Annotated in this window: 64 protein-coding genes (2 of these 64 only partly in view); 35 read left to right on the top strand and 29 right to left on the bottom strand. The window is 46.5% G+C overall.

From position 1 onward, the window contains the following. Positions 1-361, top strand: partial view of a DUF3047 domain-containing protein gene (locus tag C2758_RS06635; RefSeq protein WP_215327487.1) — the 3' end only. The gene continues 446 nt to the left of window position 1, outside the view; only the last 361 of its 807 coding nucleotides appear in the window; the start codon falls outside the window, past its left edge; its stop codon occupies positions 359-361. Between the two features lies 1 nt (position 362). On the opposite strand, the gene C2758_RS06630 is transcribed toward C2758_RS06635, so the two are convergent. Then, a complete protein-coding gene (locus C2758_RS06630) occupies positions 363-2,651 on the bottom strand; it encodes a cation-translocating P-type ATPase (protein WP_215327486.1) in 2,289 nt (762 codons plus the stop codon). Positions 2,652-2,724: 73 nt separating this feature from the next. Here C2758_RS06630 and C2758_RS06625 point away from each other — a divergent pair, with 73 nt between their 5' ends. The 12 genes from C2758_RS06625 (at position 2,725) to C2758_RS06570 (ending at position 13,706) form a co-directional block, all read left to right on the top strand. Continuing rightward, positions 2,725-2,919: a heavy-metal-associated domain-containing protein gene (locus C2758_RS06625; RefSeq protein WP_215327485.1), complete on the top strand. Its 195-nt coding sequence runs from the start codon at positions 2,725-2,727 to the stop codon at positions 2,917-2,919. A gap of 131 nt (positions 2,920-3,050) precedes the next feature. Then, entirely contained in the window at positions 3,051-4,139 is a 1,089-nt protein-coding gene (apbC, locus tag C2758_RS06620) for an iron-sulfur cluster carrier protein ApbC (RefSeq protein WP_215327484.1), read from the top strand. Positions 4,140-4,163: 24 nt separating this feature from the next. Beyond that, positions 4,164-4,685: a DUF3305 domain-containing protein gene (locus C2758_RS06615; RefSeq protein ID WP_251369156.1), complete on the top strand. Its 522-nt coding sequence runs from the start codon at positions 4,164-4,166 to the stop codon at positions 4,683-4,685. Beyond that, a complete protein-coding gene (locus tag C2758_RS06610) occupies positions 4,685-5,245 on the top strand; it encodes a DUF3306 domain-containing protein (RefSeq protein ID WP_215327482.1) in 561 nt (186 codons plus the stop codon). The genes C2758_RS06615 and C2758_RS06610 overlap by 1 nt, the downstream gene beginning before the upstream one ends. A 10-nt stretch (positions 5,246-5,255) precedes the next feature. Continuing rightward, positions 5,256-7,346: a 4Fe-4S dicluster domain-containing protein gene (locus C2758_RS06605; protein WP_215327481.1), complete on the top strand. Its 2,091-nt coding sequence runs from the start codon at positions 5,256-5,258 to the stop codon at positions 7,344-7,346. After that, positions 7,343-7,987 (top strand): molecular chaperone, encoded by a 645-nt coding sequence (locus C2758_RS06600; protein ID WP_215327480.1) that lies wholly within the window; start codon positions 7,343-7,345, stop codon positions 7,985-7,987. Before C2758_RS06605 ends, C2758_RS06600 begins: the two co-directional genes overlap by 4 nt. A 133-nt stretch (positions 7,988-8,120) precedes the next feature. Next, positions 8,121-8,342, top strand: a complete 222-nt coding sequence (locus C2758_RS06595; RefSeq protein WP_215327479.1) for a formate dehydrogenase — start codon at positions 8,121-8,123, stop codon at positions 8,340-8,342. Between the two features lie 61 nt (positions 8,343-8,403). After that, positions 8,404-11,388: a formate dehydrogenase subunit alpha gene (locus tag C2758_RS06590; RefSeq protein ID WP_215327478.1), complete on the top strand. Its 2,985-nt coding sequence runs from the start codon at positions 8,404-8,406 to the stop codon at positions 11,386-11,388. Positions 11,389-11,415: 27 nt separating this feature from the next. Next, positions 11,416-12,075: a formate dehydrogenase FDH3 subunit beta gene (gene fdh3B / locus C2758_RS06585; protein WP_215327477.1), complete on the top strand. Its 660-nt coding sequence runs from the start codon at positions 11,416-11,418 to the stop codon at positions 12,073-12,075. Further along, positions 12,072-12,323, top strand: a complete 252-nt coding sequence (locus C2758_RS06580) for a hypothetical protein (protein WP_215327476.1) — start codon at positions 12,072-12,074, stop codon at positions 12,321-12,323. The genes fdh3B and C2758_RS06580 overlap by 4 nt, the downstream gene beginning before the upstream one ends. A 29-nt stretch (positions 12,324-12,352) precedes the next feature. Then, a complete protein-coding gene (locus C2758_RS06575; RefSeq protein ID WP_215327475.1) occupies positions 12,353-13,411 on the top strand; it encodes a formate dehydrogenase subunit gamma in 1,059 nt (352 codons plus the stop codon). Positions 13,412-13,421: 10 nt separating this feature from the next. Continuing rightward, positions 13,422-13,706 (top strand): hypothetical protein, encoded by a 285-nt coding sequence (locus C2758_RS06570; protein ID WP_215327474.1) that lies wholly within the window; start codon positions 13,422-13,424, stop codon positions 13,704-13,706. On the opposite strand, the gene C2758_RS06565 is transcribed toward C2758_RS06570, so the two are convergent. Beyond that, positions 13,707-14,417 carry an ATP-binding cassette domain-containing protein gene (locus C2758_RS06565; protein ID WP_215327473.1) on the bottom strand — a complete coding sequence of 237 codons (711 nt, stop codon included), beginning with the start codon at positions 14,415-14,417 and terminating at the stop codon, positions 13,707-13,709. Next, the gene (locus C2758_RS06560; protein ID WP_215327472.1) at positions 14,410-15,105 is read right to left on the bottom strand and encodes an ABC transporter permease; all 696 of its coding nucleotides are present in this window, start codon (positions 15,103-15,105) and stop codon (positions 14,410-14,412) included. Before C2758_RS06560 ends, C2758_RS06565 begins: the two co-directional genes overlap by 8 nt. A gap of 66 nt (positions 15,106-15,171) precedes the next feature. On the opposite strand from C2758_RS06560, the gene C2758_RS06555 reads away from it, so the two are divergent. From C2758_RS06555 to cls, 3 genes are read left to right on the top strand one after another with little or no spacing between them, the layout of a single operon-like run. Next, entirely contained in the window at positions 15,172-15,372 is a 201-nt protein-coding gene (locus C2758_RS06555) for a hypothetical protein (RefSeq protein WP_215327471.1), read from the top strand. After that, positions 15,372-16,124, top strand: a complete 753-nt coding sequence (locus C2758_RS06550) for an endonuclease/exonuclease/phosphatase family protein (RefSeq protein WP_215327470.1) — start codon at positions 15,372-15,374, stop codon at positions 16,122-16,124. The genes C2758_RS06555 and C2758_RS06550 overlap by 1 nt, the downstream gene beginning before the upstream one ends. Then, the gene (cls, locus tag C2758_RS06545) at positions 16,121-17,596 is read left to right on the top strand and encodes a cardiolipin synthase (RefSeq protein WP_215327469.1); all 1,476 of its coding nucleotides are present in this window, start codon (positions 16,121-16,123) and stop codon (positions 17,594-17,596) included. Before C2758_RS06550 ends, cls begins: the two co-directional genes overlap by 4 nt. Here the strand turns inward: cls and C2758_RS06540 are convergent. Continuing rightward, entirely contained in the window at positions 17,593-18,777 is a 1,185-nt protein-coding gene (locus tag C2758_RS06540) for a CaiB/BaiF CoA-transferase family protein (RefSeq protein ID WP_215327468.1), read from the bottom strand. The genes cls and C2758_RS06540 overlap by 4 nt on opposite strands. Before the next feature lie 45 nt (positions 18,778-18,822). Then, positions 18,823-19,992, bottom strand: a complete 1,170-nt coding sequence (locus C2758_RS06535) for an acyl-CoA dehydrogenase family protein (RefSeq protein WP_215327467.1) — start codon at positions 19,990-19,992, stop codon at positions 18,823-18,825. Between the two features lie 144 nt (positions 19,993-20,136). On the opposite strand from C2758_RS06535, the gene C2758_RS06530 reads away from it, so the two are divergent. Next, positions 20,137-20,640, top strand: coding sequence for a YqaA family protein (locus tag C2758_RS06530; protein WP_215327466.1), 504 nt, complete (start codon positions 20,137-20,139; stop codon positions 20,638-20,640). Between the two features lie 16 nt (positions 20,641-20,656). On the opposite strand, the gene C2758_RS06525 is transcribed toward C2758_RS06530, so the two are convergent. The 8 genes from C2758_RS06525 to C2758_RS06490 form a co-directional block, all read right to left on the bottom strand. After that, positions 20,657-21,361 (bottom strand): ABC transporter ATP-binding protein, encoded by a 705-nt coding sequence (locus C2758_RS06525; RefSeq protein ID WP_215327465.1) that lies wholly within the window; start codon positions 21,359-21,361, stop codon positions 20,657-20,659. Positions 21,362-21,378: 17 nt separating this feature from the next. Further along, positions 21,379-22,134, bottom strand: a complete 756-nt coding sequence (locus C2758_RS06520; protein ID WP_215327464.1) for an ABC transporter ATP-binding protein — start codon at positions 22,132-22,134, stop codon at positions 21,379-21,381. Then, positions 22,131-23,093 carry a branched-chain amino acid ABC transporter permease gene (locus tag C2758_RS06515; protein ID WP_215327463.1) on the bottom strand — a complete coding sequence of 321 codons (963 nt, stop codon included), beginning with the start codon at positions 23,091-23,093 and terminating at the stop codon, positions 22,131-22,133. The genes C2758_RS06520 and C2758_RS06515 overlap by 4 nt, the downstream gene beginning before the upstream one ends. A gap of 14 nt (positions 23,094-23,107) precedes the next feature. Then, positions 23,108-23,962 carry a branched-chain amino acid ABC transporter permease gene (locus tag C2758_RS06510; RefSeq protein ID WP_251369155.1) on the bottom strand — a complete coding sequence of 285 codons (855 nt, stop codon included), beginning with the start codon at positions 23,960-23,962 and terminating at the stop codon, positions 23,108-23,110. A gap of 118 nt (positions 23,963-24,080) precedes the next feature. After that, positions 24,081-25,316 carry an ABC transporter substrate-binding protein gene (locus C2758_RS06505; protein WP_251369154.1) on the bottom strand — a complete coding sequence of 412 codons (1,236 nt, stop codon included), beginning with the start codon at positions 25,314-25,316 and terminating at the stop codon, positions 24,081-24,083. A gap of 104 nt (positions 25,317-25,420) precedes the next feature. Then, positions 25,421-26,659 (bottom strand): FAD binding domain-containing protein, encoded by a 1,239-nt coding sequence (locus tag C2758_RS06500; RefSeq protein WP_215327461.1) that lies wholly within the window; start codon positions 26,657-26,659, stop codon positions 25,421-25,423. 6 nt (positions 26,660-26,665) lie between these two features. Continuing rightward, entirely contained in the window at positions 26,666-27,124 is a 459-nt protein-coding gene (locus tag C2758_RS06495; protein WP_215327460.1) for a VOC family protein, read from the bottom strand. A 1-nt stretch (position 27,125) separates the two neighbouring features. Further along, positions 27,126-27,836, bottom strand: coding sequence for a TetR/AcrR family transcriptional regulator (locus tag C2758_RS06490; RefSeq protein WP_251369153.1), 711 nt, complete (start codon positions 27,834-27,836; stop codon positions 27,126-27,128). A 105-nt stretch (positions 27,837-27,941) separates the two neighbouring features. Between C2758_RS06490 and C2758_RS06485 the strand changes: the two genes are divergently transcribed. The 6 genes from C2758_RS06485 to C2758_RS06460 all read left to right on the top strand — a co-directional run bounded on the left by C2758_RS06485 (position 27,942) and on the right by C2758_RS06460 (position 33,976). Continuing rightward, positions 27,942-28,418, top strand: coding sequence for a CoxG family protein (locus C2758_RS06485; protein ID WP_215327459.1), 477 nt, complete (start codon positions 27,942-27,944; stop codon positions 28,416-28,418). A gap of 40 nt (positions 28,419-28,458) precedes the next feature. Beyond that, positions 28,459-29,313, top strand: coding sequence for a xanthine dehydrogenase family protein subunit M (locus C2758_RS06480; protein WP_215327458.1), 855 nt, complete (start codon positions 28,459-28,461; stop codon positions 29,311-29,313). A 42-nt stretch (positions 29,314-29,355) separates the two neighbouring features. Continuing rightward, positions 29,356-29,865 carry a (2Fe-2S)-binding protein gene (locus C2758_RS06475; protein ID WP_215327457.1) on the top strand — a complete coding sequence of 170 codons (510 nt, stop codon included), beginning with the start codon at positions 29,356-29,358 and terminating at the stop codon, positions 29,863-29,865. 20 nt (positions 29,866-29,885) lie between these two features. Continuing rightward, entirely contained in the window at positions 29,886-32,282 is a 2,397-nt protein-coding gene (locus tag C2758_RS06470) for a xanthine dehydrogenase family protein molybdopterin-binding subunit (RefSeq protein WP_215327456.1), read from the top strand. A gap of 131 nt (positions 32,283-32,413) precedes the next feature. Continuing rightward, positions 32,414-33,190 (top strand): 3-hydroxybutyrate dehydrogenase, encoded by a 777-nt coding sequence (locus tag C2758_RS06465; protein ID WP_215327455.1) that lies wholly within the window; start codon positions 32,414-32,416, stop codon positions 33,188-33,190. A 192-nt stretch (positions 33,191-33,382) separates the two neighbouring features. After that, a complete protein-coding gene (locus C2758_RS06460) occupies positions 33,383-33,976 on the top strand; it encodes a urate hydroxylase PuuD (RefSeq protein ID WP_215327454.1) in 594 nt (197 codons plus the stop codon). 90 nt (positions 33,977-34,066) lie between these two features. Here C2758_RS06460 and C2758_RS06455 read toward each other — a convergent pair whose 3' ends face one another. Together C2758_RS06455 and C2758_RS06450 are read right to left on the bottom strand one after the other, a co-directional pair. Then, entirely contained in the window at positions 34,067-35,233 is a 1,167-nt protein-coding gene (locus C2758_RS06455; protein ID WP_215327453.1) for an NAD(P)/FAD-dependent oxidoreductase, read from the bottom strand. Between the two features lie 48 nt (positions 35,234-35,281). Then, complete coding sequence (locus C2758_RS06450; protein ID WP_215327452.1) at positions 35,282-35,449, bottom strand: rubredoxin; 168 nt, start codon at positions 35,447-35,449, stop codon at positions 35,282-35,284. Between the two features lie 194 nt (positions 35,450-35,643). Between C2758_RS06450 and C2758_RS06445 the strand changes: the two genes are divergently transcribed. Both C2758_RS06445 and C2758_RS06440 read left to right on the top strand, forming a co-directional pair. After that, positions 35,644-36,591, top strand: a complete 948-nt coding sequence (locus C2758_RS06445) for a hydrogen peroxide-inducible genes activator (RefSeq protein WP_215327451.1) — start codon at positions 35,644-35,646, stop codon at positions 36,589-36,591. A gap of 81 nt (positions 36,592-36,672) precedes the next feature. Beyond that, positions 36,673-37,773, top strand: coding sequence for an alkene reductase (locus C2758_RS06440; protein ID WP_215327450.1), 1,101 nt, complete (start codon positions 36,673-36,675; stop codon positions 37,771-37,773). A 43-nt stretch (positions 37,774-37,816) separates the two neighbouring features. Here the strand turns inward: C2758_RS06440 and C2758_RS06435 are convergent, their stop codons facing one another. The 4 genes from C2758_RS06435 to C2758_RS06420 form a co-directional block, all read right to left on the bottom strand. After that, positions 37,817-37,993 carry a hypothetical protein gene (locus C2758_RS06435; RefSeq protein WP_215327449.1) on the bottom strand — a complete coding sequence of 59 codons (177 nt, stop codon included), beginning with the start codon at positions 37,991-37,993 and terminating at the stop codon, positions 37,817-37,819. 22 nt (positions 37,994-38,015) lie between these two features. After that, complete coding sequence (locus C2758_RS06430) at positions 38,016-38,207, bottom strand: hypothetical protein (protein WP_215327448.1); 192 nt, start codon at positions 38,205-38,207, stop codon at positions 38,016-38,018. Next, positions 38,204-38,920: a hypothetical protein gene (locus tag C2758_RS06425; RefSeq protein ID WP_251369152.1), complete on the bottom strand. Its 717-nt coding sequence runs from the start codon at positions 38,918-38,920 to the stop codon at positions 38,204-38,206. The genes C2758_RS06430 and C2758_RS06425 overlap by 4 nt, the downstream gene beginning before the upstream one ends. 85 nt (positions 38,921-39,005) lie before the next feature. After that, positions 39,006-40,151, bottom strand: coding sequence for an alpha-hydroxy acid oxidase (locus C2758_RS06420; protein WP_215327447.1), 1,146 nt, complete (start codon positions 40,149-40,151; stop codon positions 39,006-39,008). Positions 40,152-40,298: 147 nt separating this feature from the next. Between C2758_RS06420 and C2758_RS06415 the strand changes: the two genes are divergently transcribed. From C2758_RS06415 to C2758_RS06405, 3 genes are all read left to right on the top strand, one after another. Next, positions 40,299-41,207, top strand: a complete 909-nt coding sequence (locus tag C2758_RS06415; RefSeq protein ID WP_215327446.1) for a DMT family transporter — start codon at positions 40,299-40,301, stop codon at positions 41,205-41,207. 104 nt (positions 41,208-41,311) lie between these two features. Then, positions 41,312-42,460: an aminotransferase class V-fold PLP-dependent enzyme gene (locus tag C2758_RS06410; protein ID WP_215327445.1), complete on the top strand. Its 1,149-nt coding sequence runs from the start codon at positions 41,312-41,314 to the stop codon at positions 42,458-42,460. A 91-nt stretch (positions 42,461-42,551) separates the two neighbouring features. Then, positions 42,552-42,809 (top strand): protein tyrosine phosphatase, encoded by a 258-nt coding sequence (locus C2758_RS06405; RefSeq protein ID WP_215327444.1) that lies wholly within the window; start codon positions 42,552-42,554, stop codon positions 42,807-42,809. A 21-nt stretch (positions 42,810-42,830) separates the two neighbouring features. Here C2758_RS06405 and C2758_RS06400 read toward each other — a convergent pair whose 3' ends face one another. Further along, positions 42,831-43,811, bottom strand: coding sequence for a DMT family transporter (locus C2758_RS06400; protein ID WP_215327443.1), 981 nt, complete (start codon positions 43,809-43,811; stop codon positions 42,831-42,833). 6 nt (positions 43,812-43,817) lie between these two features. Continuing rightward, positions 43,818-44,699: an NAD(P)H-hydrate dehydratase gene (locus C2758_RS06395; protein ID WP_215327442.1), complete on the bottom strand. Its 882-nt coding sequence runs from the start codon at positions 44,697-44,699 to the stop codon at positions 43,818-43,820. 62 nt (positions 44,700-44,761) lie between these two features. Here C2758_RS06395 and C2758_RS06390 point away from each other — a divergent pair, with 62 nt between their 5' ends. Continuing rightward, on the top strand, positions 44,762-46,177 hold the full coding sequence (locus C2758_RS06390) for an MBL fold metallo-hydrolase RNA specificity domain-containing protein (RefSeq protein WP_215327441.1): 1,416 nt from the start codon (positions 44,762-44,764) through the stop codon (positions 46,175-46,177). A gap of 4 nt (positions 46,178-46,181) precedes the next feature. Here C2758_RS06390 and C2758_RS06385 read toward each other — a convergent pair whose 3' ends face one another. Further along, on the bottom strand, positions 46,182-46,997 hold the full coding sequence (locus C2758_RS06385) for an ABC transporter substrate-binding protein (RefSeq protein ID WP_251369151.1): 816 nt from the start codon (positions 46,995-46,997) through the stop codon (positions 46,182-46,184). Between the two features lie 71 nt (positions 46,998-47,068). Then, positions 47,069-47,269, bottom strand: coding sequence for a hypothetical protein (locus tag C2758_RS06380; protein ID WP_215327440.1), 201 nt, complete (start codon positions 47,267-47,269; stop codon positions 47,069-47,071). 196 nt (positions 47,270-47,465) lie between these two features. Here C2758_RS06380 and C2758_RS06375 point away from each other — a divergent pair, with 196 nt between their 5' ends. The 3 genes from C2758_RS06375 to C2758_RS06365 are packed head-to-tail and all read left to right on the top strand — an operon-like array spanning position 47,466 to position 50,119. Further along, entirely contained in the window at positions 47,466-48,323 is an 858-nt protein-coding gene (locus tag C2758_RS06375) for an LOG family protein (RefSeq protein WP_215327439.1), read from the top strand. Positions 48,324-48,362: 39 nt separating this feature from the next. Further along, positions 48,363-48,878, top strand: coding sequence for a hypothetical protein (locus C2758_RS06370; RefSeq protein ID WP_215327438.1), 516 nt, complete (start codon positions 48,363-48,365; stop codon positions 48,876-48,878). Between the two features lie 14 nt (positions 48,879-48,892). Then, on the top strand, positions 48,893-50,119 hold the full coding sequence (locus C2758_RS06365) for an aminoacetone oxidase family FAD-binding enzyme (protein ID WP_215327437.1): 1,227 nt from the start codon (positions 48,893-48,895) through the stop codon (positions 50,117-50,119). 16 nt (positions 50,120-50,135) lie between these two features. On the opposite strand, the gene C2758_RS06360 is transcribed toward C2758_RS06365, so the two are convergent. Then, positions 50,136-50,525: a group II truncated hemoglobin gene (locus tag C2758_RS06360; protein WP_215327436.1), complete on the bottom strand. Its 390-nt coding sequence runs from the start codon at positions 50,523-50,525 to the stop codon at positions 50,136-50,138. 114 nt (positions 50,526-50,639) lie between these two features. Here C2758_RS06360 and C2758_RS06355 point away from each other — a divergent pair, with 114 nt between their 5' ends. Beyond that, a complete protein-coding gene (locus tag C2758_RS06355; protein ID WP_215327435.1) occupies positions 50,640-51,167 on the top strand; it encodes a hypothetical protein in 528 nt (175 codons plus the stop codon). Between the two features lie 45 nt (positions 51,168-51,212). On the opposite strand, the gene C2758_RS06350 is transcribed toward C2758_RS06355, so the two are convergent. The 3 genes from C2758_RS06350 to C2758_RS06340 are packed head-to-tail and all read right to left on the bottom strand — an operon-like array spanning position 51,213 to position 53,336. Then, on the bottom strand, positions 51,213-51,449 hold the full coding sequence (locus tag C2758_RS06350; protein WP_215327434.1) for a TIGR02450 family Trp-rich protein: 237 nt from the start codon (positions 51,447-51,449) through the stop codon (positions 51,213-51,215). Beyond that, on the bottom strand, positions 51,439-51,723 hold the full coding sequence (locus C2758_RS06345) for a hypothetical protein (protein ID WP_215327433.1): 285 nt from the start codon (positions 51,721-51,723) through the stop codon (positions 51,439-51,441). Before C2758_RS06345 ends, C2758_RS06350 begins: the two co-directional genes overlap by 11 nt. Before the next feature lie 17 nt (positions 51,724-51,740). After that, the gene (locus tag C2758_RS06340; RefSeq protein ID WP_215327432.1) at positions 51,741-53,336 is read right to left on the bottom strand and encodes a rhodanese homology domain-containing protein; all 1,596 of its coding nucleotides are present in this window, start codon (positions 53,334-53,336) and stop codon (positions 51,741-51,743) included. 274 nt (positions 53,337-53,610) lie between these two features. Between C2758_RS06340 and C2758_RS06335 the strand changes: the two genes are divergently transcribed. Next, complete coding sequence (locus C2758_RS06335) at positions 53,611-53,799, top strand: hypothetical protein (RefSeq protein WP_015421310.1); 189 nt, start codon at positions 53,611-53,613, stop codon at positions 53,797-53,799. A 58-nt stretch (positions 53,800-53,857) separates the two neighbouring features. Here C2758_RS06335 and C2758_RS06330 read toward each other — a convergent pair whose 3' ends face one another. Next, complete coding sequence (locus C2758_RS06330) at positions 53,858-54,151, bottom strand: DUF1330 domain-containing protein (RefSeq protein ID WP_215327431.1); 294 nt, start codon at positions 54,149-54,151, stop codon at positions 53,858-53,860. A gap of 84 nt (positions 54,152-54,235) precedes the next feature. Between C2758_RS06330 and mmsB the strand changes: the two genes are divergently transcribed. Continuing rightward, entirely contained in the window at positions 54,236-55,117 is an 882-nt protein-coding gene (mmsB, locus tag C2758_RS06325; RefSeq protein ID WP_215327430.1) for a 3-hydroxyisobutyrate dehydrogenase, read from the top strand. Between the two features lie 39 nt (positions 55,118-55,156). Here the strand turns inward: mmsB and C2758_RS06320 are convergent, their stop codons facing one another. Next, positions 55,157-55,293, bottom strand: partial view of a DEAD/DEAH box helicase gene (locus C2758_RS06320; protein WP_215327429.1) — the final stretch only. The gene runs 1,153 nt beyond the window's last position; the window shows 137 of its 1,290 coding nt (coding positions 1,154-1,290); its start codon lies off the right edge, out of view — the gene reads right to left on this strand; the stop codon is at positions 55,157-55,159.

Raw genomic sequence — 55,293 nt, 5'->3', positions numbered from 1 at the left:
CAATAAATCCAAACTTCCCCTCAAAGAAAAGCTCACCTTTGAGATGGCTAGCTTAATTAGCGGCCAAGAAATGCCTTACGCCACAGTGATGTATATCTGGTCAGGTAAGAATTCAGTCAACACAGTTTTGAACAATGCCCACACTTCTCGTGTAAAGATGATTGTGGTGGACTCTGGTTCAGATAGTTTAGGTGAGTGGCGCAAACACGAGCGAGATTTAGCAGCGGACTACAAGTTAGCTTATGGAGAGGCACCGGGTAATGTGATTGGCATCGCACTCCTTACGGATACAGACAATACCAAATCAGAGACCCGTGCTCTGTACGGCGATATTGAATTACTACGCAAGAACTCCAAATAGCTCATACATTCTGAGGGCGCCAGCGCTTTAAGAGAAGGGCATTACTCAAGACGCAAAAACTGGAGAGTGCCATTGCACTGCCAGCTAGCATGGGCGATAAATAACCTAAAGCTGCCATTGGAATGCCTATCGTATTAAATGCAAACGCCCAAAATAAATTTTGGGCAATCTTATTCCAGGTTCTTTTTGAGATGTCAATTGCATCGGCAACCAAAGTGGGGTCGCCACGCATTAAGGTGATTCCAGCGGCTTGCATCGCTACATCGGTCCCAGTGGACATCGCCATGCCCACATCCGCCATTGCCAATGCCGGTGCATCATTCACGCCATCACCAATCATTGCGACATATTGCTTTTGAACTGCAGGCGGATTTTGTAGCCGATGAATCATTTGCGCTTTATCGCCTGGCATGATTTGCGCAAAGACTTCATCAATGCCGATGATTTTTCCAACGCGAGTAGCAGCGAATAAATTATCACCCGATAGCATTACCGTCCGAATATGTAATGCATGCAATGCGTCGACCGCTGATTTTGCATTGGGTTTTAGTTCATCTCCAAAAGCAATCACGGCGATTGGAATTGACACTTCCCCATCGTTGCTACTGGAGTCCATCAAGACAGAAACAGTCTGACCCTGTTCAAAATAAGCCTGCGCCTTTTGCAAAACGAGATTGTGCTGACTACTGCCCTCAAGCGAGGCTACGCTCTGCAAACGCAGTGTTTTTCCTGCAAAAGGACCACTACTTGGAATGCCTTCAATCCCAATACCAGGCAAGCCCTTGCTAAATGAGGTGGCGATCGGTGCGATACCTTTTTCTTTGGATGAATCTAGCAGTGCTCTAGCTAAAGGATGTTCACTTCCCAATTGCAAGCCTGCAGCAGTAGCAAGAATCTGATCAGCATCGGCAAGCGATGTATCCAAGGGCAGTAGGGCGAGCATGCGTGGCTTACCCATTGTTAATGTGCCAGTCTTATCAAAGGCAACGATATTGAGCTTATGAGCCAGCTCTAATACTTGTGGATCTTTAATTAAAATACCAAAGCGTGCGGCTATGCCAGTGCCAGCCATGATTGCAGCTGGAGTGGCTAAGCCAAGCGCGCAAGGACAAGCGATCACTAAGACCGATACGGCGCGCAAGATAGCAATCGAGATGGAGTCTAAGTAAAGCCAGTTGCCTAGGCCTGTCAAGAGCGCAAGCGCAATAACGGTGGGCACAAATATCGCACTCACCTGATCAACCAACTTTTGAATCGGCGCCTTTTGTGTTTGCGCTTCCTCTACCAAGTTAATCATTTGTGAGAGCACGCTTTCAATACCAACGGCTTGCGCCATGACTACCAGTGCACCTTCACCATTTAAGGAGCCCCCAATGACTTTTGACTCAATAGATTTCTTAAGAGGTTCGCTTTCGCCGGTGAGAAGAGATTCATCAATGTGACTAGTGCCAAAAATAATGACACCATCCACTGCAATGCGTTCACCGGGAAGTATGAAGACCTTATCGCCAGGCAGCACTTGTTCTAAAGGTAAGTCGCGATATTGATCGGCGCCAATATTTATATTCCCTCGCAGATCAACATTAGCATTCAACACTTTGGCATGCTCTGGCCAGAGCTGTTGTAGGGCGCGAATCGCTTCACTGGTTTGTTGCTTGGCGCGTGCCTCTAGCCATTTACCCAATAAGACCATACAAATGATGACCGCCGATCCTTCGAAGTAAAGTTCATGTGCGTGACTTGAAGTGAGCAAGATATAGAGGCTGAGTCCATAAGCAGCACTGGTACCTAAAGCAACGAGCAGGTCCATATTGCCCGCACCGGCCATGACTGATTTGTAGCCCGCTACATAGAAGCGCCATCCTAAAATGAACTGGACTGGTGTGGCTAAGGCAAGTTGCCACCAGCCTGATAAAGACCAATGAATGCCAAAAGGCATGAAGAACATCGGCAAGAAGAGCGGGGCTGACAGCGCAAAACTCAGAATCACTCGACCTAAGCCGTCAGCAGCCCAAAATGACTTGCCAATCTTCTGATCCAGATTGCCTCGAATAGAGCTTTCTTTGGCTTCGTAACCTGTCTTTTTCACTAGCGCGATGATGTCCGCCAAGCTTGATGAGCCCCGATGAACACGAATCCTTGCCTGTTCGGTGGCTAAATTGACGCTAGCAGCCTCTACCCCGGGAATCTTGTCTAAAGCCTTTTCTACCCGGCCAACACAGGAGGCGCAGGTCATTCCACCGATGTCGAGGGTATAAAACTCTGAATTAGATGATTCTGTGGGGCTCATGTAGAAGATAATCTACTGATGGGTGAAAAAAAGCCATTAACAACTGTATTTTTAGTGTTTTGAAGGGTTGGCCATGTTTACGCTCAAGGTTTCAGGAATGACTTGTGGTGGCTGCATCAAGGCAGTCACTCGGGCTGTGCAAGCCCAAGACCCTCAGGCTCAGGTTCAGGTAGATCTGGCGACTCAGGTAGTCACGCTAGAAACGACTCTTTCTCCAGAGTCAGCCTCCGAGCTCATCACGGAGGCCGGGTTTCCAGTTTCACATTAGCCCTTAAGCTTAGTTTTAGCAATTTTTTGCATGTGCGGTTAATCTACGCACTATTTGATTTTTCATCATTAGGCTTAATAAAAGAGTTGGAAAAGGCTTAAAAAGCCCGCCCCTCTGAATAGGAGAGAGTTTTGTCGCTTACTGTAGAGACTGTGCAAGCAGCACTAAAGGGTCTGATTGACCCAAATACTAAAATTGATTTCGTAACATCTAAGAGTGTTAAAAACTTACGCGTGGATGGTGGCGATGTTAGCTTGGATATTGTTTTAGGCTATCCAGCAAAAAGCCAATTTGATGCTATTCGTAAATCGGTGATTGCTGTGCTCCGTGAATTACCTGATGTTAAAAACGTCAGCGTGAATGTGAGCAGCCAAATCGTTGCGCACTCTGTTCAGCGCGGCGTCAAACTATTACCTAATGTAAAAAACATTATTGCTGTAGCCAGTGGCAAGGGTGGGGTCGGAAAGTCCACTACTGCTGTCAATCTTGCTTTAGCTTTAGCTGCTGAAGGTGCGCAGGTAGGCATGTTGGATGCAGATATCTACGGCCCAAGCCAGCCGATGATGTTGGGTATTACTGGTAGACCGGAATCCATTGAAGAAAATACGATGGAGCCTATGGAAGGTCATGGCCTCCAAGCGAGTTCGATTGGTTTCTTGATTGATAACGATGCGCCTATGGTTTGGCGTGGTCCTATGGTGACCTCTGCCTTAGAGCAACTATTGCGTCAAACCCGTTGGCGTGATCTTGACTATTTGATCGTGGATATGCCTCCTGGTACTGGCGATATTCAACTAACACTTGCTCAGAAGGTGCCTGTTACAGGTGCGGTGATTGTGACTACCCCTCAAGACATTGCTTTGCTGGATGCTCGCAAGGGTCTCAAAATGTTTGAAAAGGTGGGCGTGCCGATTGTGGGCATCATCGAAAATATGAGTACCTATATCTGCCCAAGTTGCGGTCATGAAGAGCATGTGTTCGGCACTGGCGGCGGCCAAAAGATGTGCCAAGAATATGGCGCAGACTTTTTAGGTTCATTGCCCCTGAACTTATCTATTCGTGAGCAGGCAGATGCGGGTCGTCCAACCGTAGTCGCAGATCCTGATGGTGCTATTAGCGAAATTTATAAAACGATTGCAAGACGAGTTGCTATTAAAGTAGCAGCGCTATCTAAAGATATGAGTAATAAATTTCCGAACATTGTGGTTCAAAACACCTAAGGCCCTATGCGTTTTGCTGTGATCATGCGCAAGCAGTTTGTTGATAACCCGTGGATTTCATATCGGTGGGCGCCGCATGAGGTATTGCCGGATTTTGGGCAGTTCACCAATTCAGCCAGTGTTGAGAACAAAATTGTGGGGCAATTTTTAGGGCGCGATGAGCAAGGTGAGTCCTGGTTGTTTACTGGCTATGAACTCAATCTTTATTTGGATGAGGTTGAAGGCTACTACCTCAATTTATCAGCAACCCTTCCTGCTTGGTTTGTCATGTGGCGTCTTGAGGAAGATGTTGAGAGATACATTGACGCACAATCTATTGATTTGGCTAAAACAGAGCCTACGTTTGCCATCCCCCATCGGATCAGCGTAAGCTACAACGAAGCAGGGCGTCTATTGGATGGCGGCGAGTCGGTCGATAGTGTACTTTTGTCTACAGAGCATGCCTCTTGGTTGCAAGAATATGTCAATGAACATTACCGTCCTGAACCAAAAAAGCGCCATCGTCCTGAATCATTCAAGGGTGCAAATCGCCCAGTGGAGGATTGATGGCTGATGGTTTTTTAAGTCGATGGTCGCGTCGCAAGTTAGGTGAGGATATTGAGCCTGAGAAAAAATCAGATGAGCTCACTCAGGAAAAATTAGCTGTCAGTCCGCAGACTATGCAGCAATCAGTCGAGCTCGAAGATGCTCTGCCGTCTGCTTCATTAGATGATGTTGAAAAGATAGATCGCTTTGCGCCAGATTTCTCAGCCTTTATGCAGCCTGGAGTTGATCCAGCAGTTCAGCAAGCAGCAATGAAGAAGATGTTTTCAGACCCGCACTTTAATATCATGGATGGTCTGGATATCTATATTGATGATTATTCAAAGCCAGACCCGATTCCTTTGGAGATGCTCAAGCGCATGGTTCAGTCCGATATGCTGAATATCTTCCGCAAGGATGATGATGGCGAACCTGAGACTGCTAGCGTTGTTAGCATCGATAATCCAGGATCCCAAGACCCAACTTTGCCCGCTCCTGACCAGACTGATTTAACATCCACACCAACATCTATTCAGGAAGTGGGGAATCAAGCCTCCTTACCTGTGGATAAAAAAACCAGTTAAGAAGAAATCAATGAGTCAAAAACTAGTCTGTAATTGCAATGGAACCATGCCTTTGGATGCAAGGGCGCTGGGTGTAACGATGCATACCTCTTTGTGTAGGCAAGAGATAGGCATCGCTATTCAGGCAATGAATGGTAACGACTCACTCGTGATCGCTTGTACTCAAGAGGGCGCCTTATTTAACGAGCTAGCAGAGCAATCCGAGAAGCCATTGATAGCACCACTACGCTTTGTCAATATTCGCGAGGTGGCTGGATGGACTCAGGAGGCTAAAACTTCTGGACCTAAGATTGCGGCTTTACTTGCCTTAGCGGATATGCCAGAAGCCGAGCCTGTTCCAGTGGTGAATTACGAAAGTCAGGGGCGCTTACTCATTGTTGGACCTGGAAATCAGGCCTTGCCCTGGGCTGAAAAATTAAGTGACTCTCTTGACGTCTCGGTGCTGTGCACCGAGCCAGGAGCATTGCCGATAGCCAGAAATTTCCCGACCTATACAGGTGAGGTGACTAAGTTAGATGGTTATCTTGGCCACTTCACGGTCGACTGGAATTTACAAAATCCAATTGATCCAGAGATGTGTACTCGTTGCGGCGCTTGTGTTGAGGTTTGTCCTGAGGGTGCGATTGATGACTCTTTCCAAATTGATCTAAACAAATGTAAGTCACATCGTGATTGCATCACTGCCTGTGCAGGCATTGGCGCTATTAATTTTGATCGAGTAGATCGTCAGCGTAGCTCCGAGTTTGACTTAATTATGGATTTGCGCGCTAACCCTCAAATGCGCATGAGTCAAACTCCGCAAGGCTACTTTGCCCCAGGTCAGGATCCATTCGAGCAATCTTTAGTGGCAAATCAATTACTCGGATTAGTTGGCGAGTTTGAGAAGCCCAAATACTTTGCTTACAACGAAAAAGTTTGCGCTCATGGCCGTAATGGCAAAGTAGGATGCAATGCCTGTATCGATGTCTGTTCCACCGGCGCCATATCTTCATTGTTCAAGAATGGACAGGGCACGGTTGAGGTAAATCCGAATCTTTGTATGGGTTGTGGAGCGTGTTCGACAGTCTGTCCATCCGGTGCAATGCGCTACAACTATCCAAGTGTGCCGCATCAAGGTAAAGAAATTAAAACGCTCGCTACGGTATTTGCTGCCGAGAGTGCTAAAGCTAAGAAATCTTCTGCTCCAACTCTGTTGCTTCATACACTCAAGGCGGGGACTCAGGCCTTAGATTCTCTCGGACGATCTGCTCATCTAAGGCCAAAACAATTTGAGGGCTTGCCATCCTTTGTACTGCCCTACGGGATCGAGCATATAGCCTCTACTGGTTTGGATTTATGGCTTGGTGCGCTTAGCTACGGCTTTAGTGAAGTAGTTTTGTTGCTGACAGGAGATGAGGATCCTAGCTATCGAGCTGCCCTAGAAACTCAAATTGACTTAGGCAATGCCATTTTGGCTGCTTATGGATTTGATGCCAGACTGTCGCAAATACAGCTAGGATCTGCTTCTGATCTTCAAGCAGCTTCGCAGGCGATGAGTAAACTTCGCCAGCGTGGCGCTTTATCAGCCATTTGTTCTCCCGCTAGCTTTGGTTTATCCAATCAAAAGAGAGAAACAATTGAAACAGTGTTGGAGCATTTGCAAAAGCAAGCGAAAGTAGCGTTACCAGCCGAGGGAGTAGCTTTGCCGCAGTCGTCTTTCTTGGGCGGACTAAAAATCAACCAAGACGCCTGCACACTGTGCATGTCCTGTGTGGGTAGCTGCCCTGAGGGCGCGCTACTCGATAACTTAGATGAACCCAAGCTTTCCTTTATTGAAAAGCAGTGCGTCCAATGTGGCATTTGCGTTCAAACTTGTCCAGAGCAGGCTTTGGCTTTGGCCCCTCGCTTGCAAACAGTGGAGCAGCGCAAGCAAAAGGTAGAACTCAATGAGACCAAGCCTTTTCATTGCATCGGTTGTGGAAAAGTATTTGGTACAGCAAAAATGGTCGATCTGATGCTGATGAAGTTGGGCGCTCACAGCGCCTTTGCTGGAGAGGCCTTAGAAAGACTCAAAATGTGCAGTGACTGTCGTGTTGTAGATATGGTGAAAAAAGAAACATGAGTGAACAGATAAAAGAAAGCTCCGTGACCGAAGTAGGTGATGTGGGTTTGCCGGAAGATTTGGCTAGAGCAGACTTGTATGGCTTGATTGCAAGGCTCTTTCAGGAAGCACCTGATCAAGAGTTGTTGGATCAAATAGTGTCTTCCATTCCAGAGGGTCAAGAGGCTCAGTCTGAAGGTGCCCCTTTAGCTAGGGTTTGGCAGAATCTGGTCGAAATGGCTAAAACCAATCCCGCTAAAGCTTGGCAAGATGAGTTTGATCAGAACTTCATCAGTGTCGGACGACCCATCATCATTCTGAACGGCTCTTTTTACATGGCCGGTTATTTAAACGAGAGGCCATTGGTAGAAATCCGTCGCGCTTTGGATGCTTTTGGTTTGGAATCTGCCGAGGAAATCTCTGAGACTGAAGATCATATTTCTGCGCTCTGCGAAGTAATGCGCTATCTGATTGCGGGTGATGACGTAGAGATATCTAACCTTACAAATCAAAGGGTCTTTTTTAATGACCATATTCGACCATGGCATGACGATTTATTCGATGCAATCGATAGCATCCCCGAGATGCGTCTTTACCACTCTGTCGCTTCTCTGGCTAGGGAATTCCTCGCTATTGAGGGTCAAGGCTTCGACATGATTTGATATTGCATTGCATCAAAAAGAGGGGTTAGTGTTTACCCCCCTTTTATATAAATTTTGTGTCTTTAATATGTCAGAAATGCAATTACCATTTAAACTTGATGGATATCAAATGAGCACTAAACAGGAGCATACGATGAGCACCAAATCTACAGCCGTAGTAATCGAAGAAAACAAGCCTTCCCGCAGGAAGTTTTTCATCGGGGCAGGTGCCACTGTTGGTGCCGTAGCAATAGCCTCCCAAACGCCTATTGGCAAAGCAGTTATTCAAGAAATTGGCAGCACTGTGCAGGGTAAAGATGATGGCTATCAACTCACAGCGCACATTCGTAAGTATTACGAAACCACCATGCTTTAAACCATTTGTTGATTTAGTCATTTCGAAATAGTTAATTAAAAATATTACTCAGGGACAAGATATGAGTCTGACTCGCAAATCTAATACTTCACAAAGCAGCCGCTCTACGCCTGCATCTCGCCTTATTGGTAGCCTCTCACGCGGACTTCAGTCTGCGGTACCAACAATGGATCGTCGAACCTTTTTGAAGCGCTCTGGCGTTGGTGTGGGTGCAGGAATTGCAGCTAGCCAACTGAGCTTCGTACAAAAAGCGGTTGCTGAGCCGAATAGAGCGATGTTAGACGGCAAGGGCAAGATTGAAGTGAAGAGAACGGTCTGTTCACATTGTTCAGTGGGTTGCTCAACCGATGCTACTGTTGAGAACGGTGTTTGGGTTCGCCAAGATTCCAACTTTGATTCTCCAATCAACATGGGTGCTTACTGCGCCAAGGGTGCCTCACTGCGTGAGCACGGTCACGGTGAATTCCGTCTCCGTTATCCAATGAAGCTAGTTGATGGCAAATACCAAAAGATTTCTTGGGATCAGGCCTTAACTGAAATCACTGCGCAGATGAAAGATCTCCGTACAAAATACAGCCCTGATTCTCTTTTCTTTATTGGGTCTTCTAAGCACAGCAACGAACAAGCCTATTTACTGCGTAAGTGGGTTTCTTTCTTTGGAACGAACAATACAGACCATCAAGCTCGTATTTGTCACTCAACCACAGTTGCCGGTGTTGCAAACACCTGGGGCTATGGCGCAATGACCAATAGCTATAACGATATGATGAACTCCAAAGCTGCCATGTATATCGGCTCCAATGCAGCAGAGGCCCATCCGGTATCGATGTTGAGCTTGCTCAATGCGAAGGAAAACGGCTGTAAGGTTGTTGTAGTTGATCCACGCTACACAAGAACAGCCGCTAAGTCTGATCAATTCGTCAGAATTCGTTCAGGTACTGATATTCCATTTTTGTTCGGTGTTCTGTATCACATCTTCAATAATGGCTGGGAAGATAAAAAGTACATCAATGACCGCGTATACGGTATGGATGAGATTCGTAAAGAAGTGATGGAGAAGTGGACACCAAAGAACGTTGAAGAGGCTTGCGGCGTTCCAGAAGCGGAAGTCTACAAAGTTGCTGAGACATTGGCAAAAAATCGTCCAAGCACAGTTGTTTGGTGTATGGGTCAAACTCAGCACACCATCGGCAATGCCATGGTCCGTGCTTCCTGTATTTTGCAGTTGGCATTAGGTAACGTCGGTAAGTCCGGCGGCGGAACCAATATTTTCCGTGGTCACTGTAACGTTCAAGGCGCTACTGACGTAGGCCCTAACCCAGATTCTTTACCTGGCTACTATGGTTTGGCAGCGGGTTCTTGGAAACACTTCGCGACTGTTTGGGATGTTGACTACGAGTGGATTAAAGGGCGCTACGCACCAGACATGATGGAGAAATCAGGTACTACTGTTTCTCGTTGGGTCGATGCGGTACTAGAGAAGAATGACATGATCGACCAGCAAACAGCCGTTAAAGGCTTGTTCTTCTGGGGGCACGCAGCAAATTCTCAAACTCGCGGCTTAGATATGAAGCGCGCGATGGACAAGTTAGATCTGCTCGTTGTGGTTGATCCATACCCAACAGCAGTAGCTGCAATGGCTGCAATGCCTCCTGCTGAAGGTAACTCAGTTAACAAGAACCGTAACGTATACCTCTTGCCAGCTACAACCCAGTTTGAAACTTGTGGATCAGCGACTGCATCGAATCGCTCGGTTCAGTGGCGCGAGAAAGTCATCGATCCATTGTTCGAGTCTGTACCTGACCACGTCATCATGCAAGCCTTTGCTGATCGTCTTGGTTTTGGTCAAGAGCTTTCCAAGAATTTCAAGATGCAGAGCTCCAAGTTTGCTGGTAAGCAATGGAAAGAGCCGCTGATTGAAGACATCCTCAGAGAAATTAACCGCTCTGTTTGGACGATTGGTTATACCGGTCAAACTCCTGAGCGTATTAAAGCGCACATGAGAATGGCAGGAACTTTTGATCCTAAGACGCTTAAATCCAGGGGTGGTGTAGACCCAGTATCGGGCTATGACACAACCGGTGATTACTATTGCTTGCCTTGGCCTTGTTACGGTACTGCAGCAATTAAGCATCCAGGCTCACCGAATCTCTATGACACCAGCAAGTCTGTGATGGAGGGCGGTGGTAACTTCCGCGCGAACTTTGGTGTTGAGAAAGATGGCAAGAATTTGCTGGCTGAAGATGGCTCTTACTCTAAGGGTTCAGCAATCAAGACGGGTTATCCAGAGTTTGACCATGTACTGGTGAAGAAACTCGGTTGGTGGAATCAATTGACTGAGGATGAGCAAAAAGCTGCTGAAGGTAAGAACTGGAAGACGGACTTATCAGGTGGTATTCAGCGCGTTGTCATGAAAAACGGTTGTCACCCATTTGGTAACGCCAAGGCCCGTGCTGTAGTTTGGAACTTCCCTGATCCAATTCCAGTCCACCGCGAGGCTTTGTATAGTACTAACGAGCCAATGATGCGCAAATATCCAACATCTGCGGATAAGAAGAATTTCTGGCGCTTGCCAACTCTGTACAAAACAGTGCAAGATAAAAACTTGAGCGATAAGTTGTACGAGAAATTCCCAATCATCCTGACCTCAGGTCGATTGGTTGAGTATGAGGGTGGTGGTGAGGAAACTCGTTCTAACCCTTGGTTGGCAGAGTTGCAGCAAGAGAACTTTGTGGAAATTAATCCAAAAGCTGCTGAAGCTCGCGGTATCAAAAACTGGGACTATGTTTGGGTTAAATCACCAACAGGTGCCAAGATCAAAGTTCGTGCGATGGTTACCGAGCGCGTTGATCAAGGAACTGCTTTTGTACCGTTCCACTTCTCTGGTTGGTGGCAAGGAGCTGACTTGCGTAAGTACTATCCAGAAGGTGCGTCACCAATTATTTTGGGTGAGTCGGTCAATACTGCAACTACCTACGGGTATGACCAGGTGACGATGATGCAAGAGACTAAAACCACCATGTGCCAAATCGAAAAATTTGCCTAAGTTAAAAAATAAAGTCAGGAGAACACAATGGCAAGAATGAAATTTATTTGTGATACAGAGCGTTGTATTGAATGTAACGGTTGTGTCACAGCCTGTAAGAACGATAACGAAGTACCTTGGGGTGTTAACCGTCGCCGTGTAGTCACGGTGAACGACGGCATCATCGGCAAGGAAAAGTCAATTTCAGTGGCATGTATGCACTGTTCAGACGCGCCTTGTATGGCTGTTTGTCCGGTCGACTGTTTCTACCGTACGGACGAAGGCGTTGTCTTACATGACAAAGATATCTGTATCGGTTGCGGTTACTGCTCATTTGCCTGCCCATTCGGTGCGCCACAGTTCTTGAGCTCAGGCGCCTTTGGTGTCCGTAGCAAGATGGACAAGTGCACCTTCTGTAGCGGTGGTCCTGAGGCCAATGGCAGCGTTGCGGAATTTGAGAAATATGGTCGCAATCGTTTGGCAGAAGGTAAGCTGCCTTTGTGCGCAGAGATGTGCTCAACTAAGGCACTGATCGGTGGTGATAGCGAAGTGATCTCCTCTATTTACGCCAAGCGTGTTTCTGTTCGCGAAGCAAATGGTAGGTATCCAAGTAAGGATATTTTCGGTTGGTCTACTGCTTACGGCCCAATGGATTCTCCTGCGCCAAAACCAACGCCTGCTGACAAAATCCCAGGAGCTAAATCATGAGATTTAATCTAAAAACCATTGGTTTATGTCTCGTTGCAGGCGCCACCTTGGCTGCTTGCTCCGAGCCTCCTGAGATTGCGGCTAAAGCTGCAAAGCGTCCAGACGTTGCACCTTACATGGGGGCTGATAACGGCTTCATGACTAAGGGTTGGACTCCAAAGGATGAAAAAAGCTGGACCGAGTCGGTCGATAAGCGTAATCAGAATCAATCTGAGTATTCACGCTTTAAGTCATCAGTTAAACAATAAATAAAATGAAAACGTTTAAGGATATTTGTATGAATCGATCATTCTCTAGTGTTAGTCGCTCCTGGTTGCTAGCCCTTGGCGTATCGCTAAGTTTGCTTAGCGGTCTTGCCATGGCAGAGCGTGCGCCAATGCCACCGCTACCATCTCCAAGTGGTATTGACTATCCAAAGAACCTTGGCGCTGTTTCTGATGGCAGCCAAGCTCAATCTCAGCCTGCAAATTCTGCTCAGGTTGGTGAGCAGTTCCTTTGGAACTCAGCAAACAGCGATCCTTACAACACTATCAGTATTCCAGATAAAGAAGCGAGTGTGTTGATTCAACGCGCTGGTCAGCAATGGCGCTTTATTCGTAATGGCGTCATCACGGTTTATGGCGGCTGGTTACTAGCCCTTGCTTTCTTCGGCATCGCAGCCGTGTTCATCATCAAGGGCCCAATTAAATTACATGCGCCGATGTCTGGTCAAAAAATCAAACGCTTTAACGGCTTTGAGCGCTTTACTCACTGGGTAATGGCTTTTAGCTTTATTGGACTAGCTTTGACTGGTATGTTGATTTTGTGGGGCAAGTTTTTTGTGATGCCAATAATGGGTGGTGTTGCCTATGGCACTTTCTTGAATATTTGCAAAAATATTCATAATTACTCCGGCCCACTCTTTACTCTGAGCGTGGTGATTTTCTTCTTGCTCTTTGCTACTAGAAATATTCCTGGAGAGGGCGACCTCACTTGGATTAAGTCCTTTGGTGGCATGTTCGGTGGAAAACATCCGCCTGCAGGCTTCTTTAACTTCGGTGAGAAAATCTGGTTCTGGTTTGGTATGACTTTCTTAGGCTTGGTCATCTCAGGATCTGGTTTTGTACTCGACATGATTGTTCCCTTCATGGAAGTTCAATACATTCGTGGAACCATGCAGTTGGCTAACATCATTCACAGCACAGCTTCAATCTTGATGACTACGATGGCTATGGGTCATATCTACATCGGATCGATTGGTATGCAAGGTTCGCTCGATGGTATGAAGACTGGTTACGTTGACGGTACCTGGGCTAAAGAACACCATGAAATCTGGTACAACAAGGTTAATAAATAAGGACAAGGCCATGAAAAAACTCATCGCTTTAATGCTCTGTACATTTGCATCGGCTTCAGTGTTTGCTACTCTGCCGCCGCTCACTCCTGAAGCCAAAGCAGCTGATGATCTCGCAAAAGCTAAGACAGCTTATGCCGGTCGAGTAGGCGCTTTTCAGTTATGCCAAGCAATCAATAAGGTGGCTGATCAATACCGTGTTCCTGGCACTCCAGCACCAGCGGCTTGCGTTGCCCCGCCACCGTTTGTTGCTCCGGGTGCACCAACAGCAGCAGCCCCGGCACCAGCAGCAAAGTAATTAGTCGACGAGTAACTCTTGATGTAAGTAGCGTTTAGCTGCTCGTGTCTGAGGATCGGCAAAGAAGGGACCTACGGGTCCTTTTTCTTTTATCTGACCATCATCAATGAAGATGATGTATTCAGCGATTCTTTGTACTTGTGCAAGTTGGTGGGATGTGAAGATGACATCAGAGCCTTGAGATTTAAATTGGCGAATGATTTCTTCAACTTGTTCTGTAGTGTTTGGATCTAAATTAGCCGTAGGTTCATCTAGCAAAACCAAGTGAGGCTTTTGCAAAATAGCTCGACCCAAGCAAAGCTTTTGTCTTTCACCTGCCGAGAGTTTATGCGCAGGACTATTGGCAAGATGACTTAAGCCGATCTGTTCCATCACCACATCAATAGCAATAGAGTTGATTGAGGAGTCTGAGTCTTTGACCATCGCAATATTAGTTCGTGCTGAGGCTTTGATCATCGGCGTATGGTGCAATACCAAGGACGATTTGATGGGACCGCTTGAGTGGGTAACAGTGCCCGAGTCTGGTTTGATTAGGCCGTCAATTAATTTTAGGAAAGTTGTTTTGCCGGCACCATTGGGGCCAATACAAGCGCAAATTCGATCAGCTGGAATCACTGCATGAGGAATATCCAAGATGATCCGCCCATCACGTTTAACAATGACGTCTTTGAACTCGACAAATTGCTTAAATTGTTCCGAGTGATTAACCATAGCGACGCTCCGCAATCTGGCGAACTGCAAATGTAAAGAGATTTGCCAGCAAAACAATGCCCAACAAAACAATCCCCAAAGCAAGTGCCAATGGGAGATCGCCTTTACTGGTTTCAAGTGCAATTGCTGTTGTCATGGTACGAGTAGATTGATCGATATTGCCGCCGACGATCATGACTGCACCAACCTCAGATATGGCTCTAGCCAGCCCCGCTAAAACTGCAATCGTGAGAGAAAACCGACAGTCCCAAACAAGCCATTTCAGGGCAGATAGTCTAGGTAAGCGAAGTGCCATAAATGAATCCCGGTGAATTCTCCAAGAATCCTCTAGGATTTGTCGGCTCAGGGCCGCAATTAAGGGGGTTGTGAGCAGTGTTTGGGCCAAGATCATGCCCTTGGGCGTGAAAAGCCATCCCCATACTCCTAAAGGCCCTGTTCTGGAGAGCAGTAGATACACAATGACGCCAATAATCACGGTTGGGACGCCCATGAGGGTATTCAAGATCAGCGTAATGGTTTGCTTGCCCCGAAATTCCTCTGTAGCTAATAGGGCGCCAATGGGTAGTCCTAGTAAGGTGCCCAGTAATAAAGCGCTAAAACTAACCTGAAGCGAAACCAGCACAATGCCAATGACCCCGGCATCTAAATGCAAAAGTAGTCCGAAAGCATCCTGAAAGGTCATCAACATGGGCTAGATTCTAGCAAGGCGATGGCAAAATGACATAAATGCAAACAATTTCTCTTTTTTGAACTCATGGCTGAAGTCATTTGCCTCTGTAACGAGGTCCTTGATGTTGATCTTCGCGAATATCTCGACGGGCATCCGATCGATTCGATTGAAGAGTTGCGCGATCAAGCCGCTATTTGCAATAAGTGTATGCAGTGCCAAGATTTAGTTGAGAGTGAAATCTATTCAGCACGGGTGCGACGACAGCGCGCCGCAGGACAGTTTTGATGTCAGCAGTGCAACTAGGTCGCTTTAGCGTCATGACCATGAATGTCCACAAGGGGCTATCACCCTTGCATAGAAAATCTACCATCTATGAGTTGCGTCAAAAAATGCGCAGCCATCATCCGGACTTACTATTTCTACAAGAGCTTCAGCAAGAGCATCGTGGACGGATCAGGAGATTTGGCCAATGGCCAATAACAGAGCTCACCCATTTTTTATCGGAAGACTTTTGGCATGATTGGCACTACGGTAAAAATGTTGAGTATCCCGATGGTCATCATGGCAATGCCATTCTCTCAAAGAGACCATTACACAAGGGTGAAAACTACAATATCTCAGCCTATCGATTCGAGAGGCGGGGCTTGCTTCATAGCGTTACTCGGCTAGAGGGCAATGAAACGCCGATTCATTGTTTTTGTGTCCACCTGGCTTTATTTGAAAGAGGGCGAGAGCGTCAATTAGATGAAATTATTCGTTACATTGATTCACTCGCAGAGGGCGGGCCAACCATTGTGGCGGGTGACTTTAACGATTGGCGTAATCGTGTCAGCGCTCCAATGCGTGCCGCTGGTTTTCAAGAGGTTTTTGAGGTGCTTACAGGCGCTCCTGCAAAAACCTTTCCCAGTGTGAAGCCTCTGCTTCCCATGGACCGAATTTATGTACGAGGCTTAAGGATTCATTCGGCAGCAGTTTTGCATGAATGGTTAAAGCTCTCCGATCACTTAGGTATTACTGCTGAACTGGAAATCATATGAGCATATTAAATTTTCTATTGGGCTCTATTTTTGGGTTCTCTTTAATTTGGGTTCCCATAGTTCATGCAGTCATTGTGATTCTGTTTGGATTTAGATTAATTTCTGTGAGAAGACCAGTCGGTGTTGCAATTGCATGGTTTTTGATTGTGGTCTTATTTCCAATTCTAGGTATCAGTCTTTATATCTTGATTGGAGAGCGCCCCGTAGGTCGCAAGCTCACGAGAAAAATTATTCGGATGGATAAAGAATATGCAGCTATCACGGCAGAGATGCGTCAGCACTATCAAGCCGATAAGTTGCAACTCCCAATCGAGGGTAGGGCTCTTAGCTTATTAGCAGAATCCAAAAATGGATCTCCTGTGATTGCTGGCAACAAGATCGAGTTATTTACGAGCTCACTAAAAATCCTACAGGATTTTATTGACGAAATTAATCAGGCAAAAAAATCACTGCATTTAGAATTTTATATATGGGCGTTGGGTGGCGATGCTGATCGAGTGGGCGAGGCCTTAATTGGGGCGGCTAAACGTGGCGTGGTTTGTAAGGTGTTATTGGATTCATTGGGAAGTAAAGATTGGTTTAAATCTAGCTGGCCTCATCGTTTTAGAAATGCTGGTATTCAAGTGACTGAGGCATTACCAATTCAAATTGGACGCTTCCAATTTCGCCGTGCGGATCTCAGACTACATCGCAAAATATTTGTGATTGATAACGCCGTCGTTTGGACTGGCAGTATGAATATGGTTGATCCACGCACTTTTAAGCAAGACTCTGGTGTGGGTGAGTGGGTAGATGCTATGGTCAGAATTGAAGGCCCAGTTGCATCTCAGTTTGAGCTGACATTCTCTTTTGACTGGAGTGTTGACAACGCCACAATAAACCACTTCAAAGCTGTGGCACCCACTCCCAGTCCGATTGAGGGACGAGTTCTTGCCCAAGAGTTTTCTTCTGGTCCGGTGTATCGCGATGACATCTTGTATCAGGTATTACTCTCCGCCATCATGGATGCACGCAAAGAACTCATCATTACTACGCCTTACTTTGGTCCGGATGATGGCTTGATTCAGGCGCTGATGGCAGCAGCTGGTCGCGGTGTGAAGGTCACTTTAATTGTTCCTAAGTTGAATGATTCAGCGCTAGTCGCCTGGAGTAGTCATAGCTTTTATGCTGACCTGATGGATGCTGGCGTCAATATCGCTGAATTCCATGGCGGCTTATTGCATACCAAGAGTTTGCTAATAGATAAGCAGGTCGCAATTTTTGGATCAGTGAATTTTGATCAGCGCAGCTTGCGCCTCAATTTTGAAATCAGCTTAATTGTCTACAACGATGCGTTTTGCGCCAAGCTTGAGACACTGATTGAGTCCTACTTAGCCCAATCTGATTTAGTTGATCCAATCAACTGGGCTAAGCGACCACGTTGGCGTGTTTTGTTAGAGAACGCGGCACACCTTGCTTCGCCTCTACTTTAAATCGCTCCTTGGCTACGCATTTCCTCAATCCCACTTGCGGCAATACCAAGTTCAGCTAGGATAGCTGCAGTATGTTGCCCCACCGCAGGAATGTCATCCATACGGTAGTCGAAGCTGTTATTACTACCAGGCGGCAGCATCGCTGGAATAGGGCCTACGGGTGATCCGACTTGTACCCAGCGCTTTCGTGCTTTGAGTTGATCGTGATTCCATAAACCCTGCATATCATTTAGTCGGGCATTGGCGATTTGTGCTTGATCTAGCTTTGCTATGACCTGCTCGGTAGTCAGTTTGCTAAAACACGCATCAATAATGGAGAGTAATTCATCGCGCTTTTCATTACGTTTGAAGTTTTTATCAAAGCGCTCATCTTTGGCGAGGGCTAGATTTTCAAGTACCACTTCACAGAATAAAACCCACTCACGATCATTTTGTAAGCCTAGCATGATGGTGCCACCATCGCCCGCTTTAAATGGCCCATAAGGATAGATCGTGGCATGAGATGCACCATTACGAGGAGGGGGTGTCGCACCCTCATAGGCATAGTACAGTGGGTAACTCATCCATTCACCTAAAGACTCGAGCATAGAAACATCGATCGTAGATCCCTTGCCAGTCTTGCCCCGTTGTAATAGTGCTGCCAGTACATTGGTGTAGGCATACATGCCTGCAGCAATATCGGCAATCGAGTTACCTGCTTTACTAGGGGTTTCTGGAGTGCCGGTAACGGATAAGAACCCAGCCTCACTCTGAATCAATAGGTCATAGGCCTTTTTGTCGCGATAAGGACCATTATTTCCGTAACCTGAGATGTCACACAAAATCAAACCCGGATTATCTTTTTGTAGGAGCTCTGCAGTCAATCCCATGCGGGCTGCCGCACCAGGCGCCAAGTTTTGCACCAAAACGTCAGCTGTTTTGAGTAGCATCTTTAATACTGCTAGCGCAGATTCTTGTTTGAGATCTAAGGTCAGACTTTCTTTAGAGCGATTGACCCAAGTGAAGTGAGAGGACATGCCATTGACGCGCTCATCATAGGCACGGGCAAAGTCCCCGGCACCAGGTCTCTCTACCTTGATAACGCGCGCACCTAAATCAGCTAATTGGCGAGTGCAAAAAGGAGCGGCAATAGCATGCTCTAGAGAAACCACAGTGATGCCATCCAAAGGACGAATACTCATGTCATTACTTATCTAAAAATAGAATCAATCAAAAGATCTACAACATTAGAAGGAGCGTGGTAGACCCAAAATATGCTCTGCAACGTAGGAGTAGATTAAGTTCGTGGAGATGGGTGCAACTTGATAGAGGCGGGTTTCGCGGAACTTACGCTCAACATCATATTCATTAGCAAAACCAAAGCCACCATGCGTTTGCAGGCAAACGTTTGCCGCTTCCCAAGAAGCTTTTGCAGCCAAGTACTTTGCCATGTTGGACTCTGCACCACAAGCTTGATTGTTATCAAAAAGTTCGCATGCTTTAAAGCGCATCAGGTTAGCGGCCTCGGTCTCAATAAAAGAGTCGGCAATAGGAAACTGGATACCTTGGTTCTTACCGATGGGGCGATCAAATACCACACGGTCATTAGCATAACGACGTGATTTATCTACAAACCAATAGGCATCACCAATGCACTCAGCAGCAATAAGGACGCGCTCAGCATTGAGGCCATCTAAGATGTACTTAAAGCCTTTGCCTTCTTCGCCAATGAGGTTCTCAGCTGGAATCTCTAAGTTATCAAAGAAGACTTCATTGGTTTCATGATTGACCATATTGGCAATCGGCTGAATAGACATACCGTTGCCGATAGCGTCTTTGAGATTAACGATAAAGATCGACATACCCTCTGATTTTTTCTTGACATCTACTAATGGAGTAGTACGCGCGAGCAGAATCATCAAATCAGAATGCTGAATACGGGAGATCCAAACCTTCTGACCATTCACAATGTACTTATCACCTTTTTTGACGGCAGTAGTTTTGAGTTTAGTCGTATCGGTGCCTGTAGTTGGTTCAGTCACCGCCATACTCTGGAGGCGCAATTCACCGGTAGCGATTTTGGGAAGATAGAGTTTCTTCTGCAAGTCGGAGCCATGGCGCAGCAAGGTACCCATGTTGTACATCTGACCATGACAAGAGCCGGCATTACCACCAGAGAAATTAATTTCTTCCATGATCACCGAAGCTTCGGCAAGACCTAAGCCAGAGCCACCGTATTCCTCAGGAATGAGTGCTGCTAACCAACCCGCTTGGGCCATAGCATCTACAAACGCCTCAGGATAGTCACGCTCATGATCAACCTTCTGCCAGTAAGCAGAGTCAAAGCTGCCACAGAGGTCGCGCAAAGCTTCACGCATGTCTTGATATTGATCTGGCTTAGGGATGGGGTGATTCATAGATTAATGAGTGAGTAAATGGAGCAACTAATGTGCAAGACCTATAGTTTAAGCAAGATTTGAGAATAGCGGGCGGTCGAGGATGGGGCATACTGAGCTTATGATTCAGCCCTTTAATACCCTCTTATCCGGAGTCATTGCTTAATGGAGCAAATGCTCAGTCAATTCTTTGACTTCTTTGGGATGCCATCGATTGGCTTGCCAGCGGTATTTATCAGCGCTTTTATCTCCGCAACTTTATTGCCTGTTGGCTCTGAGCCCATACTGTTTGGCTACGTCTCAGTTAATCCCCATTTATATTGGATCGCCATTATGGTTGCCACTATCGGCAATACATTGGGGGGTATGCTTGACTGGTGGCTCGGACTGATTAGCCGCAACAGTTTTGAATCCCTTAAAGGGCCCACTAATGGCAGAATGCAGCGCTGGCTCGAAGAGCGGGGCCCAAAGATGCTCTTGTTATCTTGGTTGCCGGGCTTTGGCGACCCCTTGTGTTTGGCGGCAGGGTGGCTCAGGTTGGCTTGGGCCCCATGCTTAATTTATATGTTTATTGGTAAGTTACTGCGCTATCTCACGATGACCTGGTTATTAACTTTGGTCCCTACCAGCGTTTGGCACCAATTAGGACATTGGTTAGGTCTAATCTAAGCAAAACTTTGAAAGATTAAACAGCGCAGTATTTTTGCTGAATCTCGTCGTTATTCAAGAGATTTTGAGCGGTGTCGTGGAAAACAATTTGACCCTGATCCAAAATATAAGCTCTATCCGAAATCTTCAGTGCTTGCTGAACATTTTGCTCTACGAGGAGAATGGTTAAACCCTGCTGTTTTAGTTTGGCGAACAGTTCAAACATTTCTTCAACTAATACCGGCATGATCCCTTCCGATGGTTCATCTAGCAAGATCACTTTTGGCTTGGCAATCATGGCGCGAGCAATCGCTAGCATCTGCTGTTCTCCACCAGACATCGAAGTACCATCCTGCTGCAATCGCTCCTTCAGGCGAGGGAAGGTTTCTGCGATTTCATCAACTAGAGCACTCATATCGCCGCGACTTTTTTTGGCAATCACACCCAACTCCAAGTTTTCTTTGACAGTTAATCCTGGAACAATACGCCTATCCTCCGGGACATAAGCTAAGCCTAAGTGATAGCGTTCATGTGCCGCAAGATCCAAGAAAGAGGTGCCATCAATAGAGGCTTTACCTTCTCTCTTAGACAGTAGACCCATTAAAGAGCGTAGGGTAGTGGTCTTACCGGCGCCATTACGACCCATTAAAGTAACGATTTCACCGCTATTAACTTCTAAAGAGACGCCTTGCAGAACATGGCTACGGTCGTACCAGGCATTTAAATTTTCTACACGCAACATATATAAACCTTTAACCTTTAACCTTGACCTAGGTACACACGTCGTACCTCTGCATTATTTTGAATTTCTTCTGGCGTGCCTTCAGCTAAAAACTCACCATGATGCAGAACAATGATACGTTTGCATAAGCCCATGATGAGCTTCATCTTGTGTTCAACCAAAATTACTGTTCTTTCATTTGCTAGTGTGCGAATGAGGTCCATCATGACGAGTGTTTCCTCAGGAGACATGCCTGCGGTTGGCTCATCTAGTAAAAGAAGGCTAGGATTGCAAGCGAGGGCCATCGCAATTTCTAAAGCACGTTGTTGACCATGAGCCAAGTCACCCGTTTTTTTATTTCTGAGATGCTCTAAGTTGACGCGACGTAAAAGTTGATCTGCAAGCTCAATGGGCCCCGGATAACTTTGTGCATTACGTAAAAAGTTATAACGCGCCGTTTCCATTTGGGCCGCAACGCGCACATTTTCATGAACGGTGAGCTGCTTAAATACATTAGTAATCTGAAAGCTCTTAGAGATACCGATACGAGCAAACTCATATTGCTCCATACCAGTAATATCTTTACCATTAAATAATATTTGTCCGCTAGAAGGCGGAAAAGCGCCACTCAGTACATTAAAGAAGGTGCTTTTGCCTGCGCCATTCGGTCCAATGATTGCCGTGAGGGAGCCAGGCATAAATGTGGTTGAGACATTCTGCAGCGCTTTAAACTTCCCAAAGCTCTTGCTGATATTACGAGCTTCTAGAATTGGAGTTGGATTTGAGCTACTCATGATTTCGAATCCTGATTGAGATTTAGCTTGCTCAAGATGCTTCCCCAAATTCCTTTAGGGAAGAACAGAACGAAGAACATAAATACCAGTCCAATAATAGCCATCCAATGCTTGGTAAAGGTGGTGACCACATCTTCTAAATAAAGCATAACTGCAGCGCCAATGAATGGCCCAAAGAAAGTGCCCATACCGCCCAAGATACTCATCATGACCGCTTGTCCGGACTGGAGGTAGTGGAGTGAATCAATGGGAACAATTGAAAGGTGTAGAGCGCGCAATGAACCTGCTAAGCCACAGATTGCAGCTGACAACACAAAAACCAATAGTTTGGTGCGGGCGACGTCAAAGCCACAGGCTGCAGCACGTTTTTCATTCTCACGAATCGCCTCCATTACGGCGCCCAGAGGGGAGCTCAAGATTCGGGATATGAGCCACATTGCGATGACTACAAAAAAGAGAATGATGTAATACTTCACTAAGGGATTTAGAAAATCCACCGTGATACCAAGAATGTTGAAGTTATCAACTCGCACTCCTCTTAAGCCATTTTCCCCGCCAGTCAAACTCTCGGCCTTGTAAAAGCAATAAAACACAATTTGACCTAATGCAAGTGTCACCATAGAGAAGTAAATGCCTCTAGTGCGAATGGCTAGAAAGCCCATTAGTAGTCCGCCAATAGCCGCGCCAATGACACCTACCAATATCGCCGAACCCCAAGGCATAGAGTAGTGGACGATCCCAATACCGGTCAGATAGCTACCTATACCAAGGAAGGCTGCATGTCCGAAAGATAGTAGCCCCATGTAGCCGAACAAGAGATTGAATCCCATGGCGAATAAGCCAAAGATCAGGATATTAATAGCAAGCGCTTCATACGGCATGATGAAAGGAAAAACCATCAAGAAGAGGGTGCTTGCTAGCACGCGGTGGCGTGCAATGAACTGGAAAAATGATTTCATAAGTATTCTGGGGATTAACCCATCGCCCCCGCTTTACCAAATAAACCTTGCGGGCGAATTAAGAGCACTACTGCCATCAGAACAAAGATTGAAAGCTCTGCAAGTTCTGGGAAGAATAGGGAGGTCATGCTGTAAACCACACCAACCAATAGACCTGCGACAACCGCGCCGACTGGTGAGCCCATACCGCCCACAACCGTTACAACAAAGGATTCTGCCAAGATCGGAATACCCATTTCTGGGTTAACCGAGCGAGTAGGCGAGGCCAAGATTCCGGAGAGGCCAGCGATCGCGCAGCCCAGTCCGAATACCATTAGCCACACCTTAGCAATATCTACACCAAGTACCTTAACGATCTCTTGATCGGCAGCACCTGCTTTGATGATGAGACCGTAGCGAGTCTTTTGAATAAAAAACCAGACTGCAAAAATGATGACGGCTGTAGCTGCAATTAGGAACAGACGATATTTGGGGAAGAAGCCAATACCAACGTCGAGGGTACCTTTTAGTCCGTCGGGAGTAACGGAGGGCAGACCTTCGATACCAAAAGTGACGCGCATTGCCTCAATGAGTACATAAGATAAGCCGAAGGTGAGGAGCAGTGGGTAGTCGATACCTCGACCGTAAAGGGGGCGTACCAAGAATCGCTCAGTTAATAATCCGAGGGCTCCAGTGGCAAGCGGTGTGAGAATTAAGCTGAACCAAAAGTTACCAGTGACGCCTAAAAAATAGACGCCCATAAATGCGCCAACCATGAAGAAGGCGCCGTGTGCAAAGTTCACTACATTGAGCATGCCAAAAATCAGGCACAAACCCAGCGCTAGAAGGGCGTAGATGCTACCCAGGGCAATTCCTGTGAGTAGCTGCATGCAGAGAAGTTCAAATGTAAGACCGGTCATATATATACTCAGAAAAACTCCCCTTCAGCTATTCGCATCAGGGGAGGTGCTCAGGGCAAATCAGTTGATCTGCCCTGAAATTTCAGATTTAAGCCTTGTGGCCTAGCTCCGCGCAACTACGCATATTCTTCTCAGTAGTCGGTTCAATCGTCAGAATATTAAAGACGTCATACTTGTCCTTCATGTTCTTAGATTTGGATTCCACAATGATGACCGTTTGCACTGCCTGATGATCACACTTGCGATAGTACTCAGGACCTTTATAAAAGTCGTATTTGAGATTCTCTAATGCGGTAATGACTTTATTTGTGTCGGTAGATTTAGCATTCTTCACAGCAGCAAGAACTGTTTTTACTCCGGCGTAACCTAGCGCACCGTAGTCTGATGGTACTGAACCGTTGTACATCTTACGGAATGCATCATTGAAAGTCTTGGCTGTAGGGATGCGGTCCTCGAGACCCCAGTAGTAAGAAGTACCGCCGACGATACCTTCGAATGCTTCTGGTCCACCAGCAAGGCGTGCGGTGTAGAGCAAGACTGGAGTCACAATTTTCATGCTGGACTTCAAGCCAAAGTCGGTACATTGTTTGGCCGCATTCACAAGGTCACGACCAAAGTTACAAAGCACCAAGATGTCGGGATTCAAGGCCTTAATACGCGGCAAGAATGCGGAGTAATCAGATGCGCCCAAGGGATGGCGAATATCAGCCAATGTAGTGGCACCCATTTCCTTGCCTACACGCTCAAAAGCGCGCACCATCTCATGGCCATAAGCATAGTCAGCAGTGAGGAAAACGATCTTCTTGCCGAAACGCGGAATGGAGTAGCGCGCCACTGCACCTGCTGTCATAGTTGGATTAAGCGCTTCGTGGAATGTGTAAATACTCCAGTCTTTTACTTCATTAATCGCATCAGATTGGCTAATGGAATTGAAAAGAACTTTGCGCTCTTTACAAACGGCATTGATAGAAAGCTGAGTTGCAGCTGATAGTGAGCCCACAACAAAATTCACTTTATCTTTTTCAATTAACTCGAGAGTGCGCGTTGCAGCTTCACCTGGATTGAGTTTGTCATCACGAACTAACAGTTCAGCTTTGCGACCATTAAAGCCACCAGCGTCATTAAATTCTTTAATGGCTAATTCGGCTGCTTTTACTTGATCTTGCGCCTCTGCAGAAAATGGCCCAGTTAGCGGTGTCGGAAAACCAATCTTAATTGGTTCAGCCTGGGCGCTGGCTACATTCATCCACAGTGGAGTACTTGCAGCAGCAGCTCCGCCGATCAACATTTTTCTTCTTGTTTGATTCGTTACTTTTTGTTTCATGGTTGTCTCCTCCATTTAAAGCAGTTTGTTAATAGGGCTACTTCGTAATATATAAATCTTAACTGAATGCTTCTAGTGATACTAAAATCTACAACGGCTTTAAGTTAATGCGACTCTGGCACTGCTTTTCCAGCCACCAATAGAGTGCTGATATCGATGGCTGTTTCTGCCATGACGGTATCTGCATTTCTACGCAGGCTTGTGTTATCTCTGCTACCTTTGCTGCCTTGTGCTTGCATATAGCGCCCTAAGTATTGCGCTCTTGCAACAACCTGTTGCCCAAACTCGAGACGCTCCTTGCTGTAGGCTTCCAGTGCTGCAGGAGTTGCCCCTAAGGCCGCGATATGACGTGCAATGACCATTGCCTCATCACCTGCTTTGGTAACTCCCATGCCCACATGAGGTCTACCAACAAAAGCAGCATCCCCCATTAAGGCAATTCTCCCGAAGACAATTTGCTCCGAACGAACGTCATAAATCGTTTGCAAAAAAGGTGAGGGTGTTTTTTCTAAAATTTCTGCATATTGTGGCGCCAGAATATCGCGCGCAACTGTGCGCATTTCGGCAATATGTTTCCATGAGACTTTTAGCGGTGGGATGCCAGTCGGATAATAGTGACCATCCGCATCAGTCAGCAACTTGACTAGCTCATCATCTTCAGATGCAGGGCGATACCAAACAAAGTTATAACGACGCTTGCCAGGTCTAGTGTCATTGCCAGGCCCTGCAACTGGATAGCCCAGCATCTGTTCACCATTAGGCAAGCAAAATCCAAAATAATTAAATAGAGTATCTAGGGTGTAATTTGATAAATTACTCTCATCGCAAACTCCACGCCACGCAATATATCCTGCGTATTCAGGCTGGATATTTGGTGCTACTTGGGATCGGACTGTGGAGCGTATGCCATCTGACGCAATCAGAAGCTCTGCCTGAAAAGCGCTGCCATCTTCACAGCTGACCTGAACGCTATGAGAGTCCTGCGTCACTACTTTGACATTCTTACCCTGTAAATAACGCTCGCTTGGAAAATTCTCTTTTAATAGGTGATATAAGCGACTCCATGAAGTCAAGATTTGCGGGAGCGGCATTTCACCTAGGTTCTTGCCATCAACACCTAAGGTAACCCGCTTTGATACGGCAACCCCTAGACTGTCATCTACTTGAATACCTGCCTCACTTAAAGCATCTGCAAGAGCATCATGGGTCACGATTCCGGCACCTCGACCATCTAAGGAGCCGATTGCTTTTTCTAGCAAGGTGACATCATGCCCTTGGCGCAGCAATATATTGGCTGCAAACAAGCCTCCAAGAGATCCGCCGATGACAAGTATTTTGGCCATCTTTACTTATGCAGCCTTGGCATCTAGTGCCGCCTTTTCTGCAGCAGGGTAGTTGAGTTCAACCACAATGCCATTAGGATCATCCATAAAGACTTGGTGTAATTTAATTGCGGGCACGGTGCGCTGTCTGCAAGGTACGCCCAACTTCTCCAGCAGCGCCAGTTTGGCTTCTAATCCCGTGGCAAAGAAGGCGATGTGATCTACTGCCCCAGAGCCATAGAGTGAGCTAGGATCTCGCTCCCCAAGATATTGTTTCAAACCATTCGGATTGTTTTTATCAATCGCAATAAGATGCACAACTGCGTTAGCCCAATCGTTTGGATCGCCGTTGTATAGCCAGACGCCCGGAAAAGGAAAATCGGGACGAGGTCCCACTGTGAATCCGAAGACATCGCAGTAAAACTTGGTAGTTTGTTCAATCTCTAGACTGCGAATGGAGAAGTGATTTAAGCTTAAGTTGGTCATTTTATTTTTTGCCGGTATTGAATAAAGTTTTTGCTGAAGTGAGGTAAGAGCTAATACGATCTTGAATAATTTCTTGTTCGGTATGGGGGTTACCGGAGTCGTAAATGGCTTGCCCATAAATCCAACGTCGCATACCAATATAAAAGATACCGCCATGCAAGCCCATTAAAAACTCTAATTCTCGCTGCGAAGGCTTGCTACGCGAGCTACGACCACAGTGTTTACGGGTCTCTCGGATCAGGCGCGGCAATAGTCGATCGCGCAATAATTCAAAGAATCGGTCACTGATGGAGTGATCGCTTAGGCCTGAGAAAATTAAAATACGTACAAAATCGTAGGTCAGTACGGTGTTTGAGTAGTCGATGTAGAAGGCATTGAATTTTTCTTCTGGAGAAAGATTCTTGTCATCGAGCAGGTGCTCCCACTCCGGCTTCCAACGTGATTCGAAGACATCCTCATAGACTGCTTTAATTAGAGCGTCCTTGGTGGGGAAGTAGTGATATAGCAGGGTGTGGGTAACACCCAATCCCTTTGTTAAGTTCCTGAGTTGCCCATCAATTCCATGCTTTGCAAAGTACTGAATTGCACGATCCAGAATCTGACGCTTACGATCTACAGTACTCATTCTGCGACGTGCAGGCGTACTAGATGAAGCTACTTCTGTAGTGATACTGCCTCTAGCACTGCTGTCTCGATCGAAACTCATTGTCATCAGGGTTTATCCGAATTTGGGCTTATTGACCAAAAGTTAAATAATGGTACATTGTTGAGCAATTGGTAGATAAGACTCTATTCGTACAAACCCCGAGGAGATGTAATGGAATTAAATGGCGAGCAGCTCATTGCAGCCCCAATCCCAGATGTGTGGAAGGGCTTGAATGATATTGATGTGCTGGCAAAGTCCATTCCAGGTTGCGAGGAAATCAGTCGTGTCTCTCCAGAGGAGATTCATGCCAAGGTGATGTTCAAAATTGGGCCTGTCAGAGCCAGATTTTCAGGAAAGCTATTTTTAAGTGATGTCATTCCAGATCAGTCCTGCTCTATGGCCTTTGAGGGCTCGGGTGGTGCTGCGGGATTTGCAAAAGGTCGTTCACGGGTTGAGTTGAAGTCTGCCGAGGGCGGGACACTGGTTTCCTATACGACTGAGGCCTCTATTGGCGGCAAGCTGGGGCAAATTGGTGGGCGACTCATTAGCGCCTCTGCTAAAAAGATCGCGGATGATTTTTTCCAGCGATTTGCTAAAGAGTTGGGTGGTGAAATAACGCCGGTGGAATCAGACCCGCAAGCTGAATAATGCGAGGCGATGTCAATATAAAAGTAGTGAAGGAGACACAATGAAAGCAGCAGCATTTGATTATGCAAAACCGAAGGCTCTCAGCGATGCCTTGGCTATGTTGGCCGAAGCGGGTGAAGACGCGCAATTGATTGCAGGCGGACAGACGCTATTAGCTACCTTGAACCTGCGTCTTTCTGAACCCAGCATACTGATTGACATCACAAATTTAGACGAATTAAAAGGCATTTCAGTTAGCGGAGACCAATTACGTATTGGGGCATTAGTAACCCATACTGAGATTGAAGACTCCAAGCTGATTGCCCAGCATGCACCACTTCTCAAAGCTGCGGCCCCGCATATCGCACATAGAGCGATCCGCAATTTAGGAACTTGGGGTGGCTCTTTGGCCTATGGAGATCCTGCGGCTGAATGGCCTGCCTGTAGCCTGGCACTGAATGCGACCATGCTAATCGGCGGCCCTGATGGAGAGCGTCGAATTTCAGCGCAAGACTTTTTCATTGATCTTTACACCACCTCTCTAGAGCCCAATGAAATTCTGATAGCAACGGAAATTCCTATCGCGAGCAGTAATCAGGTGTTTTATTTCCATGAGCTAGCTCGTCGACACGGTGATTATGCGATTGCGGGACTAGCTTTAGTTGCCAATAAGGCAGGTAATGTCCTGAGTGATTGCACTATCACATTCTTCTCTGTTTGCGCTACACCGATCATGGCGAAGAAGGCTCAAGCCTTGGTGGATGGTAAGCCACTTAATGACGAATTAATCGCAAATGCAGTTGCTGCCGCAAGGCAAGAGATTGAGTCGATCGCAGATATTACTAACAGTGCCCAAACTAAGCAACACCTGATTGGTGTTTTATTGGAGCGTGGCTTAAAGCACTTAATTGCTTAAGTAATCAATATATCAAAAGATAAATTTAGTTCGGAGATTCCAATGAGCTTAAAGAAAAAAATTACTATGACCGTCAATGGTTTGACAGTCAATGCGGAAATTGAGCCACGTCGGCATTTGGTGGATTTTTTGCGAGAAGATCTTCATCTCAAGGGTCCACACCTTGGTTGTGAGCAGGGGGCTTGTGGCGCCTGTACCGTGAAGGTGGATGGCAAAATTATTCGTGGCTGTTTATATCTGGCCGTACAAGCTGATGGATGTGTAGTGGAAACAATCGAGGGTTTGACCAAGAGCGGGGCATTAGCAGATCTACAAGAAGCCTTCATGCGTCATAACGCAATGCAATGCGGTTTCTGCTCTTCTGGGATGTTGCTTGCTGCAGCTGAATTAGTAGAAAAACAGCCTCAATCTACCCGTGAAGAAGTGCGTGAATGGATTTCTGGAAACTACTGCCGATGCACAGGCTACCATTCCATAGTAGACGCCATCATGGCCGTGCTTGAAGCTCGTGCCAAAGGTGAAAAAATTAAACCTGTTGTTGCTCTCGCTTAAGAAGACTGGGAAAACTGATTATGAATAAGCCAGTAGATCTCAAAGGATTGGTACTTGATCCGGTAACCAATGACCAACGCTATATCGGTAGCAGCGAACCTCGACATAGCGCGCGCCGTCTTATCGAAGGTCAGGGTACTTATGTCGATGATATTCAGCTACCTCGGATGGGTCATGTCGTTTATTGGCGTTCGCCAGTAGCGCATATGAAAATTGGAAAGATTCACACTGAACAAGCTAGCAAGATGCCAGGTGTTCTGGCTATTGTCGATGGCATGAAAATGGCCGAGCTGTGTAAGCCATGGGTTGCCACCCTAGGCCACCTTGCGGGTATGAAATCCGCTCCTCAATATGCATTAGCAATTGATAGGGCCTGCTGGCAAGGCGAGCCTGTAGTTGCGGTAGTTGCTGAGACACGCGCACAGGCAGAAGATGCTTTGCAGTTCGTTGATGTTGAGTGGGAAGAGCTGCCCGCAGTAGTTTCAATGGAGACGGCATTAGACGCAGATACTCCGGTAATTCATCCTGAGCTGGGCGACAACCTTTGCTTTACCCGTACTTTGGATGTTGGTCAGGTAGATGAAGTATTTGCAACCGCAGATATTGTGGCTGAAGCTATTTTTGGATTTGGTCGACATACAGGCGTTACTTTAGAGCCTCGCTGCCAAATTGCTGACTACAATCCCGGCGATCGTCGCCTCACGGTATATCACTCACAACAAGCGCCACACATGATGCAAGATTTATATTGCCGTCAGTTTGGCCTGTCTGAGTCTGATGTCCACGTCATTTGTAAAGACGTAGGCGGATCCTTTGGTATTAAGGTGCATGCGTATCCCGATGATTTTGCAACCGTGGGTTTAGCGATGATGTTGGAGCGCCCAGTTAAATTTGTTGCGGATCGACTTGAATCATTTACGAGTGATATTCATGCGCGTGAGCATCGGATTAAAGGACGTATTGCAGCCAATAAAGAGGGTGATATCTTGGCTTTCGAGATCGACGATCTCACGGCGATTGGCCCTTACTCCATGTTCCCAAGAACCAGTGCGATCGAGGGTAATCAGGTGGTCAACTTGGTTGGTGGACCATACAAGCATCAAAACTACCGCGCCAAACTCAATGTGGTGTTTCAGAATAAAACGCCTACCTGCCAATATCGCGGCGTAGGTCACCCAATTGCCTGTGCTGTGACTGAGGGCTTGGTTGATTTAGCAGCTCAAAAGTTAAAGATGGATCCTTTAGAGTTCCGTAAGCGCAATGTGATTCCTGATGATGCATACCCTTGCTCGGGAATTTCTGGTATCAAGCTAGAAGTGTTATCGCATGAGCAATGTTTGCGAACCATCGAAAAGATGATGGACTATTCTGCTTTGCGTAAAGAGCAAGCTGAGTTGCGTAAAAAAGGTATCTATCGTGGAATTGGTTTTGCCACATTAATCGAATTAACTAACCCAAGTCCGGCGTTCTATGGTGTAGGTGGTGCACGCATTGCATCTCAGGATGGCGCCTCTGCGCGCCTAGATCCAAGCGGCGTTGTATCGATATTGATCGGTGTTGGTGAGCAAGGCCAAGGTACTGAAGGTATTTATGCGCAAATTGCTGCTGATGCTGTCGGCCTTTCCATTAAAAATGTGCGCATCATTACAGGCGATACCGATGTAACTCCTTATGGCGGCGGTACCTGGGCTTCACGTGGCGCTGGAGTGGGTGGTGAGGCGGTCTTATTGGCTTGCCAGGCACTGCAAGAAAATATCTTGAAACTTGCTGGTGCAATCCTCAATAGATCATCTGAAGAGTTGTCCGTTCGTCGTGGTCACGTGTTAGATAAAGCTACCGGTGAGCAACTTCTGCCGTTTAGTGAGATTGGACGCATAGGTTATTTCCGTACAGATACGTTGCCTGTGGGATTCTCAGCTGATCTGATGGTCACACGTCATTACACCCAAAAAGAGTACCCATTTATTTTTACCAATGGCGTTCAGGCTTCTTATGTTGAAGTCGATCCGGATACTGGCTTTGTAAAGCTCCTAAAACATTGGGCGGTTGAGGATTGTGGTCGGGTATTGAATCCCATGTTGGTGGATGAGCAAGTTCGCGGAGCCATTGTTCAGGGTATCGGCGGCGTGCTTTTCGAAGAGTGCATCTATGATGAAAGCGGCCTGCTGCGCAATGGCAGTATGGCCGATTATTTAGTGCCAATGGCCAATGAAATGCCGGATATTGAAGTGGCTCACGTAGAGACTCCAACCCAGTCATCTAAGCTGGGCGCAAAAGGTGCCGGTGAGGCGGGCACTGCTGGAGCGCCTGGAGCGGTCCAGAATGCAATTAACGATGCACTAGCGCCATTTAATACGGCAGTATTTGACCAGCCCATCACTTGTGAAAAGATTCTCAAGGCCCTTGGAAAAGTCTAATTTAGAGCTCGGCTAAATGAGGTGCATTCCCCGCATCAAAGGGGCGATTGCATCCTGTAATATCCAGCTTTGACCATAAGCAAATCCCCTTCTTGGGGATTTGCAATTAATTTGATATTGCGAATAAAAATATGTCCCATTTAAAAGGTAAAACAGCTCTTGTGACCGGCTCGACTAGTGGCATTGGTTTGGCAATGGCTATCGGCTTGGCAAAGCAGGGTGTCAATATTATGGTGAATGGCTTTGGTGAAAAAGATGCCGCGATTGCCGCTATTAAAGCTTGTGGTGTTGAAGTGGAATATCACGGTGCTGATATGAGTAAGCCTGTTGAGATTGAGGATCTCATCAAGCAAACTGAAAAACGCTTTGGTTCGCTAGATATATTAGTAAACAACGCAGGCATTCAGCACACAGCAAATCTTGAAGACTTCCCAGAAGATAAGTGGGAGTCGATTATTGCCATCAACTTAAGCTCAGCCTTTTATACCTCCCACCATGCCTTGCCAGGAATGAAGAAGCGCAACTGGGGTCGCATTATTAACATTGCCTCCGTTCACGGCTTAGTTGGCTCTGTTCAAAAATCAGCTTATGTCGCTGCAAAACATGGCATCGTTGGCCTAACCAAAGTGACCGCTCTTGAGAATGCCAAAACAGGAATTACTTGCAATGCGATTTGCCCAGGTTGGGTTTTAACTCCCTTGGTACAAAAGCAAGTAGATGCACGAGCAGAGCGCGAAGGGATTTCCAATGAAGAGGCCAAAAAAGCCTTGGTTTCTGAGAAACAGCCCTCCGGTGAATTCGTGGCCCCAGAACAATTAGCTGCATTAGCCGTTTTCCTTTGTAGCCTAGACGCTTCTGAGGTACGCGGAGCGGCCTGGAATATGGATGGTGGCTGGACGGCTCAGTAACGTTTAAATGGGTCACGAGCCCTCCTTTAGTGCTTTGTACCCAACAAATCCGTCATAATCGTCTATAGTTAGGGCGGTTGTGGCCGTTGTGGCCACTGATTATTACGTTTTACAATGTAGCGAACTTGGATTTTGCAAGTAAGAATTTTGCCTAATCCTGCTTGATATATTTACCTTTTTTAGGAAGCTCTCATGTCATCTATCTTTACCTCATTAGGCCGCACTGTTTTAGCCGGCTTTGTGTTACTAGCATTGATCGTCCTTGCCATGGGCGCAAACTTCGGTTCGATTGAGTTGTCATTCTTATTCCGTTGGATTCACGTGATGGTTGGCGTGATGTGGATAGGCTTACTTTGGTATTTCAATTTTGTACAGATTCCATCGATGGCAAAGATTCCGGATGAGCAAAAGCCGGCAATTGGAAAAGTTATCGCTCCAACAGCGCTCTTTTGGTTCCGTTGGGCTGCCTTAGCGACTGTACTTAGTGGTTTAGTTTTATCCATAGTGAATGGATATGCGCACCAAGCATTCACTTTGCAGGCGCCTTTCCGCGCAATTGGTTTAGGCATGTGGATTGCCTTGATCATGGCGTTTAACGTTTGGTTCATTATTTGGCCAAATCAAAAACGTGCTCTTGGCATTGTTGCGGTTGAGCCAGATGTCAAAGCAAAGTCTGCACGCATTGCGATGTTGACTTCCCGCTTTAATACGATGCTCTCTATCCCAATGTTATTTTTGATGAGTGCCCAGTCACACAATACAACGTGGTTTGTGATTGCCTCATAAGGTAATCAGTCTTAGTTCATGCAAAAGGCCCGCTGAGCGGGCCTTTTTCTTTGGTGTAGATCGTTGGGAGATAGTATTCAGTTACCTTAGTTACAAAATGGGTGGCAATTCTTTTGTCAGTGCGCCACGTTGTGCAGTGGCTGTACCCAGAAGAGCAAACCCAAGTAGCTTACCGTCACTGGATTCAAAGCGCGCTTCAAGACCACCTTCAACCGGATTGATTTTCCAATCACCAACCGCATCTTTAGCCGGTGGCGAAACAATGGTTGGTAGGGCGGGGGTCTTTACCATCACTGGCATAGCGGGATAGTTGAGGGTAGTTGCTTGTCCAAGTAAGTTGGGCGCTAAAGCTCGTGCTGCCTGCATGATCGGCATCACATAAGGCAGAACTAAGCCCTCAACTTCGGCACAGTCGCCAATCGCATAAACATTCTTGGCGCTAGTTTCTAAATGACGATTCACTGTAATGCCTGCGCCTGTGGCAATTCCGGCTGCTTGAGCTAAATCTAAGCGAGGCCTTAAACCAACCGCAGATAGAAATGCATCACTATGAATTACAGTTCCGTTGGCAAGAGCAATCGAGAGAGAGTCAGCGCTTCGATCAATCGATTGCACGGTAGTAGCAAAATGCCAACGCACACCTGCTGCACTAAGCTTAGTCTGAAGTGCTTGTGCTGCTGCCTCAGGAAGTAGTCTACCCAAAGCCTGCGGCGCTAAGTCAATGATATCTACTTCATATGAACCTAAAACTAAATCATTCGCAAACTCACAACCAATCAAGCCAGCACCTAAGATAGTGATCCGTTTTTTGCCTTCAATTGTCTTACGAAATTTGGCATAGTCTTCAAGATCATTGACGGTGATGACCTCATGAGCTGCATTACCCTCCAAAGGTAAGCGAATTTGATCAGCCCCCAATCCCAGTACTAACTTCCCATAGGAAATGCTGCCTGTAGAGGTGGTGACTGTTTGTGCGCCAGTATCAATTGCAGTGACATCGGCATCGCCCAAAATCGTGATGTCTAGCTGTGTTGCCATGCCCTCAGCATTGGTGGAGACTAATTGCTCTGCAGATTTGCTGCTTGCCAACGCTGTAGAGAGCATCGGCTTGGAGTAGAAGTAGCCTGGCTCCCTTGTTATCAAGGTAATTGGAATTTCCTTATCGATTTTGCGAAGCTCACGAATAACGGTGTAGCCAGCTAGACCGCTACCAATAATGACAATCCCCGATGGGGATGATTGATTCTGATGATCCAAAACTGGACTCCCTAATAATGCGTTTAAAGGTGTTACGTGTGGCTTGAGTTAAGAAACTTGCACCATTTCAAAGTCGGATTTTGATACGCCACAATCCGGGCATTCCCAATCTTCAGGAACGTCAGCCCAAGCGGTGCCGGCAGGAATGCCATCTTCAGGCAAGCCTTCCGCCTCGTTATAGACAAAACCACAAACGATACATTGCCAAGATTTCATGGGGATTCCTTGTTGTAATGGATTAAAGGCAGTTTAAATTGAATTTCAAATTCACTTGCTAGCTAAAGGTCTAATTGTTTTGTATCTAATAAGCAAACAAGAAAAAACACAGAAGCAAGCAAACAATGATTTATAAGGTGAATAGGAATGATATTATTTATCAGATAATTAGATTATAGGGATAAGGACAGAATATGGCTGCTCTGCCTTCATTACGACAGCTTCGCTATTTTGTAGCGGTTGCTCAGGAGCTTAATTTTACTAGGGCAGCAGAGGTCTGCTTCGTAGGCCAATCTACGCTAAGCGCCGGTTTAAAAGAGTTGGAAGATGTTTTGGGGGTCCGCTTGGTAGAGCGGGATAGGCAAAATGTAGCCATCACTCCAATCGGTGCAGAGATTTTAGAAAGGGCCAAGGTGATCTTGGCCTCCTCTCAAGATCTAGTGGAATATGCGAGCGCCTCTGGCGAGCCAATGGCGGGGACGATTCGATTAGGGGTCATCCCAACCATCGCACCATTTTTATTGCCAAACGTGTTGCCTGATATTCGGGAGCACTACCCCAAGCTAAAAATTGCCCTGCGTGAAGATTTAACCGCGAATCTGTTAGCGCGCTTGATAGACCATCAACTTGATTTTGCATTAATTGCATTGCCCTACGACACGGCTGGCCTCTTGGTGAAGGAGCTTTTTGTCGATGAATTTTGGTTGGTTGCAGGCGCAAATGATCCTGCATTAAAGGGTAAGGAAATTCATTTGCCTACCAAAATGGCAGAGAGGCTACTGTTGCTAGAGGAGGGCCATTGCCTGCGTGATCATACGATGCAAGCTTGTAAGCAATCTGATATTCGCAATGCCGAGGGAATGGAAGCAACTAGCTTACTGACTCTCTTGCAAATGGTGGAGTCTGGCATGGGCATTGCGCTGCTTCCTGAAATGGCAGTAAAAGGCGGGATCTTAAATGGTACGACATTGATTGCCCGGCCTTTAGCACCGCCTGCTCCCAAGAGAGTGATTGCGCTTGTAGCTCGCTTATCAACCGCGCATCATGATGAGTTCCAAGCGCTGGCCCACAGCATTGAATCAAGATTTAAATCTAGCCCAAGAATTAGTCGGGGTAGTCGAAAGAGTTTTCAAAGAGTCTAGTATGGTGTCGGCGAGACTTTAATATCCCTGCTACAGTTGCGCATTAATTGAAGTATTCACTCCCAAAAAAGAAAGTAGTTCATGTCTGGAAAAGAAATCATGTTTACCCCCGTCAAGCTTGGCGCGATTGAATTAAAGAATCGCCTGGTGATGGCGCCTCTGACCAGAATGCGAGCCATCGATGGGGATGTGCCACATCCTCTTGCGAAAACGTACTATGAGCAAAGGGCAACTGCTGGCCTCATCATCAGCGAAGCAACGCAAATTTCTGCTATAGGTAAAGGTTATCCGGGAACGCCTGGAATCTATTCTGCTGAGCAAACAGCGGCTTGGAAAGAGATTGTGAGTGCAGTGCATGCCAAAGGTGGCAAGATGATTGCGCAGTTATGGCATGTTGGGCGCATCTCTCATTCCTCTTTACATCCAGAGCAAGGTATTCCTGAGGCTCCATCTGCGATTGCACCTGCTGGCCAAACTTATGGCGCTGATTGGAAGTTGCACGATTACGAAATGCCTAAGGCAATGACTGCTGAAGATATTGCCGGTCTTTTGAAAGACTTTGAACTGGCTGCTATGAATGCGAAAGCGGCAGGTTTTGATGGCGTGGAAATTCATTCTGCGAATGGCTATTTACTTGATCAGTTTTTGCAAGACAAAACCAATCAACGCACTGATGGCTATGGTGGATCAATTGAAAATCGTATGCGCTTATTAGGCGAGGTTATTGAATCTATTACCAAGGTATATCCAAGTGATCGTATCGGGGTGCGCTTATCACCCTATGGCAGCTTTAATGATATGGCTGACAGCGATCCAGTGGCCTTGTTCACCGCGGTGATTCAGAAACTCAATGGCTATCACCTATCTTATGTTCATATGATCGAACCGCGCTCTACCAGTGCGGGTGGTAATGATCAAGTGAACGAAGAGGCCCCCATTACCTCAGAGATGTTCCGTAAAGCCTATCAAGGTCAATTTATTAGTGCCGGTGGATACGATCAGGCTATGGGTGAAGCTGTTTTAGAGGCTGGCTTGGCAGATGCAGTGGCCTATGGACGGTTGTATATTTCCAATCCAGATTTAGCTGAGCGCTTTGCGCAGGGCGCAGCACTCAATCCTTATAACCGCGCTACTTTTTACGGTGGGGCAGAAGTCGGGTATACAGACTACCCAACGCTTTAATCTACTAAAGATCAATCAGGGCCGCTATCGAAAGATAGGGGCCTTATTTTTTATCTTCAGGGTCTTTTAATAGGCCATAGTGGTTCGCAACGAGTAGCATTGCAATGGACGCGCATCCCATTGCAAAGAATTCCCATTGATGAATCATGGCAGTGCCAGTGACGGTCATTAAGATTGTCCATCCCACTGCCATTTTGGCTTTTTTGCTTAAAGGTTTCATATTTCGGAACTAAGGTAAAAAATTATCGAACGGTAAGTCTAGCTTTGGCGCTCAACTCGCTTGGCGTACCGCGCTTATCAAGTTGAGAGAGTCTGAGAGCCTCTTGCTCAAAATCAGTTTGAGCTGGGTGAAATTCAAGATTGCCAAGGTGAACAACATAAGTCCACACCAGCTCTCGACCCCTATCTTTATATACGTCAACAATGCGCTTCATTTATTAATGCCTCTGGTGGGGGCTGCGCCATTTGCGGAGCTCATATTGTTTTTTAGGTCGATGAGATTTCGTGGATCGATACGAATAACGCCACCACGAGGGCTATCAATGTCTGCAATCAGAAAGAAGGCAATGGCAATCATGGTTGGGAAAATCATGAAAAGGCCGACATTACGTTGAAAGTTTCTTGCGCCAAAGCCTACCAATATATTTGCACCTATGGCAATTGCCACCATCAGCCACCAGGCCGCAGTTGGAATGCGGTTCCACCAGGCTGCTTGAGTATAGCCATGAGCGTTAATCACTTCGTTCATCCCAGAGACGACCAGCGCCATAGTCGGGGATGGTTGTGCGCGCGCAATGGGCAGTAGCTCACTCCACATAGCGTTTTCTAGGGCGATAGTGCGTTGCGTAATTTTTTTGGCAGTCTCTCTATCTTGCTTAGAGTAAAACAAGATGCGCTGATCAAGGTATTCACCAAGGAGACTCTTAATATTATCTGCAGTTTTACTTGGCAGGAGGTCAGCTCTTAAGAATTCTGTACCAATTGCATTTGCTTCAGCTTCCTCATAAGTCTGCCTCAAGTCGTATCGGGCGATCGCCATTGAAAAAGTGAAGCCAATGATCAAGCCTAGCAAGGTCAGTGTTGCAGTCTGAATGATCCCTAAATCTGCCGAGGTTTCAGTGTCCTTGGTTCGGTATTTGCTGAGCACGGCGCTACCAAACCATACTGAGCCCGAGAGGACTACAGCAGAGATGGCAAATACGAGTTCGGGGTAATTAGCTAAGTGTGGAATATTAAAAAGTTCCTGGATATAAAATATCTTTAGTCACATTCTGTATATCACGGTGTCCTGTAAACGCCATAGTGATATCTAATTCATTATGAATAATCTCTAGACATTTGGTAACGCCGGCTTCGCCCATGGCACCCAAGCCATAGAGGAAAGGGCGACCAATCAATGTACCGCGTGCACCTAGTGCCCAGGCTTTCAAAACATCTTGTCCGGATCGAATGCCGCCATCCATCCACACCTCAATATCTTTACCAACAGCATTCACAATGCCGGGCAACGCTTTGATGCTGGAGATCGCGCCATCCAATTGACGGCCACCATGATTGGAAACGATCAAGGCATCTGCACCAGAGTTAGCAGCAAAGCGGGCATCCTCTTCATCCAAGATGCCTTTAATGATTAACTTGCCACCCCAAAGCTTTTTAATCCACTCCACATCATCCCAGCTCAGACCTGGGTCGAACTGCTCGGCGGTCCAAGAGGAGAGGGAAGACATATTGCCAACACCAGTAGCGTGACCAACAATGTTGCGGAAAGTTCTGCGGGGAGTCATCGCCATGCCCATGCACCAGCGTGGCTTAGTCATCATATTGATGATATTGGCGATCGTTAGCTTTGGTGGCGCGGATAAACCATTTTTTAAATCCTTATGGCGTTGTCCCAGAATCTGTAAATCCAAAGTAAGAACTAAGGCGGAGCACTTAGCTGCTTTGGCGCGCTCAATGAGGCGCTCAATAAAGCCGCGGTCTTTCATGACATAGAGCTGAAACCAAAATGGTTTGGTAGTGCGTTCTGCCACATCTTCAATTGAGCAAATACTCATCGTAGAAAGGCAGAAGGGGACGCCAAATTTTTCTGCAGCTTGGGCTGCCAGAATTTCACCATCAGCATATTGCATGCCGGTTAGTCCAGTAGGTGCTAATGCAACTGGCATGGCAACTTCTTCTCCCACCATCGTTGTTTTGGTGGTGCGGTTAATCATATTGACAGCAACACGCTGGCGCAGTTTGATCTTCTGAAAATCCGACTCATTCGCGCGGTAGGTAGATTCAGTCCATGACCCGGAGTCTGCATAGTCATAAAACATCTTAGGGGTGCGCTTCTGATGCAGAACTCGTAAATCTTCAATGTTGGTGATGATTGCCACTAAAACCCCTTCGTATATTGCAAATGCCTGAGAGCAAGAGCTAATTTAAGCTCTATCTTAGCAATACCGAGCATTTGTTTCTACAATGCGTAGGCAAAGCCCTTCTTGAGGCTCTAAATAGCCACCCATCCAACCATATCCCCCTGAATGCCTCAAATACCCCTGTCGACCGTCTTTTATTTAACGCTGGCAACCTTCCTCTGGGCGGGTAATGCAATCGCTGGAAGAGTGTTAGTGGGTAGTGTTTCACCGATCACCCTCAGTGCTGTCCGCTGGGGCCTGGCAGCCCTGCTACTTCTACCTCTTGGCTGGCGAATCCTAAAGCCAGGTAGCGCCCTGTGGCAAAACAAGAGTCGCTTCCTCGTCTTGGGATTATTAGGGGTAGGGAGCTATAACGTGCTCTTGTATCTTGCCTTACAAACCTCGACGGCAATAAATGTCACCCTCATTGGGGCAAGCATGCCGATCTGGATGCTCCTGATCGGCGCCATCTTTTATCAAGTGAGACCGACACTGTTACAGCTCTTGGGGGCAGTCGTCTCCCTAGTAGGCGTGACCGTAGTGCTCACGCGAGGTGAGCCTGCCAGTCTCTTGAGCATGGAAGTAGTCATGGGCGATTTACTCATTATGTTGGCTACGATTCTCTGGGCCTTTTACAGCTGGATGATTAGTCGCCCAGGAGAGAGTACTGAGCGGCAGTGGCCATGGGCTGAGTTTTTGATGGCACAGGTCTTGATTGGATTCTTGTGGACGATGTTATTTGAGGGCGCGGAAATTGCCACAGGGCACGCCTTTATTGATCTCAATTATTGGACTGGGGCATTGATCTTATTTGTGGCTATTGGCCCATCCTTAATTGCTTATCGTTGCTGGGGTTTGGGGGTGAATGGTGCTGGACCCACGGTAGCAGCATTCTTTGCCAACCTCATACCCTTGTTTACGGCCTTACTGTCCGCTGCGATCTTGGGGGATCCGCCCCAGCTTTTTCATGGCCTAGCTTTTGTCCTGATTGTGACCGGAATACTGGTTTCTTCCATCACGAAGAAAAGTGTCTAAGCCCCTTTATTTGCTCAAAAAGCCTGTTTTTAAAGGCTAAGTACCAAAACAGCGCTAAATCAGTATCATTTAGGGCTAATCACACGATTTACTAGGAAATTACTATGCCAGGCTTGCTCCCGAATGTTGATCCAGACGGTCTCTTAGAGTTCTCGGTTGTTTACACCGACCGCTCTCTAAATCACATGTCTGAAGAATTCAAAAAAGTCATCGTGGACATTTCTAGTGTTCTGAAAGATGCTTACAACGCAAGTTCTGCAGTCATCGTTCCTGGTAGCGGCACATTTGGTATGGAAGCTGTTGCTCGCCAATTTGCCAATAATGAAAAATGTCTTATTTTGCGCAATGGCTGGTTTAGCTATCGCTGGACGCAGATTTTTGATTTAGCCAATATCACCAAGGACATTACCGTTATTAAAGGTAAGCAATTGGAAGATGCTACCCAAGGCGTGTTTGCTCCTGCGCCGATCGAAGAAGTAGTGGCTTTTATTAAAAAGGAAAAGCCAGCAGTTGTTTTCGCTCCTCACGTGGAAACCTCTGCGGGCATTATTTTGCCGGATGCCTATCTCAAGGCAGTGGGTGAAGCGGTACGCTCGGTGAATGGTTTGTTTGTACTTGATTGCATCGCATCAGGTGCAACATGGGTAGATATGAAGGCTTGCAATGTCGATGTGTTGATCACTGCGCCTCAAAAAGGTTGGAGTAGTTCACCTTGCTGCGCGATGGTGGCTATGAGTGACAGAGCACGCGAGCGTATTGAATCCACTCAAAGCAGTAGCTTCTCAATGGATCTGAAGAAGTGGTTGCAAATTATGGAAGCCTATGAAAAGGGTGGCCACGTCTATCACACCACGATGCCAACTGATGCGCTCAAAATCTTGCGCAACGTAATGAAAGAAACTCAGTCTTTAGGTTTTGCTGCACTCAAAGCAAAGCAACAAGAGTTGGGCGATAAGGTTCGTGCCTTATTGGTGTCCAATGGTTACCACTCAGTCGCAGCAAAAGGCTTTCAGTCTCCTGGTGTAGTCGTGAGCTATACCAAGGATCCAGAGATTCAGTCAGGCAAAAAGTTTATTGCTCTTGGTATGCAAACGGCGGCTGGTGTGCCTTTGCAGTGCGATGAGCGTCCAGACTTCCGTACGTTCCGCCTTGGTTTATTTGGTCTAGAGAAGTTGGCGCATGTTGACCGCACAGTAGATCATCTCGAAACAGCATTAGAAAAAATTACCGAGACTGAAGCGCAGCCAGCTTAAGACTCTGTAATTGGTTTTCACAAAAGGCCGTCTTTGGACGGCTTTTTAATTGACCATCATTAAACTACCCATGAACCTATCGGAACCTCAAATGAATATCCCTTTTGCAAAATTGATCTTAGCCACCTTCATTGCTGCCTCAATTGCTTTATCTTCATTGACTGTAATGGCGGCGGATCCAGCCCCAGCCGGAGCACCTGTGGCCGCTCCTGCAACGATGCCTGATGCTCAAACAGAGAAGTCTGCAAAAAAGACTGCGAAGAAGTCTAAGAAAGATAAAAAGGCGGACAAGAAAGCTAAGAAAAAAGCTAAGAAGAAACCAGCAGCCCAAGAGTCTGCTACTCAGTAACGAATTTACTTATTTCACTATTTAATTTAGTGGGTCAGATCCCTCAAGATCTAGGGGCTTTGTAGAGCCCTGACCCTGTTGTTTGTTTGGTGCATCATTACGTACCAGCAACCACATCGCCCCCATCACCAAACTCATCCCACCCATCTGAGTCCAGGTAATGGGTTCGGATAATACGATCCAGCCCATAAATAGGGTGGAGACGGGACCTAGTATTCCGGCTTGAGCGACTAGAGGTGAGCCAATCCGATTAATGGCAATCATGATTAACAACATTGGAATGACGGTGCATAGGCTTGCATTGAGTAGGCTAAGCCAATAGATTTGCGGTACTTGTACAAAAACAGCTGCAGGATCGTAAATCAGAATTTGAATGACGCTCATGAATGCCGATGCGGAACTGGCATAAACAACTAAGCGCACGCTACCCACGCGCCTTACCATTTCTCCAGAGCCAATCATGTAGATTGCATACGAGCACGCGCTAGCAAAGACCAATACCATGCCGAGCAATGCCATCGATCCGGTCGAGCTAGCATCTTGGATAAATACGACGATCACGCCCAGATACCCCACCGCTAGCGCATACCACTGCAGTCGACTAATAGATTTGTTTAATACAAAATAAGAAATCAACAATACGATGGTGGGCGTTAGGTAAAGCACGATACGTTCCAGTCCAACAGAAATGTATTGAAGTCCTAAAAAGTCAAGATAGCTGGAAAGAAAGTAGCCCATAAATCCTAGAGCAAATATTTTCATTTTGTCTTTGAATATCAGTGGACTCATGACTTGCCTGCACGCTTGCCACCAATAAATTCCCCAAAAGAGGGGAAGTGCCATCAGCATTCTTAAGGCAATTAATGTCTCAGCATTTGCACCGTAGCCAAAAGCGAGTTTGACCAGAATCGCCTTGCCGGAAAATAATATGGAGCCGAGTCCGGCCATTAAGAGGCCGTAAACGTAACGACGATGATGAAGAGTTCTGCTGGCTGATTGCATGATGTTTTATAACATCTTGTTGAGTAGGCTCCGCATCTCCAAAATGACCTCTGTTGGAGTAAGTCCAATGGGACCAATTTGCTGAGCTACCAAACTATCGGCTGCTGTAGCGTGTAATTGCACCCCAATACAACTTGACTCCCACAAATTGAGATTGTGGTGGATACCTTGTGCTGCGATGGCTGCGATAGTGCCAGTTAAGACATCACCCATTCCGCCAACAGCCATACCGGGATTGCCTTGAGCGCACTGCACTGCCGGATGAAGAGGGGAGGCAACGAGCGTATGTTGACCTTTAAGGGCGATGATGCAATCGGTGAGTTTGACCAAGTCCAATACAGCGGCTATACGATCCGCCTGAATGACTGAAGCAACTGTATTGAGAAGATGGGCACCCTCTCCAGGGTGTGGGGTAAGCACAGTCATGGTGGGGTATGCTTGATTACGCTGCTTGAGGAGATCTAAAAATTCAGGGTTATCAGCAATCAAGCCAAGTGCATCAGCATCAATCACGAGCGGCACTTTTGGATAGCATAGCGAGGCTACCAACCAATCTCTAGCCAGCGCAGAAAAACCAAGGCCTGGTCCGATTGCAATCACATCTGGTGCTGTAGTTTTTAATTGTTCTTGGGCATTAAAGCTAGCTAGGCGAACCATTAGCTCGGCTTGTTCTGGCATGGCATGGGCAGCTGTGGGATCTAGTATCTCCAACATAGTCCAACCTGCCCCTAAGTGTAGTGCAGCACTGCCTGCCAAGAGGAGGGCGCCGGCCATTCCAGGTGCGCCACCAACGAGCAGAACTTTACCCGCATTCCCTTTATGTTCTGAGGGCGCTCGCTTGAGGCGGGTAATGAGCTCGAGTGATCTCAGTTCGGTTGGAGGGGTCATCTAATTAGTATCGCTCTTATAAATGGCTTAGCAAGGAATTTTATCGGGAGTATGCTTAAGTCATGAAAATACAATTTCTGGGTGCAGCGGGTGAGGTTACGGGATCAAGACATTCCGTGCGGGCTACTGTGGGTGGTCGAGATATGAGGTTCATGGTCGACTTCGGTATGTTCCAGGGTGGGCGCGAAGCTACTACTAAGAATCTAGAGCTACTACCATTTTCACCAAATGAAATTGATTTTGTTGTATTGACGCATGCCCACATTGACCACAGCGGCCTCTTGCCAAGACTCTGTGCCCAAGGCTTTACGGGCCCTATCTACTGCACCGATGCCACATTTGAGTTGTTGAAGATTATGTTGCCCGATAGCGCACATTTACAGCGCTACGATGTTGAGCGAGCGGTGCGTAGAAAAAAAGCAGGCAAGTGGCGCGGGGACTTACCAGTTGCACTTTACTCGATGGAAGAAGCGGATTTAGCGCTTGGGCAATGCGAAGTACTTGCTTATGGAAAATCCATAGAGCTTTGTAAAGGTATTGGGCTTGAGTTCCAAAATGCAGGCCATATTTTGGGATCAGCAATTGCGATCATGGATATCAGCGAAGACCATGCCAAGAAAAAGCGCTGCGTTTTCTCGGGAGATATTGGCATGAAGGGTAAGCTCTTGATGCCTGATCCCACCATCATTGCTCAAGCAGATGTCGTAGTGGTGGAGTCAACCTATGGCGATCGATTACATAAAACACTAGCGGATACTGAAGTTGAATTAATTAAAGTCGTAACTGAAACTCTAGATGGCCATGGAAATATTGTGATCCCTGCATTCGCGGTGGGACGCACCCAGGAAATTTTGTTCCTGCTCATTGATTTGGTTAAACGTAATTTATTACCCCATCTCAGTATTTGGGTCGACTCTCCAATGGCAACAGCAGCTACCCATCTCACTGAGCACTTTTTTGCGCAATTAGATAAAGAGTCGCAATCTACTTTTGAATGGTTTAAAAAAAATCCGAGCGCAGTTGATCTGCGATTTATTGCCGACGTTGAGGAATCGAAAGCGCTCAATAAAATTAAAGGTGGTGCCATCATTATTTCTGCGAGTGGCATGTGTGATGCGGGTCGTATTGTTCATCATCTTCAGAACAATTTGCCTCGAGCGCAAAATGCGATCGTGATTACCGGGTTTCAGGCCTATGGCAGCTTAGGTCGTCGTCTGGTAGATAGAGCCGCAAAAGTACGTCTTTTTGGTGAGGAGGTTTCGGTGCGAGCATCCATTCATACCATTGGCGGGCTTTCTGCCCATGCGGATCAAGCTGGCTTAATGGAATGGTTGAGAGGCTTTCAATCTGAGCCTCAAGCGGTCTTCGTGGTTCATGGTGAACCTGAAGCCTCTGCAGTTCTAGCGCAGACTATCCGTGAAGAGTTGGAGTGGAGGAATGTCATTATTCCAGAGCGTCTCCACTCCTACGCTTGCTAGCTTTTTACTCGGCTACCTTGGCGCCTTCGATGCCATGCTTTTTCATGGAGTTGGCGATAAAGCCTGAAGTCTTTAATTCTGCAACGATGCCACTCAAATAGAGCGTGATTTTTTCAAAGTCAGCGCGTGATTTTGGTACTCCCATTGCCTGATGAATCACCATAAACCTTCCCGGTAGCATGCGTACATTGCTATATCTCTTTGAATCCGCCTCTAGCTGTTGTTTTACTCCTGCAGCAACATTGCCTTTTCCGCTCATAAAGTCATCAACGACCGATTGAGAGTTGATTGATCTAAGCAGGGTGGCTTTTTTAATTTCACGTTTTAGATAAAGGTCATAGGCACTAGCATTGCCAACCACAATCTCATTACCAGCAGCGTCAACCTCTTCATTGCTCTGTATCGGGGAAGAGGTTTTGACCATATAAGCTCCCTCAATTTGGATATAGGCGGGGGTATAACTAATGTCTGCACCACGAACAGGATCGATGGCAACAAAGATGAGATCAAGCTGATTCGCTTTCAGGGCCTCCACTATGGCTCCAGCACTTTTAAAGGAGACGAGCTCAACTGGAATGCCAGATCGCCTGCCAATTTCTTGGGCAATATCTATCGTTACGCCCTTAGGCTGAGGTTCACTTTTATCAATTGAGCCTGCTAAAACTGGATTGCCGAGGTTTATACCAACACGAAGGGTGCCGGTTGGTGCTAAAGATTTCATCATGGTGTTATCGATGGGTTTATTCAGTACTGCATTAGGTGTTTGAGCCAAAACCAATTGGCACATCAATAGCAGACCAAATCCAAGTTTATTTTTCATAAAAGGGTAAGGGCAAATAAATCGGTATAAAAAAACCGCGGCGAACCGCGGCTTATTTTCTCAAGAAGAGATTATTTCTTAACGTCAGCTGCGGGAGCTGCAGGGGCTTCAGCAGGTGCTGTAGGAGCATTTTTCTTAGCCTCTTCCATATGAGCAGCTTCAGCACCATGCTTCTCGCCACCCATATCAATGTCACCGTCGCCTTTGATGAGTAAGTAGGCTGTAGCGGAGATTAATACTAGTACCATGATGATGATTGAACGGTTGCTCATTGCATTTCCTTCGGTTTGGTTAATATTCCTCGATATTAATGCCTGAAGCACTCCCGGTAAATCCGAATAAGCCCTAGATATGAAATTAATGCAATATTCTAGGTAGTAATACTAATTCTGACCTTGTATCCTAGGGCTTGCCTGTCTACTGAACTGACGATATGCCATTTTTAAAGGTTGAAATAAAGGTGCAAATATGAGTCCAAGACTCCCTGTAAATAACTCCCAAACTATTACTGATTTTTTAAAGCTTCAGAAAAGCCAGTTAGCAGAAAGTGGTTCCGATGATTCTTATAGATTCGCATTTGATGATCCAACCTTTTTGGCGCGCCGTGAAACTCTAGGTCTACGCTTTCAGCTCGAGTTACTCAAGCCAGAGATCTTATTGCATGAACATGGTGTTGAGCACACGATTACCGTATTTGGTTCAACCCGTTTTGTAAGTTGCCAAACAGCTCAGGAACTAGAGAAGAGCGCTAAAACACCAGAAGCACAAGCGGAGGCTAAACGGGCTTTACTGCACTGCAAGTACTATGACTCTGCTAGAGAATTCGGAGCAATTGTTGCGGGCTATAACGCGAGTCAATCAGAAGATCGCAATAAGTTATATATCGCCACTGGTGGTGGCCCCGGAATAATGGAAGCCGCTAATCGTGGTGCATTTGAATCTGGGGATAAAGCCATTGGTTTTAATATCAGCCTGCCAAGAGAGCAGCATCCCAATCCTTACCTTACCCCAGGTTTAAGTTTTCGCTTTCATTACTTCGCTATTCGCAAAATGCATTTCATGCTGAGGGCAAGAGCAATTGTGGCCTACCCAGGCGGCTTTGGTTCCTTTGATGAGCTTTTCGAGGTACTTACCTTAATGCAAACAAAAAAGGTCGAGCGTTTTCCAATCATTCTGGTAGGGAAATCATTCTGGCAAGAAGTGATCAATTTCAAGCAGATGCTGGACCATGGAGTAATAGATCAGGCGGATATGGAGCTACTCCATTTTGTTGAGACTGCTGAGGAGGCTTGGGCAGTCATTCGCGACTGGTATCAATTAGCCTAAGATGAACCATAAGAACTGTAAAATAGCTCGTTAAAGATCATGTCCATTACTAATACCCTTACCCTTACTTCCGAGCTAGATTTACCGGCCTACTTGTTTGGCATCGCCATGCTGCTCATTGTCATGTTGGTGCATGGGTTTGCTTTGCTCCAAATTGCAAAGCGCTATGAAGTGAAGTCATTTCTATATTTGTCAGAGCATAAATACTCTTCCGTGGCTTTCGTGTTTTATGTCAGCGTGTTGTGTTTATTTCTGACCCATATCTTTGAGATCATTCTCTGGGGAATCTCACTCCGAGTATTCAATCTTCTGCCAAATTTGGGTGAGAGTATCTTATTCAGTGGCAGCACCTATACAGCAATGGGTTTTATGGATGATCTCCTGCCAAGTGGCTGGAAGATGCTGGCAATCATTATTGCTTTTTCAGGGATGTTTTCTTTTGCTTGGACTGCATCCGTCATGATTTCTATGACAAAAAATTTCCGTCAAGCCTATACCCGTTTACATATGCAAAAACTGAAGATGGCACCTGAAGTCATTGAGCGTTTTAAGTAAGACAGGGGCATAATATGAGTAAGGTATGGGATGCCATCATCATTGGCGGTGGAGCTGCTGGACTCTTTTGTGCTGGTGTTGCTGGTCAGCTAGGTAAGAAGGTCTTGGTACTCGACCATGCTGATGTCTTGTGCGAGAAAATTCGGATTAGTGGCGGGGGTAGATGTAACTTCACCAATGTGCATAGCAGCCCAGCTAATTTTTTATCCCTAAATCCCCATTTTGCAAAAAGCGCCTTAGCGCGCTATCCCGCAAAGGAATTTATCAGGCTAGTGCAGTCTTATCGTATTGCGTATCACGAGAAACATCAGGGTCAGTTATTTTGCGATGAGTCAGCAAAGCAAATTATCGAGATGTTGCTTTCTGAATGCACTAAAGGGCATGTTGATATTCGCTATCCAGTTACAGCGCAGTCGATTTCAAATGTAGCAGGGGAATGGATTGTCAAAACCAATGCTGGTGAAGAACGAGCTAGATCATTAGTTATGGCAACAGGTGGTTTACCAGTCCCTGCAATTGGTGCAACGGCATATTCCCTAGATATCGCAAAGCAATTCGGATTGAAGATTGTTGATCCGCGTCCCGCACTGGTGCCGCTCTCATTCACGTCTGGTGAGTTTGATAACCTGATTGAATTGTCTGGCCTAAGCTTGCCGGTGCGAATTGCAGCAGGCTCCAAGGGAAAGCGTTATGGAGCATGTCGCTTTAACGAGGATCTGCTCTTAACGCATAAAGGCCTCTCCGGACCTGCAGTTTTACAGGCCAGCAGTTACTGGGCCGAAGGTGAGGAAATTCATGTTGATTGGTTGGGTGCAGCAGAGGCTCATGGCCAATTTACTTGCGATGAATTATTTAATCACGAGGATAACCGCCTTAAGTTAACAGAAAATATTTTAGCTTCAGTAATGCCACTACGCCTAGCAAAAGCATTTGCTGAGCAGAAAAACCTTCTAGGTAAAAAATGGGCAGAGGTTTCTAAAAAGGATCGCCATTCACTCAAAGAGCTCATTACCAATTGGTCAGTAAAGCCAGCTGGAACGCTGGGTTGGAAAAAAGCTGAGGTGATGTTGGGCGGTGTCGATACCAAAGAGCTTGATGGTCAAACCATGATGGCCCGCAATCATCCGGGCTTGTATTTCATTGGTGAGTGTGTTGATGTCACGGGGCATCTCGGGGGCCATAACTTCCAGTGGGCTTGGGCCAGTGGTTTTGTTTGCGCCCAAGCGCTAAAGAGTTCCTGACACATCAATAGACTGCTTAGTTTGGCTGGTTTCTCATCCAGTCGGCAGTATTAAAAAAAGACTCTTCTAACTGGGCGCCAATTTGTTTATCAATTCCGCAGTCTTCCATCGCGCGATACATGCAAGCTAGCCATTGGTTGCGTTCTTTGATGCCAATCTTGAAGGGTAGATGCCTAGCTCGTAGCATCGGATGACCATGCTTAGGGGAGTAGATATCTGGACCGCCTAGCCAGCCTGATAAAAAGAGTTTGAGCTTTTCTCGGGAGCTTGATAGGTCTTGGGGGTGAATGGTTCTCAAGGCTTCGAAGTGTTCTTCTAGCGCCATTAAATCGTAGAAACGATCTACCAGCTCCTCAATCTTCGCTGTACCACCAATCATTTCATATGGGTTTTTTCTCTCACTCATACCCTAATTTTAATGCTAAGACAGTGGGGAATTGGCAAGAATCTGATTTGGGTATAGAGTGGAAGTGTGCTTTTTAATTGATCAGAATGTTTATTTAACTCAAGGAGAGATGCAATGGACCACAAGGATATTCAAGCTTGGCAACAAGAAAAGGCGAAGGAGCTATTTGCCTATTCCCATAAATTATTGGATGCCGCCAAAGATCTCAGTGCCCACCACCTTGAAGAGATTCAGTGGGGGATGAAAAATGCGATGGAGAGCGCTAAGTCTGCCGCTAAAAATGATCTTGCTAAGCTCAAAGAGCTTCAGGATCTGGCTGCCAAGGAGGCCGCAAAACGCGCGACTGTTTATCAAAAGAAAGTGAAATCTGTTCTTAAGGATATTGGCGATGAGGCGGCTGATGGAACTGAAAAGCATTTAGAGAAAGTTCGCAGCTCTTTGGTGACCTGGCTGGAGGATGTTGAAGGTAAATTGCCAGGACATGCTGACAAGTTATCTAAGGTGGTTCATGACATGTCAACTGCTGGGCAAAAGATGTTTAAAGAGGGTCGTAAAATTGTGAATCAAGTTGCTGATGCGGCTGAGAAAAATATCGATGAGCATCTGAGAAAATCTTCGGATTCAAAGAAGACCTCTAAATAGCCAGACACTAGGCTAGATTGGCGGCCACCCTGATTGGGTGGCTTTTTATATCCAGCCTTGAAGCCAGATCCCAGAATCTTTTAGTTCACGCCAAGGAATAACTTGAGAATGCTGATCAAAGACGGCCTCTAGCTCCACGAACTCAATCGCCTGCTCAGCCAACTCCGGAAGAATGACCTTGCTCACTAAAAAGTGCTTACGCTTATGTAACGGTTTCACAGCCGTCCATTTAGTTAGTAGTAGCTTTTTGGGGCTGAGGGGATTTTGGTCTTTAGAGTTCATTGCACTGAAATTCATTTGTATTGCTGACAAGTTTGCCTGAGCTGGTCGTAAAAATATTGCTAGAGTCCTGTGTTCGGTTTGGACATTTCAGATCAAAGTAACTCAGTGAACCAAGGCTTCCACAGTATTCGTATTGACGATCCTGAAACTGCATCTGCGCTTTTTTCAGAATCATCGGAGATTTATTCCCGGCACTATCTGTACACGACCAGGTAGTGTAAGTTTCTCGCCCACAGGCTGAGAGCCCTAAAGCCAATAGCAGTAGAGCGATCATTTTGCAATTCACTATTTTCATAGAACCCAGAAGTGATGAGTTCCGTCTTTACCAAGCTGCTCGACTAAACCAAATTCCCAATCTAGGTAGGCCTGCATCGCTGCGGGATCCACGCTTGTGCCCTCGTATGGCCGCTTGTAGCGATCCATTGGGGGTGATGCTAAATGCGTAGCGCCTTTTTCAATATCAAGGCCAGCCTTGATCCATGCTGTATTGCCTCCAGTCAATACGAATACTTGCGCCTGAGTGAGAGATTGAATGAGCGCTTGAATTTCTTGAGCAGCAAATACGGCTAAATCACCCGTAGTGCTAGTGAGTACATAGCGATTTCCTGCAGGAAGATTCTTCAAGGCGCTCGCAAATTGAGAGCGTAGTGCAAACCAACTACCAGGAATGTGGCCTTTGACATAATTAGCGTGGGTGCTCAGATCGATGCAAATTGTCTTGGCAACCTCTTTTAACCAAGATGAAGCCGTATTCGCATCCACCATCTGAATAGGCGGTGTTTGTGGTTGAGGTGCAATCCAGACTCCTTTCTCCGTCAGATCGCCTGCTTTGATGTCATCAATCACATAGACATCCCAAGCCATCTGCGCAAGCCACGAAGCTGGCATATTTGCTCTTACACTGACCGGATCAGATAGCACGATGCGTGCACCACGAACAGGTGCTACCATTTCGGTTTCTTGAACTAATTGCCCGCCTGGTGTTGACCGAAATCCAGGTAGGTGACCGGCTTCATATTCTTCAGGGGTTCTTGGATCAAAAAAATACGTGGTGCGTTCAGCCTGAGACTTCCATTGCTCGATATCAGCGAGCTTCACTCGCTTTACCCCGGCCCGATCAGCAACGCTAAGTGCACGCTCAGCAGCTGTGGCGGCAGTACTTTCGCTTACCTCTATGAATTTACGACTTTGACCTTTATCTAGTTCCTGACCGGCTAAGGTCCAGCCAATGGTGCCATTACGTAATGCATTGACTTCATTTGGGATGCCGGCATTGATGAGTGATTGCGTGCCGATGATACTGCGCGTTCTTCCTGCGCAATTGACGATGATCTTGGTCTTAGGATTGGGTGCTAATTCTGGCAGGCGTAAAACTAACTCGGCACCAGGGACGCTAATGCCTGTAGGAATACTCATGGTTTGATATTCATCAAAGCGACGTACATCTACCACCACCACATCTTCCTTATCATCAATTAACTTTTTTACTTCCTGCGCTGATAGGGAGGGAGTATGCCGCTTAGACTCCACAAATTCACCAAAAGATTTGCTTGGAACATTCACGTCTTTAAACACCTCTCCACCATCAGCTTTCCATGCTGTAACGCCGCCTTTAAATACTGAAACATCTACATAGCCAAGCTTGGAGAGTCTTTCCGCTGCTAATTGCGCCAGCCCTTCGCCATCATCTAGCGTGACAATTGGTACATCTTTTCGAGGGAGTTTACTGAGTGCGTCCACCTCAATCCGTGATAGGGGAAGATTGGCAGCAAATAAAGGATGTTCTTGTGCATGAGGATCTTCTTCGCGAACATCTAGTAGTGCAATCTCCTCTTTTTTAAGGAGCTTATTGCGTACAAATGCATAGTCTTGATTTTTGATGGACATCATTCTTTTCTGGATTGATTGGGGTGGTTAATTTAGGCATTCATCTAATGAAATATCTAATTCTCACTTACGATATTGGACTAAAAGCGCCCCGAAAGCGTCGGCTTGCCTATTTAAGGCGATAGGCCATAAATAGGGTATTTTTCTTATTTTGGTGGATTTGGGCAATATAAGAGTTATCCCTAGGGCTAGACCTGTAATTCCCTGCTTTTTATGGGGATATACTATTTCCGAGCTTAGTACTCAAACTTTTATTAAAGATCTAGGAGACAGGATGTCACAACACGATACATTGTTGGCTGCATTTGAAACTTACAAAGCAGAAAACGAAAAGTTTATTGAAAAGGGTGTCAAGGCATCCGCTGCTCGTGCCCGTAAAGCTTTGCAAGAAATTGCTGGTGCATGCAAAGAGCGTCGTAAAGAAATTACTGCTACCAAAGAAGCTATGGAAGCTAAGAAGTAACTCTTCTTAACTAAAATTGAATTCAGCCTGGCCCCCATAAGGAGCCGGGCTTTATTTTTTATAGGCTTACAGAAAATAAAGTGAGCTTCATCGCTTTACTGCGAATCGCTAGTAAGTTTTGATACTCAGGGCTATTGGCCCAGGATTCTGAATGCTCTAGATCTGGGAACTCCAGTTCTACAAAGGCGCTAAAGGAATCACATTGCAATTCATTCCATAAAAATGTATTAAACGATCCACGAGAGAGGATCTTGCCCTGATAGAGGCTCACTGTATCTTCTACTTGCGACCGGTACTCCTCAAATGCCTCAAGATCATTTAGCTGAATAAGACCAATTACCTTAATAGTCATTTCATTCTCCAAAAATTGATCAAGCTAGTGTAGTAGCAAGCTATAGTGAGAGATTAGAAACTTACTATTGCATACGAGGCGTATATGAAAGTCGCATTTTTAGGTTTGGGTAATATGGGTCTGCCGATGGCCCTCAATTTAGTTAAAGCAGGTCACCAGGTCCACGGATTTGATCTCGTTCAAACTCAACTAGATGCGTTTAAGGCTGGCGGAGGAGTACCTGCACTCAGTGCGTCTGACGTGGTTACTGATGCAGATGTGATCATCAGCATGCTACCGGCCTCACGACATATCGAGGCTTTGTACTTGGGCGATTCTGGCTTGCTTGCTGCGGCTAATCCCAAGACCTTATTAATCGACTGCTCCACGATTTCTCCCAAGGTATCGCAGGCGGTGGCTGCCCAAGCAAAAGCCAAGGGCTTTGCCATGATTGATGCGCCCGTATCCGGAGGAACGGCCGGTGCGCAGGCTGCGACCTTAACCTTTATGGTGGGTGGAGATGGCGTTGATGTTGACCGAGCTCGACCATTGCTAGAGAAGATGGGTAAGAATATCTTTCATGCAGGTGCCAGCGGTAGTGGCCAAACCGTGAAGGTCTGCAACAACATGCTCTTAGGCATCCAAATGCTCGGCACAAGTGAGGCATTGCGCCTAGGCATTGCTAATGGCATGGACCCGAAGGTACTCTCCGACATCATGTCTAAGAGCTCTGGGCGTAACTGGGCATTAGAGCTCTACAACCCTTGTCCTGGAGTAATGGAGAACGTGCCATCCTCAAAAGGCTATGCGGGTGGCTTTGGCGTAGATCTGATGCTGAAAGACCTAAGCTTAGCCACTGAGAATGCAAATGATTTAGATGCGAGCGTTCCGCTTGGAGAGTTATCCCGTAGACTCTACGAAGTCCACAGTAAAGCCGGCAATGGGCAGCTCGACTTTTCTAGCATATTTAATCTAAAGCTAGATTGAGAGCGGGCTTTTCGATGCAGCCCATCTCAAACTCTACATTTATCGATTAAAGCTGCGTTTGGGCGGGCTACTGCGTTTGGCTGCAGGCTTTGCTCCGCCCTTACCATTGCCACCGCCAGCATTTCCCGGTCGAGGTTTTCTGGATTGCTGGTGTTGCTGACTTCTCAATTGAATTG

The organism is Polynucleobacter sp. AP-Sving-400A-A2 (genome assembly GCF_018688155.1).
Taxonomy (GTDB): domain Bacteria; phylum Pseudomonadota; class Gammaproteobacteria; order Burkholderiales; family Burkholderiaceae; genus Polynucleobacter.
The sequence above is the reverse complement of the archived record's forward strand: the minus strand, read 5'-3'. Positions and strand labels throughout refer to the sequence as shown.

Bases quoted from the DNA above. Each gene is read 5' to 3' on its own strand.
- C2758_RS06630 (WP_215327486.1), bottom strand. From the start codon at position 2,651: ATGAGCCCCACAGAATCATCTAATTCAGAGTTTTATACCCTCGACATC.
- C2758_RS06625 (WP_215327485.1), top strand. From the start codon at position 2,725: ATGTTTACGCTCAAGGTTTCAGGAATGACTTGTGGTGGCTGCATCAAG.
- C2758_RS06615 (WP_251369156.1), top strand. From the start codon at position 4,164: ATGCGCAAGCAGTTTGTTGATAACCCGTGGATTTCATATCGGTGGGCG.
- C2758_RS06610 (WP_215327482.1), top strand. From the start codon at position 4,685: ATGGCTGATGGTTTTTTAAGTCGATGGTCGCGTCGCAAGTTAGGTGAG.
- C2758_RS06605 (WP_215327481.1), top strand. From the start codon at position 5,256: ATGAGTCAAAAACTAGTCTGTAATTGCAATGGAACCATGCCTTTGGAT.
- C2758_RS06600 (WP_215327480.1), top strand. From the start codon at position 7,343: ATGAGTGAACAGATAAAAGAAAGCTCCGTGACCGAAGTAGGTGATGTG.
- C2758_RS06595 (WP_215327479.1), top strand. From the start codon at position 8,121: ATGAGCACCAAATCTACAGCCGTAGTAATCGAAGAAAACAAGCCTTCC.
- C2758_RS06590 (WP_215327478.1), top strand. From the start codon at position 8,404: ATGAGTCTGACTCGCAAATCTAATACTTCACAAAGCAGCCGCTCTACG.
- fdh3B (WP_215327477.1), top strand. From the start codon at position 11,416: ATGGCAAGAATGAAATTTATTTGTGATACAGAGCGTTGTATTGAATGT.
- C2758_RS06580 (WP_215327476.1), top strand. From the start codon at position 12,072: ATGAGATTTAATCTAAAAACCATTGGTTTATGTCTCGTTGCAGGCGCC.
- C2758_RS06575 (WP_215327475.1), top strand. From the start codon at position 12,353: ATGAATCGATCATTCTCTAGTGTTAGTCGCTCCTGGTTGCTAGCCCTT.
- C2758_RS06570 (WP_215327474.1), top strand. From the start codon at position 13,422: ATGAAAAAACTCATCGCTTTAATGCTCTGTACATTTGCATCGGCTTCA.
- C2758_RS06565 (WP_215327473.1), bottom strand. From the start codon at position 14,417: ATGGTTAATCACTCGGAACAATTTAAGCAATTTGTCGAGTTCAAAGAC.
- C2758_RS06560 (WP_215327472.1), bottom strand. From the start codon at position 15,105: ATGTTGATGACCTTTCAGGATGCTTTCGGACTACTTTTGCATTTAGAT.
- C2758_RS06555 (WP_215327471.1), top strand. From the start codon at position 15,172: ATGGCTGAAGTCATTTGCCTCTGTAACGAGGTCCTTGATGTTGATCTT.
- C2758_RS06550 (WP_215327470.1), top strand. From the start codon at position 15,372: ATGTCAGCAGTGCAACTAGGTCGCTTTAGCGTCATGACCATGAATGTC.
- cls (WP_215327469.1), top strand. From the start codon at position 16,121: ATGAGCATATTAAATTTTCTATTGGGCTCTATTTTTGGGTTCTCTTTA.
- C2758_RS06540 (WP_215327468.1), bottom strand. From the start codon at position 18,777: ATGAGTATTCGTCCTTTGGATGGCATCACTGTGGTTTCTCTAGAGCAT.
- C2758_RS06535 (WP_215327467.1), bottom strand. From the start codon at position 19,992: ATGAATCACCCCATCCCTAAGCCAGATCAATATCAAGACATGCGTGAA.
- C2758_RS06530 (WP_215327466.1), top strand. From the start codon at position 20,137: ATGGAGCAAATGCTCAGTCAATTCTTTGACTTCTTTGGGATGCCATCG.
- C2758_RS06525 (WP_215327465.1), bottom strand. From the start codon at position 21,361: ATGTTGCGTGTAGAAAATTTAAATGCCTGGTACGACCGTAGCCATGTT.
- C2758_RS06520 (WP_215327464.1), bottom strand. From the start codon at position 22,134: ATGAGTAGCTCAAATCCAACTCCAATTCTAGAAGCTCGTAATATCAGC.
- C2758_RS06515 (WP_215327463.1), bottom strand. From the start codon at position 23,093: ATGAAATCATTTTTCCAGTTCATTGCACGCCACCGCGTGCTAGCAAGC.
- C2758_RS06510 (WP_251369155.1), bottom strand. From the start codon at position 23,962: ATGCAGCTACTCACAGGAATTGCCCTGGGTAGCATCTACGCCCTTCTA.
- C2758_RS06505 (WP_251369154.1), bottom strand. From the start codon at position 25,316: ATGAAACAAAAAGTAACGAATCAAACAAGAAGAAAAATGTTGATCGGC.
- C2758_RS06500 (WP_215327461.1), bottom strand. From the start codon at position 26,659: ATGGCCAAAATACTTGTCATCGGCGGATCTCTTGGAGGCTTGTTTGCA.
- C2758_RS06495 (WP_215327460.1), bottom strand. From the start codon at position 27,124: ATGACCAACTTAAGCTTAAATCACTTCTCCATTCGCAGTCTAGAGATT.
- C2758_RS06490 (WP_251369153.1), bottom strand. From the start codon at position 27,836: ATGACAATGAGTTTCGATCGAGACAGCAGTGCTAGAGGCAGTATCACT.
- C2758_RS06485 (WP_215327459.1), top strand. From the start codon at position 27,942: ATGGAATTAAATGGCGAGCAGCTCATTGCAGCCCCAATCCCAGATGTG.
- C2758_RS06480 (WP_215327458.1), top strand. From the start codon at position 28,459: ATGAAAGCAGCAGCATTTGATTATGCAAAACCGAAGGCTCTCAGCGAT.
- C2758_RS06475 (WP_215327457.1), top strand. From the start codon at position 29,356: ATGAGCTTAAAGAAAAAAATTACTATGACCGTCAATGGTTTGACAGTC.
- C2758_RS06470 (WP_215327456.1), top strand. From the start codon at position 29,886: ATGAATAAGCCAGTAGATCTCAAAGGATTGGTACTTGATCCGGTAACC.
- C2758_RS06465 (WP_215327455.1), top strand. From the start codon at position 32,414: ATGTCCCATTTAAAAGGTAAAACAGCTCTTGTGACCGGCTCGACTAGT.
- C2758_RS06460 (WP_215327454.1), top strand. From the start codon at position 33,383: ATGTCATCTATCTTTACCTCATTAGGCCGCACTGTTTTAGCCGGCTTT.
- C2758_RS06450 (WP_215327452.1), bottom strand. From the start codon at position 35,449: ATGAAATCTTGGCAATGTATCGTTTGTGGTTTTGTCTATAACGAGGCG.
- C2758_RS06445 (WP_215327451.1), top strand. From the start codon at position 35,644: ATGGCTGCTCTGCCTTCATTACGACAGCTTCGCTATTTTGTAGCGGTT.
- C2758_RS06440 (WP_215327450.1), top strand. From the start codon at position 36,673: ATGTCTGGAAAAGAAATCATGTTTACCCCCGTCAAGCTTGGCGCGATT.
- C2758_RS06435 (WP_215327449.1), bottom strand. From the start codon at position 37,993: ATGAAACCTTTAAGCAAAAAAGCCAAAATGGCAGTGGGATGGACAATC.
- C2758_RS06430 (WP_215327448.1), bottom strand. From the start codon at position 38,207: ATGAAGCGCATTGTTGACGTATATAAAGATAGGGGTCGAGAGCTGGTG.
- C2758_RS06415 (WP_215327446.1), top strand. From the start codon at position 40,299: ATGCCTCAAATACCCCTGTCGACCGTCTTTTATTTAACGCTGGCAACC.
- C2758_RS06410 (WP_215327445.1), top strand. From the start codon at position 41,312: ATGCCAGGCTTGCTCCCGAATGTTGATCCAGACGGTCTCTTAGAGTTC.
- C2758_RS06405 (WP_215327444.1), top strand. From the start codon at position 42,552: ATGAATATCCCTTTTGCAAAATTGATCTTAGCCACCTTCATTGCTGCC.
- C2758_RS06400 (WP_215327443.1), bottom strand. From the start codon at position 43,811: ATGCAATCAGCCAGCAGAACTCTTCATCATCGTCGTTACGTTTACGGC.
- C2758_RS06395 (WP_215327442.1), bottom strand. From the start codon at position 44,699: ATGACCCCTCCAACCGAACTGAGATCACTCGAGCTCATTACCCGCCTC.
- C2758_RS06390 (WP_215327441.1), top strand. From the start codon at position 44,762: ATGAAAATACAATTTCTGGGTGCAGCGGGTGAGGTTACGGGATCAAGA.
- C2758_RS06385 (WP_251369151.1), bottom strand. From the start codon at position 46,997: ATGAAAAATAAACTTGGATTTGGTCTGCTATTGATGTGCCAATTGGTT.
- C2758_RS06380 (WP_215327440.1), bottom strand. From the start codon at position 47,269: ATGAGCAACCGTTCAATCATCATCATGGTACTAGTATTAATCTCCGCT.
- C2758_RS06375 (WP_215327439.1), top strand. From the start codon at position 47,466: ATGAGTCCAAGACTCCCTGTAAATAACTCCCAAACTATTACTGATTTT.
- C2758_RS06370 (WP_215327438.1), top strand. From the start codon at position 48,363: ATGTCCATTACTAATACCCTTACCCTTACTTCCGAGCTAGATTTACCG.
- C2758_RS06365 (WP_215327437.1), top strand. From the start codon at position 48,893: ATGAGTAAGGTATGGGATGCCATCATCATTGGCGGTGGAGCTGCTGGA.
- C2758_RS06360 (WP_215327436.1), bottom strand. From the start codon at position 50,525: ATGAGTGAGAGAAAAAACCCATATGAAATGATTGGTGGTACAGCGAAG.
- C2758_RS06355 (WP_215327435.1), top strand. From the start codon at position 50,640: ATGGACCACAAGGATATTCAAGCTTGGCAACAAGAAAAGGCGAAGGAG.
- C2758_RS06350 (WP_215327434.1), bottom strand. From the start codon at position 51,449: ATGAACTCTAAAGACCAAAATCCCCTCAGCCCCAAAAAGCTACTACTA.
- C2758_RS06345 (WP_215327433.1), bottom strand. From the start codon at position 51,723: ATGATCGCTCTACTGCTATTGGCTTTAGGGCTCTCAGCCTGTGGGCGA.
- C2758_RS06340 (WP_215327432.1), bottom strand. From the start codon at position 53,336: ATGTCCATCAAAAATCAAGACTATGCATTTGTACGCAATAAGCTCCTT.
- C2758_RS06335 (WP_015421310.1), top strand. From the start codon at position 53,611: ATGTCACAACACGATACATTGTTGGCTGCATTTGAAACTTACAAAGCA.
- C2758_RS06330 (WP_215327431.1), bottom strand. From the start codon at position 54,151: ATGACTATTAAGGTAATTGGTCTTATTCAGCTAAATGATCTTGAGGCA.
- mmsB (WP_215327430.1), top strand. From the start codon at position 54,236: ATGAAAGTCGCATTTTTAGGTTTGGGTAATATGGGTCTGCCGATGGCC.